50 protein-coding genes, 1 other RNA gene and 3 pseudogenes (2 of these 54 running past the window's edge) are annotated in these 57,183 nt (G+C 72.6%); 37 read left to right on the forward strand and 17 right to left on the reverse strand.

The genetic code is table 11. The features are described 5' to 3' along the window. A protein-coding gene (locus A949_RS0101580; RefSeq protein ID WP_019354254.1) for an FAD-binding oxidoreductase crosses the window boundary here: on the reverse strand, nt 1-956 show its 5' portion. It extends 451 nt beyond the left edge of the window; only the first 956 of its 1,407 coding nucleotides appear in the window; it begins with the start codon at nt 954-956; its stop codon lies off the left edge, out of view. A 151-nt stretch (nt 957-1,107) separates the two neighbouring features. On the opposite strand from A949_RS0101580, the gene A949_RS32075 reads away from it, so the two are divergent. The 3 genes from A949_RS32075 (at nt 1,108) to A949_RS32080 (ending at nt 3,496) form a co-directional block, all read left to right on the forward strand. Next, nucleotides 1,108-1,680: a phosphatase PAP2 family protein gene (locus tag A949_RS32075; protein ID WP_192817115.1), complete on the forward strand. Its 573-nt coding sequence runs from the start codon at nt 1,108-1,110 to the stop codon at nt 1,678-1,680. Then, nucleotides 1,677-2,759, forward strand: a complete 1,083-nt coding sequence (locus A949_RS0101590; protein WP_019354256.1) for a decaprenyl-phosphate phosphoribosyltransferase — start codon at nt 1,677-1,679, stop codon at nt 2,757-2,759. Before A949_RS32075 ends, A949_RS0101590 begins: the two co-directional genes overlap by 4 nt. A gap of 146 nt (nt 2,760-2,905) precedes the next feature. Beyond that, nucleotides 2,906-3,496: a GtrA family protein gene (locus A949_RS32080; protein WP_019354257.1), complete on the forward strand. Its 591-nt coding sequence runs from the start codon at nt 2,906-2,908 to the stop codon at nt 3,494-3,496. Between the two features lie 48 nt (nt 3,497-3,544). Here the strand turns inward: A949_RS32080 and A949_RS32085 are convergent, their stop codons facing one another. Continuing rightward, nucleotides 3,545-7,759, reverse strand: coding sequence for an FHA domain-containing protein (locus A949_RS32085; protein WP_063826235.1), 4,215 nt, complete (start codon nt 7,757-7,759; stop codon nt 3,545-3,547). 377 nt (nt 7,760-8,136) lie between these two features. Between A949_RS32085 and A949_RS0101605 the strand changes: the two genes are divergently transcribed. The 5 genes from A949_RS0101605 (at nt 8,137) to A949_RS0101625 (ending at nt 14,608) form a co-directional block, all read left to right on the forward strand. Next, a complete protein-coding gene (locus tag A949_RS0101605) occupies nt 8,137-9,876 on the forward strand; it encodes a serine/threonine-protein kinase (protein WP_019354259.1) in 1,740 nt (579 codons plus the stop codon). Between the two features lie 187 nt (nt 9,877-10,063). Next, a complete protein-coding gene (locus A949_RS32090) occupies nt 10,064-11,440 on the forward strand; it encodes a serine/threonine-protein kinase (protein WP_019354260.1) in 1,377 nt (458 codons plus the stop codon). Nucleotides 11,441-11,609: 169 nt separating this feature from the next. Beyond that, nucleotides 11,610-12,383, forward strand: a complete 774-nt coding sequence (locus A949_RS0101615) for a 2OG-Fe dioxygenase family protein (protein WP_019354261.1) — start codon at nt 11,610-11,612, stop codon at nt 12,381-12,383. 35 nt (nt 12,384-12,418) lie between these two features. After that, nucleotides 12,419-13,534 carry a peptide chain release factor 2 gene (prfB, locus tag A949_RS0101620; protein ID WP_019354262.1) on the forward strand — a complete coding sequence of 372 codons (1,116 nt, stop codon included), beginning with the start codon at nt 12,419-12,421 and terminating at the stop codon, nt 13,532-13,534. Between the two features lie 267 nt (nt 13,535-13,801). Beyond that, nucleotides 13,802-14,608, forward strand: coding sequence for a hypothetical protein (locus A949_RS0101625; protein ID WP_026004246.1), 807 nt, complete (start codon nt 13,802-13,804; stop codon nt 14,606-14,608). A gap of 168 nt (nt 14,609-14,776) precedes the next feature. Here the strand turns inward: A949_RS0101625 and A949_RS36020 are convergent, their stop codons facing one another. Beyond that, nucleotides 14,777-14,971 carry a hypothetical protein gene (locus A949_RS36020; RefSeq protein ID WP_078534678.1) on the reverse strand — a complete coding sequence of 65 codons (195 nt, stop codon included), beginning with the start codon at nt 14,969-14,971 and terminating at the stop codon, nt 14,777-14,779. Between the two features lie 265 nt (nt 14,972-15,236). Here A949_RS36020 and ftsE point away from each other — a divergent pair, with 265 nt between their 5' ends. The 7 genes from ftsE (at nt 15,237) to A949_RS0101660 (ending at nt 21,334) form a co-directional block, all read left to right on the forward strand. Then, on the forward strand, nt 15,237-15,926 hold the full coding sequence (gene ftsE, locus A949_RS0101630) for a cell division ATP-binding protein FtsE (protein ID WP_019354263.1): 690 nt from the start codon (nt 15,237-15,239) through the stop codon (nt 15,924-15,926). 41 nt (nt 15,927-15,967) lie between these two features. Continuing rightward, complete coding sequence (gene ftsX, locus A949_RS0101635) at nt 15,968-16,882, forward strand: permease-like cell division protein FtsX (RefSeq protein ID WP_019354264.1); 915 nt, start codon at nt 15,968-15,970, stop codon at nt 16,880-16,882. A 68-nt stretch (nt 16,883-16,950) separates the two neighbouring features. After that, nucleotides 16,951-18,270, forward strand: a complete 1,320-nt coding sequence (locus tag A949_RS0101640) for a S41 family peptidase (protein ID WP_026004247.1) — start codon at nt 16,951-16,953, stop codon at nt 18,268-18,270. A 27-nt stretch (nt 18,271-18,297) separates the two neighbouring features. Continuing rightward, nucleotides 18,298-18,819, forward strand: a complete 522-nt coding sequence (gene smpB, locus A949_RS0101645) for an SsrA-binding protein SmpB (RefSeq protein WP_026004248.1) — start codon at nt 18,298-18,300, stop codon at nt 18,817-18,819. Nucleotides 18,820-18,949: 130 nt separating this feature from the next. Then, nucleotides 18,950-19,322, forward strand: a transfer-messenger RNA (tmRNA) gene (ssrA, locus tag A949_RS35850). 367 nt (nt 19,323-19,689) lie between these two features. After that, nucleotides 19,690-20,319: a GOLPH3/VPS74 family protein gene (locus A949_RS32095; RefSeq protein ID WP_019354268.1), complete on the forward strand. Its 630-nt coding sequence runs from the start codon at nt 19,690-19,692 to the stop codon at nt 20,317-20,319. Nucleotides 20,320-20,395: 76 nt separating this feature from the next. Beyond that, nucleotides 20,396-21,334, forward strand: a complete 939-nt coding sequence (locus tag A949_RS0101660; RefSeq protein WP_019354269.1) for an oxygenase MpaB family protein — start codon at nt 20,396-20,398, stop codon at nt 21,332-21,334. Here the strand turns inward: A949_RS0101660 and A949_RS0101665 are convergent. Continuing rightward, the gene (locus tag A949_RS0101665; protein ID WP_078565303.1) at nt 21,316-22,725 is read right to left on the reverse strand and encodes an MFS transporter; all 1,410 of its coding nucleotides are present in this window, start codon (nt 22,723-22,725) and stop codon (nt 21,316-21,318) included. The genes A949_RS0101660 and A949_RS0101665 overlap by 19 nt on opposite strands. Before the next feature lie 103 nt (nt 22,726-22,828). Between A949_RS0101665 and A949_RS0101670 the strand changes: the two genes are divergently transcribed. Then, nucleotides 22,829-23,797 (forward strand): LysR family transcriptional regulator, encoded by a 969-nt coding sequence (locus tag A949_RS0101670; RefSeq protein ID WP_019354271.1) that lies wholly within the window; start codon nt 22,829-22,831, stop codon nt 23,795-23,797. A 49-nt stretch (nt 23,798-23,846) separates the two neighbouring features. Here A949_RS0101670 and A949_RS0101675 read toward each other — a convergent pair whose 3' ends face one another. Continuing rightward, on the reverse strand, nt 23,847-24,602 hold the full coding sequence (locus tag A949_RS0101675; RefSeq protein ID WP_026004249.1) for an SDR family NAD(P)-dependent oxidoreductase: 756 nt from the start codon (nt 24,600-24,602) through the stop codon (nt 23,847-23,849). A gap of 219 nt (nt 24,603-24,821) precedes the next feature. On the opposite strand from A949_RS0101675, the gene A949_RS0101680 reads away from it, so the two are divergent. The 3 genes from A949_RS0101680 (at nt 24,822) to A949_RS37900 (ending at nt 30,844) form a co-directional block, all read left to right on the forward strand. Continuing rightward, nucleotides 24,822-25,469, forward strand: coding sequence for a TetR/AcrR family transcriptional regulator (locus A949_RS0101680; protein WP_019354273.1), 648 nt, complete (start codon nt 24,822-24,824; stop codon nt 25,467-25,469). 276 nt (nt 25,470-25,745) lie between these two features. Continuing rightward, entirely contained in the window at nt 25,746-29,327 is a 3,582-nt protein-coding gene (gene putP / locus A949_RS32100) for a sodium/proline symporter PutP (RefSeq protein WP_037705767.1), read from the forward strand. A 170-nt stretch (nt 29,328-29,497) separates the two neighbouring features. Beyond that, entirely contained in the window at nt 29,498-30,844 is a 1,347-nt protein-coding gene (locus A949_RS37900) for a hypothetical protein (RefSeq protein ID WP_158687523.1), read from the forward strand. Between the two features lie 43 nt (nt 30,845-30,887). Here the strand turns inward: A949_RS37900 and A949_RS0101700 are convergent, their stop codons facing one another. Both A949_RS0101700 and A949_RS32105 read right to left on the reverse strand, forming a co-directional pair. Further along, complete coding sequence (locus tag A949_RS0101700) at nt 30,888-31,433, reverse strand: flavoprotein (protein WP_026004250.1); 546 nt, start codon at nt 31,431-31,433, stop codon at nt 30,888-30,890. Between the two features lie 177 nt (nt 31,434-31,610). Next, a pseudogene (locus tag A949_RS32105) lies at nt 31,611-32,195 on the reverse strand (RNA 2'-phosphotransferase). A gap of 353 nt (nt 32,196-32,548) precedes the next feature. Between A949_RS32105 and A949_RS0101710 the strand changes: the two are divergent. Beyond that, nucleotides 32,549-33,070, forward strand: a complete 522-nt coding sequence (locus tag A949_RS0101710) for a hypothetical protein (RefSeq protein WP_019354278.1) — start codon at nt 32,549-32,551, stop codon at nt 33,068-33,070. A 6-nt stretch (nt 33,071-33,076) separates the two neighbouring features. Here the strand turns inward: A949_RS0101710 and A949_RS32110 are convergent. Beyond that, nucleotides 33,077-33,756, reverse strand: a pseudogene (locus A949_RS32110) (NADPH-dependent F420 reductase). Between the two features lie 73 nt (nt 33,757-33,829). On the opposite strand from A949_RS32110, the gene A949_RS0101720 reads away from it, so the two are divergent. Together A949_RS0101720 and A949_RS36025 are read left to right on the forward strand one after the other, a co-directional pair. Then, nucleotides 33,830-34,210: a winged helix-turn-helix transcriptional regulator gene (locus tag A949_RS0101720; protein WP_026004251.1), complete on the forward strand. Its 381-nt coding sequence runs from the start codon at nt 33,830-33,832 to the stop codon at nt 34,208-34,210. A 64-nt stretch (nt 34,211-34,274) separates the two neighbouring features. Next, nucleotides 34,275-34,535, forward strand: a pseudogene (locus tag A949_RS36025) (ISAzo13-like element transposase-related protein); the annotation flags it as partial. 387 nt (nt 34,536-34,922) lie between these two features. On the opposite strand, the gene A949_RS0101725 reads toward A949_RS36025, so the two are convergent. Next, the gene (locus A949_RS0101725) at nt 34,923-35,192 is read right to left on the reverse strand and encodes a DUF397 domain-containing protein (RefSeq protein WP_019354281.1); all 270 of its coding nucleotides are present in this window, start codon (nt 35,190-35,192) and stop codon (nt 34,923-34,925) included. Continuing rightward, on the reverse strand, nt 35,189-36,010 hold the full coding sequence (locus A949_RS0101730; RefSeq protein WP_019354282.1) for a helix-turn-helix domain-containing protein: 822 nt from the start codon (nt 36,008-36,010) through the stop codon (nt 35,189-35,191). The genes A949_RS0101725 and A949_RS0101730 overlap by 4 nt, the downstream gene beginning before the upstream one ends. Nucleotides 36,011-36,122: 112 nt before the next feature. On the opposite strand from A949_RS0101730, the gene A949_RS0101735 reads away from it, so the two are divergent. Continuing rightward, nucleotides 36,123-36,548, forward strand: coding sequence for an ATP-binding protein (locus tag A949_RS0101735; RefSeq protein ID WP_019354283.1), 426 nt, complete (start codon nt 36,123-36,125; stop codon nt 36,546-36,548). A gap of 39 nt (nt 36,549-36,587) precedes the next feature. Here A949_RS0101735 and A949_RS0101740 read toward each other — a convergent pair whose 3' ends face one another. Together A949_RS0101740 and A949_RS0101745 are read right to left on the reverse strand one after the other, a co-directional pair. After that, entirely contained in the window at nt 36,588-37,511 is a 924-nt protein-coding gene (locus A949_RS0101740; RefSeq protein ID WP_019354284.1) for an RNA polymerase sigma-70 factor, read from the reverse strand. Nucleotides 37,512-37,659: 148 nt separating this feature from the next. Further along, nucleotides 37,660-38,133, reverse strand: a complete 474-nt coding sequence (locus tag A949_RS0101745) for a carboxymuconolactone decarboxylase family protein (protein ID WP_019354285.1) — start codon at nt 38,131-38,133, stop codon at nt 37,660-37,662. Between the two features lie 190 nt (nt 38,134-38,323). Here A949_RS0101745 and A949_RS0101750 point away from each other — a divergent pair, with 190 nt between their 5' ends. From A949_RS0101750 to A949_RS36030, 7 genes are all read left to right on the forward strand, one after another. Continuing rightward, complete coding sequence (locus A949_RS0101750; RefSeq protein WP_158687524.1) at nt 38,324-38,743, forward strand: hypothetical protein; 420 nt, start codon at nt 38,324-38,326, stop codon at nt 38,741-38,743. A 144-nt stretch (nt 38,744-38,887) separates the two neighbouring features. Continuing rightward, nucleotides 38,888-40,039: a PLP-dependent cysteine synthase family protein gene (locus A949_RS32115; protein ID WP_019354287.1), complete on the forward strand. Its 1,152-nt coding sequence runs from the start codon at nt 38,888-38,890 to the stop codon at nt 40,037-40,039. Further along, nucleotides 40,036-41,298, forward strand: coding sequence for an MFS transporter (locus A949_RS0101760; RefSeq protein ID WP_019354288.1), 1,263 nt, complete (start codon nt 40,036-40,038; stop codon nt 41,296-41,298). Before A949_RS32115 ends, A949_RS0101760 begins: the two co-directional genes overlap by 4 nt. 376 nt (nt 41,299-41,674) lie before the next feature. Then, nucleotides 41,675-42,667, forward strand: coding sequence for a cytochrome c oxidase assembly protein (locus A949_RS32120; RefSeq protein WP_019354289.1), 993 nt, complete (start codon nt 41,675-41,677; stop codon nt 42,665-42,667). Nucleotides 42,668-42,738: 71 nt separating this feature from the next. Then, entirely contained in the window at nt 42,739-43,323 is a 585-nt protein-coding gene (locus A949_RS35325) for a methyltransferase family protein (RefSeq protein ID WP_019354290.1), read from the forward strand. 223 nt (nt 43,324-43,546) lie between these two features. Then, a complete protein-coding gene (locus tag A949_RS0101775; RefSeq protein WP_019354291.1) occupies nt 43,547-44,077 on the forward strand; it encodes a GNAT family N-acetyltransferase in 531 nt (176 codons plus the stop codon). Nucleotides 44,078-44,199: 122 nt separating this feature from the next. Then, the gene (locus A949_RS36030) at nt 44,200-44,715 is read left to right on the forward strand and encodes a MerR family transcriptional regulator (protein ID WP_237735707.1); all 516 of its coding nucleotides are present in this window, start codon (nt 44,200-44,202) and stop codon (nt 44,713-44,715) included. 130 nt (nt 44,716-44,845) lie between these two features. Here A949_RS36030 and A949_RS0101785 read toward each other — a convergent pair whose 3' ends face one another. From A949_RS0101785 to A949_RS0101795, 3 genes are read right to left on the reverse strand one after another with little or no spacing between them, the layout of a single operon-like run. Continuing rightward, complete coding sequence (locus tag A949_RS0101785) at nt 44,846-45,421, reverse strand: hypothetical protein (protein WP_026004252.1); 576 nt, start codon at nt 45,419-45,421, stop codon at nt 44,846-44,848. 60 nt (nt 45,422-45,481) lie between these two features. After that, nucleotides 45,482-45,976, reverse strand: coding sequence for a cupin domain-containing protein (locus A949_RS0101790; RefSeq protein WP_019354294.1), 495 nt, complete (start codon nt 45,974-45,976; stop codon nt 45,482-45,484). 51 nt (nt 45,977-46,027) lie between these two features. Next, nucleotides 46,028-46,399, reverse strand: coding sequence for a DUF4267 domain-containing protein (locus tag A949_RS0101795; protein WP_019354295.1), 372 nt, complete (start codon nt 46,397-46,399; stop codon nt 46,028-46,030). A gap of 141 nt (nt 46,400-46,540) precedes the next feature. On the opposite strand from A949_RS0101795, the gene A949_RS0101800 reads away from it, so the two are divergent. Then, nucleotides 46,541-47,431 carry a LysR family transcriptional regulator gene (locus tag A949_RS0101800; protein ID WP_019354296.1) on the forward strand — a complete coding sequence of 297 codons (891 nt, stop codon included), beginning with the start codon at nt 46,541-46,543 and terminating at the stop codon, nt 47,429-47,431. A 118-nt stretch (nt 47,432-47,549) separates the two neighbouring features. Here the strand turns inward: A949_RS0101800 and A949_RS0101805 are convergent, their stop codons facing one another. Further along, on the reverse strand, nt 47,550-47,990 hold the full coding sequence (locus tag A949_RS0101805) for a hypothetical protein (protein WP_019354297.1): 441 nt from the start codon (nt 47,988-47,990) through the stop codon (nt 47,550-47,552). A 175-nt stretch (nt 47,991-48,165) separates the two neighbouring features. Between A949_RS0101805 and cpt the strand changes: the two genes are divergently transcribed. From cpt to A949_RS0101840, 5 genes are all read left to right on the forward strand, one after another. Beyond that, on the forward strand, nt 48,166-48,690 hold the full coding sequence (cpt, locus tag A949_RS0101810; RefSeq protein WP_019354298.1) for a chloramphenicol phosphotransferase CPT: 525 nt from the start codon (nt 48,166-48,168) through the stop codon (nt 48,688-48,690). Between the two features lie 294 nt (nt 48,691-48,984). Continuing rightward, nucleotides 48,985-49,437 (forward strand): hypothetical protein, encoded by a 453-nt coding sequence (locus A949_RS0101815; RefSeq protein ID WP_019354299.1) that lies wholly within the window; start codon nt 48,985-48,987, stop codon nt 49,435-49,437. A gap of 14 nt (nt 49,438-49,451) precedes the next feature. Beyond that, nucleotides 49,452-51,680, forward strand: a complete 2,229-nt coding sequence (locus A949_RS37905; RefSeq protein WP_158687525.1) for a hypothetical protein — start codon at nt 49,452-49,454, stop codon at nt 51,678-51,680. 237 nt (nt 51,681-51,917) lie between these two features. Beyond that, nucleotides 51,918-52,757: a hypothetical protein gene (locus A949_RS37910; RefSeq protein WP_158687526.1), complete on the forward strand. Its 840-nt coding sequence runs from the start codon at nt 51,918-51,920 to the stop codon at nt 52,755-52,757. 451 nt (nt 52,758-53,208) lie between these two features. Next, on the forward strand, nt 53,209-55,626 hold the full coding sequence (locus tag A949_RS0101840; RefSeq protein ID WP_019354304.1) for a HelD family protein: 2,418 nt from the start codon (nt 53,209-53,211) through the stop codon (nt 55,624-55,626). 362 nt (nt 55,627-55,988) lie between these two features. Here the strand turns inward: A949_RS0101840 and A949_RS0101845 are convergent, their stop codons facing one another. Further along, complete coding sequence (locus A949_RS0101845; protein ID WP_019354305.1) at nt 55,989-56,195, reverse strand: cold-shock protein; 207 nt, start codon at nt 56,193-56,195, stop codon at nt 55,989-55,991. Nucleotides 56,196-56,501: 306 nt separating this feature from the next. Here A949_RS0101845 and A949_RS0101850 point away from each other — a divergent pair. Further along, nucleotides 56,502-57,183: part of an NAD-dependent malic enzyme coding region (locus tag A949_RS0101850; RefSeq protein WP_037705786.1), annotated on the forward strand (this coding region is incomplete at its 3' end). The annotated region continues 406 nt past the right edge of the window; the window shows 682 of its 1,088 annotated nt.

Consider the following 57,183-nt stretch of genomic DNA (forward strand, 5'->3'; position numbering starts at 1 on the left):
GAGGCGAGCCGCTGGAGTTCGCCCCTCCGGCGGCGCGGCGCCTTGTGGTACCAGAACTTGTTGAAGGCCGAGACCGTACTGCCGCGCAGCAGCCCGCCGGGCACGGTGCGCGGCGCGGGCGGCAGCTGCCCGGGCCGGAAGGCCAGCGGGTCCCTGCGCGCCGCGCGGGCCGCCCGCCCCGGCCCCTGCAGCGCGGCCAGCGGTGCGTGGTCGCCGCGGGTCAGCACGGCCCGTCCCGCCGCCGTGCCGCGCGCCAGCAGGTCGATCCAGGCCACCGAGTAGCGGTGGCGGTGGTCGCTCGCGGTCAGCGTGGCCAGCAGCGCGTCCAGGTCCGGGAGCCGCTCGGTGTCCACCGCCATCAGCGACGTCTCCACCGGCAGCAGCCGCACCGTCGCGCTCAGCACCAGCCCGGTCAGGCCCATTCCGCCCGCCGTGGCGTCGAACAGTTCGGTGCCCGGCACGACCGTCCGCACCTGCCCGTCCGCCGTCAGCAGCTCCAGGGAGCGCACATGGCGGCTGAAGGAGCCCGAGAGGTGGTGGTTCTTGCCGTGGATGTCCGCGCCGATCGCGCCGCCGACCGTCACATAGCGGGTCCCCGGGGTCACCGGTACGAACCAGCCCAGCGGGAGCAGGACCGTCATCAGCCGGTGCAGACTGACCCCCGCCTCGCAGGTCACTGTCCCCTCGGCCGCGTCGACCGCCAGCACCCGGTCCAGCCCCGTGGTGTCCAGGACGGTGCCGCCCGCGTTCTGCGCGGCGTCCCCGTAGGCCCGGCCCAGGCCGCGCGGGATGCTGCCGCGCGCCCCGCACTCCAGGACCGCCGCCACCGCCTCCTGGCGGGTGCGCGGCCGCAGCACCCGGGCACCGGTGGGGGCGGTGCCGCCCCAGCCGGTCAGCAGCCGGGCGCTGCGGTCGGGCGCTGCGGACTCGTCGCGCTGGAGGTGCTGAGCGGGCATGGACGTGACGGTAAGCGCCAGGAAAAGCCCGGCGCAGGAGGCGGTGCCGGTGGCGTCGCCGGTGTCGCCGAAAGGTCGCTGAAAGGGTGAAACGACGTGTGTCGGCTCGCGGCTCGGCCTGCGGCGGCGCCGGGCGCGGCAGAGTCGGAGCGTGGCAGCGAAAGCGGTACGACAGTGGGAGCGGCGGCTGTTGTGCGCTCTGGGCGACTGCGCGGCCGACGCCCGGGTGGCCGGCGCCGCCCGCGTACTGTCCTGGAGCGGGGAGCACGCGGCCGTCTGGCTGCTGGTCGGACTCGCCGGCGCCGCCACGGACCGTACGCAGCGGGAGCGCTGGCTCCGGGGCACCGGGCTCGTGGGTGCCGCGCAGCTGGCCAGCATGGGGATCAAGCGGGTCGTGCGCCGCCCGCGCCCCGAGCCGGCGGGCCGCGCCCCGCTCGTACGGACAGCCGGGCGGCACTCCTTCCCCAGTTCGCACGCCGCCTCCTCCGGCGCGGCGGCGCTGGCCCTGGGCGGACTGCGGTACGGGACGCCGCTGGCCGCGCTGGCCGCGCTGATCTGCGTCTCCCGGCTGGTCGCCGGTGTGCACCACCCCTCGGACGTGGTGGCGGGCGCGGCCCTGGGCGCGCTGGTCGTCCGGCTGGGCGGGGCCGCCCGGCCGCAGGGCGCGCAGCACCCGGCCCCGCCCGGCTCCGCCGCGCGGGGTGCGGAGGGGGCGGCCGGATGACCGAACGCTCCACACTGGCCGGCTCCCCCGGGCACCGGGGGACCACCCAGGACCCCGGCGCCGGGCCGAGCGCCGGGCAGGCGGCGGAACCGGCAGCCGGGCAGAGCGCCGGGCCCACCACCGGACCGGCCGCCGGGCCGGCTTCCGAGCCGCGCCGCGCCGGCCGCGCCGGTCCGGCCGCCGGGCAGCCGGCCGGATTCGCCGGCACCCTCCCCGGCGGGCTGCTGCTGACCGTACGGCCCCGGCAGTGGGTGAAGAACCTCCTCGTCCTCGCCGCGCCCGCCGCCGCCGGAGAGCTGGCGGCGGTGCACACGGTGCTCGCGCTCGCCCTCGTCTTCGCCCTGTTCACCGCGGCAGCGGCGGCTGTCTACCTGCTCAACGACGCCCGGGACGCGGAGGCGGACCGGGCCCACCCCGACAAGTGCCGCCGCCCCGTGGCCGCCGGAACCGTGCCGGTGCCGCTCGCCTACGCACTCGGCACCCTGCTCGCCCTGGCCTCGACCACGGCCGCCGCGCTGTTGTGCAACACCGGGACCGCTGCGCTGCTCGCCGGCTACGTGCTCATGCAGATCGCCTACTGCCTGCGGCTCAAGCGGGTCCTGGTCGTCGACCTGGCCGTGGTGACCGCCGGGTTCGTGATGCGCGCCATGTCCGGCGGGCTGGCGCTGGGCATTCCCCTCTCCCGCTGGTTCCTGATCACCGCCGGGTTCGGCGCGCTGTTCATGGTGGCGGGCAAGCGCTACTCGGAGGCGCTGCTGATGGGCGAGGGCGAGGGCGGCACCCGGGCACTGCTGCGCGAGTACACCGTCGGCTACCTGCGCTTCGTCTGGCAGCTCGCCGCCGGGGCCGCGGTGCTCGCCTACTGCCTGTGGGCGCTGGAAGACGGTACCGGCGCCGGGGCCACGCTGTGCCGGCAGCTCTCCATGGTGCCGCTGATCCTGGCGGTGCTGCGGTACGCCGTCTTCACCGACCGCGGCGCGTCCGGCTCCCCCGAGGACGTCCTGCTGCGCGACCGTCCGCTGGCGGTCACCGCACTGTGCTGGGCGGCGCTGTACGGGCTGTCGGTCGCGGGGATGTAGACCGTGCGCGACCGCGGGGTCCGGCGCCGTACGCGTCGGCGGGGTCCGGCGCCGCGCGCGTCCCGGTGGCCCGGAGCCGTGCGTGCCGGAGCGGCCGGGCGCCGGAGGGGGCGGCGGTGAGGGCGCGGAGTGCCCCCGTCTCCCGGATGCCGCCGCGGCTCCGCGCGTTCTGCGCGGAGCTCGCCGGATTCGCCGCCGTCGGTGTCTTCGCCTTCCTCGCGGACCTCGGCGGCTTCCTGTGGCTGCGCGGACCCGTCGGGATGGACCCGATGTACGCCAAGGCCCTGTCCTTCGTGGCGGGCGTCGCCGTCGCCTACACGGGCAACGCGCTGGGCCCCTACCGGCTGCGCGGGCGCCGGGTGGCCGGGGGTTGGCGGAGGTTCGGCGTCTTCGTGCTGGTCAACGCGGCGGGCGGGGCCGTGCAGCTGGGCTGCCTCGGCGTCTCGCGGCAGCTGCTGGGACTGACCTCCGCCCTCGCCGATGTCGTCTCCGGCGCCGGAGTGGGCCTGGTGCTGGGCACCGCCGTGCGGTTCTGGGGGACCCGCACCCTCGTCTTCTCCGGTACACGGGGCCCGGTGCGTACGACCGGCCGCACCCCGGCCGCCGGGTCTCCTGCCTCCGGCCCGTCCGCCGCCCTCGGTCCGGACGGTGCGTCCGGCCCGGACGGTGCGCCCGGTCCGGACGGTGCGCCGGCGCGGGAACGGTCGAGGGTCGACGGCGGGGCGGGGGCCGGGTGACGGAGGCCCGCCCGCCCCGGGACCCACTCGCCGCCGGACTCGCGGTGCCTATCCGGCCCCCGGCGCGGCCCCCGGCGTCACCTGGCGGGCCGCCCGCTCCATCGCGCTGGCCAGCAGCGCCAGATCCGTCGGCCCGTTGCCCAGCTCCCGTACCTGGCGGCGCGCGGGAGGGTCCCCGGCGCGCGCCCAGTCCAACGGCACCACCGTGGGCCGCAGCGTCGCGGTCCGGGGGATCCGGCCGGTGACCCGGCCCGCCTGGAAGGCGACCGGCACCCCGCCCACCACGGTGCCCTCCGGCCCCCGCCGCTGACGCAGGGTCAGGGTGCCCCGGCCGCGCGGCGTGCCCTCGGCGCCGCGCTCGCCGCCGGTCAGCTCCACATGCAGCGCCGCCGTACGGGCCGGTGCCGTGTGCACCGTCCGGTCGGCACGGCCGGTCGCCGCGATCACATGCACGCCGAGCCGGCTCCCCGCCCGGGCCACCGCCTCCAGTGCCCGGACCACCGAACCGGCCGCGGGGCGGCCGGGGTTGCCCAGCGCCGGGTCGACCAGCGTGTCGAAATCGTCCACCAGCACCACGAGCCGGGGCGGCACGCCGCCGGGCCCCAGCGGGGAGGGCGACGTCAGCGGGGGCGCCGCGGCGTCGCCGTCCGGCCCGCCGGTACGCCGCGAACCAGGGGAGTCGGCGGCACCGGTGCCACCGGTGGAATCGGTGCGGGCCGCGTCGGCGCCGGACCCCTCGGTACGGGGCGCCGCGGCCGTCCCCGGCTCCGCGGCCGGCTGGTCCCCGGGCCGCGCCTCGGTGCGCCGCAGCCGGAGGGTGCGCCGGGTACCGTCCGGCTCGGGCTCGGCCGCCCCGCCGCCCCGGACGGCTCGGTCGCCCGGATCCGGCTCCGGCCGCCGGGCGGCCCCGCCCCCGGCCGCCGCGGGTGCCCCGACGGGCCCGCCGGGCGCCCCGGGCTGCTGCGGCAGCGCCTCCAGTCCCGCACCGCTTCCGGCACCGGGCCTTCCGCCGCCCTGGGTTCCGCGCCCGCCCGCGGCGCGGTCCTCCGGGGCACCGCCGTGCGCCCCGGACCGCTGGGCGGCCACGGCGGCCCGCTCCTCGGGTGCCCGGGCGGGCGCCGGGACCTGCACGCCCTCCCCGGCCCGCGGCTCGGCGGCCGCCTCCCGCACCGGTTCCCGCTCCGGCGCCTGCCGGGGAGCCACCACCCGTCCGGAGGGGCGGGCGGCCGAGCGCACATACTCCTCGAAGCTGCTCTCGTCACCGATCAGTTCGGCCCGCCGCTTCAGCTCGGCGCTCAGCGACTGCGCGAACTGCCGCATCCGCACCGGGTCGCCCGCCGTCAGCCGCGCCGTGGTGTGCGGCAGTTCCTCGCACACCCGCAACCCGTCCCCGGCGTCCGCACCGGCGCCGTCCACCAGCACCAGCGCGAGCCGGTCGGGGCGCTCCCCGGCGGCGAGGGAGGCCGCCAGCGAGCGGAGCAGTTCGGTCTTGCCGGATCCGGGGCCGCCGCTGACGAAGGCGTGCCCCGGCAGGGCGCGGCCCGCTGCGCCGGTGTCGCCCTCGGGGACGGCGGGCGCCATCCCGGCGGGCAGCGCCGACAGGTCCGAGAGGTCGGCCTCCAGCGGTCCGTGCGGGCCCGCGCCGAAGACCAGCGGGACCCGGCCCGCAGTGCCGGCGGCCCGCTCCGACCAGCGGGCGAGCAGCGCGGCGGGGGTCGCCCTGGCCAGCCCCAGCTCCTCCAGCAGCCGGCACTGCTCGGGCAGGGTCACGGTCGGGGCCGCCGACGCGTCGGTGTCCGCGCCCTCCGGTTCCCGCAGTGGTGCCAGGGCCCGCGCGAACCGCTCGGCCCATGCCGCCGACACCGCGTCCACGGTGGCCACGGGCCCGCCCGGCGCCCCCGGGCCGCCGCCCGCCGCGGCCCATCGGCCCGGCCCGTCGTGCGGTTCCCGGCCGGGCCGGTCCTGCGGTTCCCCGCCGGGAGCCGCCGCCCCGCCCGGAGCCGGGGCCCGGCCGTCCCGGCGCTGCTCGCCGCGCGGGGCGCCGTCTCCGTTCCGGGTGCGGTGTCCGACCCGGCCTCCCCGGGCGCCGTGCCCCTCGCCTCCGGCCGGTGCGTCCGGGCGCTCCGGGGTGCTGCGCGGGGCCGGCCGTCCGGCGGGGTGCAGGACCTTGACCGCCGTGGCGACGTCGCCGCTCAGCAGGGCGACCGTGCCGCACTCGGCGAACCCGGGGCAGGCGCCGTCCGCCGCTTCGAGGGTCGCGGTCAGCGGCGAGGACGGGCTGGCGGGCGGCGTCTCGGCCAGGCAGAGCAGATGGATACCGGCGGCCGGGCCCTCCCGCGCCAGCCGGGCCGTGCTCGCGCGCAGCGCCGCGGTGCCGGGGTCGCCGTCCACCACCACGACCGCGGCGGGGCCGCGGCCCCCCGCCGGGCGGGGAGCCGAGCCCTGGGCCTCCAGCCGCCGTACCAGCTCCGCCGTGCGCGCGGCCGCCTGGTCGTGGTCGTAGGCCGTCAGCAGTCCGCAGTCCTGGCCGTGCCCCGGGCGCAGATGGGGCAGCCAGCCGAGCCACGCCCACTCCTGCTGCCGCGCCTGGGCGCTGCGCGCCGGGTCGGCCGACAGCAGGACGACCTCCAGCGCGCTGGGCCCGTGCAGGGCCGTCAACTGCGCGAGCACGGACCGGGCCAGTCCGGCCAGCCGCGCCCGCGGCCCGGCCAGCCCGAGCGCGCCCGCGCGGCGCAGGTCGGCGGTGACCGTGTCGCCCTGCCCGCCGGCGCGGTGCGCGATGCCGAGCCGCACGGTCAGCGCGTCCGGATGCTCCGGGCCCCGCTCCCACAGCCGGGGGCCCGGTCCGAGGGCGCTCAGCAGCACCGAGGCCGGGTCCGGCCAGCGCTTCGCACCGTCGGGCGGCATCGACAGGCTGTCGGCGGCGGCCTCCTGGCGGTTCCCGAAGCCCTCGGCCGGGTGCGCCGCGTAGCCGCTCGTGCCGGAGCCGTGGCGCGTCGGCCCGTGCGGTTCCGGGTCGGGGTGCCTGGGCCCGCCGCCGGGCGCCGTGCCGGGCCCGGCCGGCTCCGTACGGGCCGTGAGGCGGCGGGCCCAGGCGCTCAGCCCCCGGCCTCTGCGGGCTGCCGCCTCCCCGCCGTCCGGCGGGGGCCCGGCGGTACTGCCACCCGGGCCGCCGGGCGGTACGAGCCCCGCGCTGTGGGTCATGTCGGCCCCGGGGAAGGGCCCGCCGGACGCCGGTGCGTAGGAGTGCGCGGAGTGGCCCGGGCCGTCCCCCGCGCCCCAGTGCTCGGCTGCCCGGGCGGTTCCTCCGCCGGGGCCCGGCGGCTCGCCGGGGGAGCCGGCCGTCCCCGGTCCCGTTCCGGCGGCGGGGCCCCCGGCGGGCCGCTCGGGGACGAGGCGGAGGCGCCCCTCGCCGTCCGGTGCGGTGGGCAGGGCCAGCGGTGCGGCCGGGCCGGGCGCGGACGGATCCGCCGCGGTGGCGTCCGGGTGCGGGCCGCCGCGGGCGGCGGCCTCCAGCCGGACGGTGGTCTCGCCGATGCGCAGGGTGGCGCCCGGGCGCAGCAGGACGGGCTGCCGGCCGACCGGGGCGCCCTCGACCGTGGTGCCGTTGGTGGAGCCGAGGTCGGTCACGGTGACCGTGCCGCCGTCGGTCACGGTGACGGCGCAGTGCAGCCGGGAGACGTCGGGGTCGTCCAGCGGGACGTCGGCCTCCGCGGAGCGGCCGAGGTGGACCGTGCCGCCCTGCAGCAGGTGGATGCCGCCCGCGTCGGGTCCGCCGGTGACATGCAGCCGGGCTCGGGCCGAGCCGTACGCCGTCAGTGCCGTCACGGCGGCGCCGTGTGCGGGGAGCGCGGCGGGGGCGACGGGGGCGTGCAGCGAGATGAGCGCGCCGTCCAGCAGCGGGGGCTCGCCGATGATCTGGCGGTGCGGGTCGAGCCGCCGGGTCCCGGCGTAGACGACCACCGGCTCCTGCGCCGCCTCCTCCTGGCCCGCCGCCTCGCTCCCGGCGGAACCGGAAGCGGAGGACGATGCGGCCAGCGCTGCCGCTGCCGAGGTCGCCAGTGCGCCGGTCACCGCCGAGAGCACGGTGCCCGCCGGAGCCGTGACCAGTACGTTGGCCTGTCCGACCGGTTGAATCGGGTGGGGCTGTGCCGACTGCGGCCGGGCGGCGGTGCGTGCTGCCGGTCCCGTGCGGCCCCCGCCCGCGTCCGCCGTGCCGCGCGCGCCGCGTGGCGCCGGCGCGACAGTCAGCCGGATCTGCATCTGCGCCTCCAGGTCCCGTCCGCGCCGCGCGCTCGGCGGGCAGCCCACCCACCGCGCTCACGCGCCGGCACATCGTCCGTACCACTGCATGCATACTCGCACCCGCGACCGACAGCGGAGCCGGTCCTGGCCATCCGCCCGATTCTGCCGCGCTGATGATCTTGACCGGGTGACGGCGCCGCCGCAACCATCACCACTCCGTGTGCGTCTTCCGGGGGAGTCGTCCGGCCAGGCGTGCCCACCGGGCACCGGCGCGTGCCCGGTGGGCTGCGCCGGTCACCGCGCGTGCCCGGGAGCGGGTGCGGGCCTCGGCGCCGCCTTGCGCGGCGGCACTATTGTGGGCGGGATTGCAGAACGAGACCAGGGAGCGCATTGACGTGCGGCCGGTAGGCAGCAAGTACCTGCTCGAAGAGCCGCTGGGGCGCGGCGCCACGGGCACCGTCTGGCGGGCCCGCCAGCGCGAGACGGCGGGCTCTGAGGCGGCGGTGGCCGGGCAGCCCGGCGAGACCGTCGCGATCAAGGTCCTCAAGGAGGAGCTGGCCAACGACCCCGACGTGGTGATGCGCTTCCTGCGGGAGCGCTCCGTGCTGCTGCGGCTGACCCACCACAACATCGTCAGAACCCGCGACCTCGTGGTCGAAGGCGATCTGCTGGCGCTCGTGATGGACCTCGTCGAGGGCCCCGACCTGCATCGCTACCTGCGCGAGAACGGCCCGTTCTCGCCCGTCGCGGCCTGCCTGGTCACCGCACAGGTGGCGGACGCGCTGGCCGCCAGCCACGCCGACGGCGTCGTGCACCGGGACCTGAAGCCCGCGAACGTCCTGCTGACCGAGGACGAGACCGGCATGCGCCCGATGCTCACGGACTTCGGCATCGCGCGGCTCGCGGACTCGCCCGGACTGACCCGCACCCAGGAGTTCGTCGGCACCCCCGCCTATGTCGCGCCGGAGTCGGCCGAGGGCCGCCCGCAGACCTCCGCGGTGGACGTCTACGGCGCGGGCATCCTGCTGTACGAGCTGGTCAGCGGCTATCCGCCGTTCAGCGGGGACAGCGCCCTCGCCGTCCTGCACCAGCATCTGGCGCAGGAGCCCGAGCGCCCCGCGCACCTCCCCGACCCGCTGTGGACGGTCATCGAGCACTGCCTGCGCAAGAACCCCGACGAGCGGCCCAGCGCCGAGAACCTGGCGCGCGGCCTGCGGGCCGTCGCCGGCGGTATCGGCGCCCAGGCCACGCCGCAGGCCGCGGGCGCAGCGCTCGGGGTGGCCGCGCTGCTGGCGCCCGACCCCGCGCCCGCACCCGTCCCGGGTTCCGCGCCCGGCGCCCCGGCGGGGGGTGGCGGGCAGTACGATCCCGCGGCGCGGACCGACGTGCTGCCGCAGACCGGCGGCCCGCACGGCGCGCCCGGCCAGTACGACCCGTCGGCCGAGACCAATGTGCTGCCGCAGACCGGCAGTCCGCAGGGCGGTTACGGCCAGGGCGGGCAGGGCGGCCAGGGCGGCGACTCCACCCGGGTCATGCCGCCGGTTCCGGGCGGCCCGCCGCCGGGCGGACCGGGCGGGGCTCCGCAGCAGGACGGCCCCCACCCGTGGGAGAGCCAGCTGCGCGCGGCCCGGGACCGCAACGAGCAGACCCAGTTCCAGCCGCTCGACCCCAGCATGGATCCGCTGCGCCGCCGCCCCCAGCGGCAGGCCCCGCCGCCCGGCCCTCAGGGCCACGGGCAGTACGGCCAGTACGGCGGGCAGGGCCAGTACGGCCAGTACGGGCAGCAGCCCGCGCAGCAGCCGCCGCAGCGCTACGAGCCGCAGCCGCCCAGGGGCCGGGAGCCCCGGCCGCAGCGGGACCCGAGGCCGCAGCGGGATCCGCGGCAAGGGGGGCCGCCGCGCGAGCCCCGGCAGCGCCGCGAGCCGCGGCAGCGCAGCGCCAACCCCATGCGCATCCCGGGGCTGGGCTGCCTCAAGGGGTGCCTGTTCCTCATCGTCATCCTCGTGGTGGCCGGAGTGCTGATCTGGAACCTGACGGACGCTCCGCAGTGGTGGGCCGACGGCAAGAGCTTCTGGGAGTCGACGAAGGACGTGTTCCGCGAGATCGGGGACTTCTTCGACAAGGTCAACAACTGAGGGTCCGGCCCGTCCGACACCCGAACCGGAATCCCGTGGCGGCGGGCCGGAAGCCCCGTGGGGCGGGACCCGGGCACCGGCGGCCAGGGGGATTTGTCGACACCTGAAGGGGGATTTCCCCCACAGAAGTGACAGTTACCGGCATCCGGGGCTCCCAACCCGGGCCCCGCCGCGTAGCTTTGTCGCCATGGCACGGAAGATCGGCAGTCGCTACACGGCACACCGCATCCTCGGCCGCGGCAGCGCCGGAACGGTGTGGCTCGGTGACGGACCGGAGGGTCCCGTCGCCATCAAGCTGCTGCGTGAGGACCTCGCCTCCGACCAGGACCTGGTCGAGCGGTTCGTGCAGGAGCGCAGCGCGCTGCTGTGCCTCGACCATCCGCGCGTCGTCGGCGTACGCGACCTGGTGGTGGACGGCGACGAACTGGCCCTGGTCATGGACCTGGTGCGGGGGACCGATCTGCGCACCAGGCTGGAGCGGGACCGCCGCCTGGCACCCGCCGCTGCGGTCGCCGTCGCCGCCGACGTCGCCGACGCGCTGGCCGCCGCGCACGCCGCCGGGCTGGTGCACCGCGACGTGAAGCCGGAGAACGTGCTGCTGGACGCCCTGGCGCTGGAGGGGCCCGGCGGGGCGCCGCCCGCGCTGCTGACCGATTTCGGCGTCGCCAAGCTCATCGACTCGCCCAGCCGCACCCGCGCCACCTCGATCATCGGCACCCCCGACTACCTGGCGCCCGAGATCGTCGAAGGGCTGCCGCCGCGCGCCGCCGTCGACATCTACGCGCTGGCCACCGTCGTCTACGAACTGCTGGCTGGTTTCACGCCGTTCGGCGGCGGCCACCCCGGCGCGGTGCTGCGCAGACATGTGACCGAGACGGTGGCGCCGCTGCCCGGCATCCCGGACGAGCTGTGGCAGCTCGTCCACCAGTGCCTCGCCAAAGCACCCGCCTCCCGGCTGCGCGCCGCGGAGCTGGCGGCCCGGCTGCGCGAACTGCTGCCGGCCCTGGAGGGGCTGCCGCCGCTGGACATCGACGAGCAGGACGACGAGTACGGCGAGTACGGCGACCACGACGGACCCGCCGACCACGGCGACCACGGGGGACCCGCCGGATACGCGGACCACGACGCGTACCCCGACCACGACGAGTACGCGGGTGACGACGCGTACCCCGGCCACGCGCCGGGCGCGGGCGGCGCCGGAGGCGCGGCGCGCGACCGGCGTCCCGGACCCGGCGCGGCGGCCACCGCGGGCCGCGGCGCCGTGCCCCTCGTCCACTCGCGGGTCGGCCCCGACGCGAACCGGGACACCCACACGAGCATGCGGGTGCCCGGCGAGGACGAACTGGCCGGCGGCGCGCACGGCACGGCGCGCACGCCCCGCGCCGCTGGTGAGGCGCGCGCCGGGTCCGCGCGGCACCGGACCGCCATGCGGCGCAGACGGCTGAAAATAGGTGTTGCCGCCGCGCTGGCCGCCGTGGCCCTCGCGGTGGGCGGCTGGCTGGCCACCGCCGAGGACGACACCGGCTCGTTGCGGGCGCCCGCGTACGGGTACCCGACGGACTGACCGGAAGCCCGTGCGCCGGGCCCGGATGCGCGGCGCGGCGGCGCGTAGCAGGCTGGACGTGCCGGTCGGCGTGTGGGCCGCGCCCGGCGCACCGGCCGTACCGGTCCGGCGAGGCGGGCCGGTACGGGTCCACCGGCCGCAGCCGGGCAGGGCACGAGGGAGGTGCCGCATGGCGGACATCGCGGGCGCCCCGACGCGGCGCAGCGCGGGCGAGATCGCCCGGGCCCGGCAGGCGCTGCTCTCCCGGCATGCCCAGGTGATGGAGTCGGCGGCCGTCTCCCGGTGCGTGGGAGCCGACGCAGCCGACTGGCGGCGCTTCGGCCTGCACTGGGAGGACCTGGCGCCGGAAGGCCACGCCGCGTGGGACGACACACACCGCCTGCGCCGCTACGGGCACTTCTCGCTGGACCGCACCGGTGCGCTGCGCCCGGCGCCGCACCCGGCCTTCGCGCAGCCCGGGGACACCGGTCCCCTCCCGCTCGGGGACGACGGCCACATCGAGCCGCTCACCGACGTCTTCGCCGCGGACCCGCTCTTCAAGGCGCTGGTGCGGATGCTGGGCCGGATCGCGAGCTGTCTGCAGGACGCCGGGGTGTGGAGTGTCCGAGTGCATCCGATCCGGGTGGTGGCCTCGGCCGACCGGACCGTCCTGCCCGTCCCCGAGGGGCGGCACCGTGCCGGGGCGACGCTGGTGAGTTCCCTGCTGGTCGGCCGGCAGAACGCCGTCGGCGGCCGGCACACCGTCTACGCGCCCGACGGCACCCGGCTGCTGACCGCCACCCTGCACGAGCCGGGCAGTCTGCTGCTCGGCGACGACCGGGCCACCCTGCACGAGGTGGGCGCCGTCCGTCCCGCGGAGACCACCGGGCCGGCGCGCCGGGACGTGCTGGTGACCACGCTGACGGCACACCGCAGCGCGGAGCGTGACGCCCAAGTGGGCTAGGGCTGGGGTGGCGGCTTGCGGTTAGGGTGGGGAGCGTGGCAGTCGTCGATGTATCCGAAGAGCTGAAGTCCCTCTCCTCCACCATGGAGTCGATCGAGGCCGTCCTTGACCTGGGCAAAATGCGGTCGGACATCGCCGCGCTCGAGGAGCGGGCGGCGGCCCCCGACCTGTGGGACGACGTCGAGAACGCGCAGAAGCTGACCAGCCGGCTCTCCTATCTCCAGGGGCAGCTGCGCAGAGTCGAGGAGCTGCGGGGGCGGATCGACGACGTCGGGGTGCTCTTCGAGCTGGCCGAGAGCGAGGACGACGCGGACGCCCGCGCCGAGGCGGACAACGAGCTGGCCGCGGTCCGCAAGACGGTGGACGAGCTGGAGGTCCGCACGCTGCTGTCCGGCGAGTACGACCCGCGTGAGGCGGTCGTCAGCGTCCGCGCCGAGGCGGGCGGTGTGGACGCCGCCGACTTCGCCGAGCAGCTGATGCGCATGTACCTGCGCTGGGCCGAGCGCCGGGACTATCCCACCGAGGTGTTCGACATCTCCTACGCGGAGGAGGCGGGCATCAAGTCCGCGACCTTCACGGTGAAGGCGCCGTACGCCTACGGCACGCTCTCGGTGGAGCAGGGCACGCACCGGATGGTGCGGATCTCGCCGTTCGACAACCAGGGCCGCCGCCAGACCTCGTTCGCCGGGGTCGAGGTGCTTCCGGTCGTGGAGCAGGTGGACCACATCGACATCCCGGAGAACGAGCTGCGGATCGACGTCTTCCGCTCCTCGGGGCCCGGTGGCCAGTCGGTGAACACCACGGACTCGGCGGTGCGCATGACGCACCTGCCGACCGGGATCGTCGTCTCCTGCCAGAACGAGAAGTCGCAGATCCAGAACCGCGCCGCCGCCATGCGTGTCATGCAGGCGCGACTGCTCGCCCACCGCCGCCAGGAGGAGCAGGCCAAGATGGACGCGCTCAAGGGCGACGGCGGCAACTCCTGGGGCAGCCAGATGCGTTCGTACGTCCTGCACCCGTACCAGATGGTCAAGGACCTGCGCACCGAGTACGAGGTGGGCAACCCGCAGGGCGTGCTCGACGGCGACATCGACAGCTTCCTGGAGGCCGGTATCCGCTGGCGCAAGCAGCAGGAGCAGGCCCAGAACTGACGTCGCGGCAGGCTTCGTCGGGCATGCCTCGGGCCTGTTCGACGGATCTTCGCTTGACGCGCATACGAGGGCTGGGGAAAGCTGTTGGCTCGGCATGCCTGTGTCAGGAGCGCATGAACGGGGCGAGAGAGCCCCGGTGAAGACGGCGGCAGTCCGGGTGGGGGTACGACATCGCCTCGACATCGCCTCGACGGCAAGCCCGGTGCGGATCGCGCTCCACGCGCAGCGGCCCCATCCACGAGTACAGCTACTGGGGGTAGTTGGAACATGAGCAAATCGAAGACGCGGCTGCGGGTCGCGCGGATCGCCGCAGCGGCAGTGTTCGCCGCGGGCGCCTCGCTGACCGCCGCAGGTGCCGCGCAGGCCGCCGATGTGCCGGGTGACGGTGACTCCGGCGGCATCCTCGGCGGCATTTTCGGCGGTGGCGACAGCGGCGGCGGTGACAGCGGCGGCGACAGCGGCGGCGACAACGGCATCGGCGGCGGCGACGGCGGCATCGGCGGGGACGACGGCGGCATCGGCGGCACTGTCATCGGCGGCAACGACGGTGGCAGCGGCAACGACGGTGGCAACGGCAACGCCGGTGGCAACGACGGCGGTGTCGCCGACGGCGGCAACGGCAACGACGGCGGCAACGCCAACGGCAACGACGGTGGCAACGGCAACGCCGGCGGCAACGACGGTGGCAACGGCAACGCCGGTGGCAACGACGGCGGTGTCGCCGACGGCGGCAACGGCAACGACGGCGGCAACGGCAACGGCGGCAACGGCAACGGCGGCAACGGCAACGGTGGTGGCGGCGAGGAGCCGGCGACCACCGGTGGTTCCGGCGGTGGCGGCGACGACACCTGCGACCTCGACGGTGACCAGGTGAAGTGCGAGGTCGGCACCAACCCGGACAGCGCGGGCAGCCAGCCGGTCCAGGACAGCAAGCCGGAGGCGCCGAAGGACGAGCTGGCCGAGACCGGTTCGGGCGAGACGACCTTCCTGCTGGTGGGCGCGGCGACGATGATCGCCGGTGGCGTTGGGTTCCGCCTGATGCCGAGGCTCGCCTCGCGGCGCACCGCCGCCTGAGGAAGTCAGGCGCCTGAGGAGTCAGGCTCGCACCAGCGCGCCGGGGCGCGGGGGTCTTCGGACCGCCGCAACCCGGCGCGTTCGTGTTTTCCGGTGACGACACACCGTCCGGCGTCCCGGCGGGTCACCCGCCGGGACGGCGCTCGTGCACGGCGCGCGTCTGCGACGTCACGCCGTGGCTACGCGCTGTGCCACAAGTGTTACCGCTATCAGTGCCGCCAGCAGGGCGATCAGCGCCGCCGGGGACAGATGCGCCAGCGGGGCCTCCCGGTGCAGCCGTTCCCGGTGGGCACGGCACACGGCGCAGCGCCCCTCGTTCACGGGCCCCGCGCAGTTGGCACACACCAGTCGATCGCATGTCATGCGAACTCCTCCTCAGTCGCGCCAACGACACCCGTGAGTGATTCGTTCCCCAGGGGTGCTCGATTCCACTCTGCCAGGTGAGGCGGCTCCACGCAGAAACAGGCAGGTGGGGCGCGGGGGCGGGGCGAGGGCGCGGGTGCCGCGTGCGCGGCACGCCACGCTTCGCGTATGGTCGCCCACACCGCTCCCGGCTGACGCCGGAGGGCGTCCCAGGGGGCCGCACCGCGGTTTCCGTTGTCCCTACCCAGGTCGACGTGGTGTATCCGTGATCCGATTCGACAGCGTCTCCAAGTCCTATCCCAAGCAGAACCGCCCGGCGCTCCGCGATGTCTCGCTGGAGGTCGAGCGCGGCGAGTTCGTGTTCCTGGTGGGCTCCTCCGGTTCCGGCAAGTCCACCTTCCTGCGGCTGCTCCTGCGCGAGGAGCGGGCCAGCTCCGGCCAGGTGCATGTACTCGGCAAGGACCTGGCGCGGCTGTCCAACTGGAAGGTGCCGCAGATGCGGCGGCAGCTCGGCACGGTCTTCCAGGACTTCCGGCTGCTGGGCAACAAGACCGTCGGGCAGAACGTCGCCTTCGCGCTGGAGGTCATCGGCAAGTCGCGCGGCCAGATCCGCAAGACGGTCCCCGAGGTCCTCGACCTGGTCGGCCTGGGCGGCAAGGAGGAGCGGATGCCCGGCGAGCTGTCCGGCGGCGAGCAGCAGCGGGTCGCCATCGCGCGGGCCTTCGCCAACCGCCCGATGCTGCTGATCGCCGACGAGCCGACCGGCAACCTGGACCCGCAGACCTCCGTCGGCATCATGAAGCTGCTGGACCGGATCAACCGCACGGGCACCACCGTGGTGATGGCCACCCACGATCAGCAGATCGTCGACCAGATGCGCAAGCGCGTCATCGAACTCGAGACGGGCCGCCTCGTGCGCGACCAGTCGCGCGGTGTCTACGGATACCAGCACTGAGGCGACTGAGGCACCGGCACCAGCACTGAGGAAAGGACGCCATGCGCGCCCAGTTCGTCCTGTCGGAGATCGGCGTCGGTCTCCGCCGCAATCTCACGATGACCTTCGCGGTGATCGTCTCGGTCGCCCTGTCGCTCGCGCTCGCGGGCGGCTCGCTGCTCGCTCAGGAGCAGGTGAGCACGATGAAGGGGTACTGGTTCGACAAGGTCCAGGTCTCGATCTACCTGTGCAACAAGAACGACGCCTCCTCGGACGACCCCAACTGCGCCAAGGGCGCGGTCACCCGGCAGCAGAAGAGCGAGATCAAGGCTGACCTGAAGAAGCTCGACGTCGTCGAGAAGGTCTACCACGAGTCCGCCGACCAGGCGTACAAGCTGTACAAGAAGCAGTTCAAGGACTCGCCGCTGGCCGCCTCGCTGACGCCGGACCAGATGCAGGAGTCCTACCGGGTCAAACTCAAGGACCCGACCAAGTACCAGGTGCTGCAGACCGCCTTCTCCGGCAGACAGGGAGTCCAGGAGGTACAGGACCAGCGCAAGACGCTGGAGCCGCTCTTCAACCTCCTCAACGGTATGAACATCGCGGCCCTGTGCGTGATGTCGCTGATGCTGGTGGTCGCGCTGCTGCTGATCGTCAACACCGTAAGGGTGTCGGCGTTCAGCAGGCGCCGGGAGACCGGGATCATGCGGCTGGTGGGCGCGTCCAGTTTCTACATCCAGATGCCGTTCATCCTGGAGGCCGCCATCGCGGGGCTGATCGGCGCCGGGTTCGCCTGTGTGCTGCTCGTCCTGGGCAAGTACCTCCTGATCAACAACTGGCTGCAGCAGAGGATCACCCTGATCGAGTTCATCGGCTGGGACGCGGTGGTCGCGGTGATGCCGTTGATCCTCGCGGTGGGGCTGCTGATGCCTGCCGTGGCAGCCTTCTTCACGTTGCGCAAGTACCTGAAGGTGTGACGCAGGCCGCGAGGCGCCGTGCACCCAACCCCCCGTGCGGCGCCCCGCACTGGCCTACACTCCGGACCATGCCAGGCTCGTGGTTCCTCGAAACGCGCCCGCGCCGGCCGCGGCGCGGGGCCCTGACGATGGTCTTCGCCGGTGTGCTGGCGACCGGAGCCGCCACCGGAGCGTTCGGCGGGGAGCTGGCCGCCTTCGGGACGGCCGCTCCCGGCAGCGCCGCGCACGGCGCGGGCCGCAGCGCACTCGGCGGCCCGGCCGACGCCAAGGGCGAGTCCGCCGGCTCCCGCGGCGCCCGCGGCCGGACCGGAGGCGACGCGGCGGACGCCGTGGTCAGCCGCAGCGGCGACCGCTGGTCCGCCGCCTACTCGGCCCGCGAGTACGAGGGGCTGCGCCAGGCCCTCGACGGCTCCTACGTGGGGGTCGGCATCTCCGTACGGCAGACCCGGGCCGACGCACCGCGCACCGACGGCTCCGGGAGCGGCGCCGCGGACGCGGAGAGCGCCACCGACCGCGCGGGCGGGCAGCGGGCCGGGCGCGGTACCGCCGTGCGGGTGGAGCGGGTGCAGCCCGGCAGCCCCGCCGACCGCGCCGGAATCCGGGCGGGCGACCGGCTGCGCTCGGTGGCCGGCCGGCACGTGACGGGCAAGCCGGTCACCGCCGTGGTGGCGCTGCTGCGCGGCTCGGACCCGGATTCCCCCGCCGACGCGGCCGACCCCGGTACCCGGGTCCGGCTCCACCTCACCCGCGGCGGCCGTGACCTGCACCGCACGCTGCGCCGGGAGCGGCTGACGACCGAGTCGGTGCGGGTGGACCAGGTCGGCGACGGCGTCACCCGGGTCGCGATCCGCTCCTTCACCCGGGGCTCCGGCGAACAGGTGCGGAAGGCGGTCCGCGAGCGGGTACCCGAGACCGGGCCCGTCCTGCTGGACCTGCGGGGCAACTCCGGCGGCCTGGTGGACGAGGCGGTCACCGCGGCCGGGGCGTTCCTCGACGGCGGTCTCGTCGCCACCTACGACGACGACGGCACCGAGCACGCGCTGTACGCCGAGGACGACGCGGACCAGCCGGGCGACGTCGAGCGGCGCCCGCTGGTCGTCCTGGTCGACGGCGGGACGATGAGCGCGGCCGAGATGCTCACGGGTGCGCTGCAGGACCGGGGCCGCGCCGTCGTGGTCGGCTCGCGCACCTTCGGCAAGGGCTCGGTGCAGATGCCCCGGCCCCAGTCCGACGGCTCCGTCGCCGAGCTGACGGTGGGGCACTACACGACTCCGTCGGGTCGCGACGTGGAGGGGCACGGCATCGCGCCCGACCTCTCGGTGCGCAGCAGGGGCGAGTCCATGGAGCGGGCCAGGACAGTATTGAGTGGCCTCGGGGCCCGGTCGTAGTGGGAGAATGGACCGGCTATGGCGAAGATGAAGACGACACGGACCAATGCCAAGGCCAAGGCCAAGGACGACAAGGACGCCCGGAAGCTCATCGCGCAGAACAAGAAGGCGCGTCATGACTACCTCGTGCTGGACACGTACGAGTGCGGCATCGCGCTGACGGGCACCGAGGTCAAGTCGCTGCGCCAGGGCCGTGCCTCGCTCGTCGACGGCTTCGCCCAGATCGACGGCGGCGAGGCCTGGCTGCACAACGTGCACATCCCGGAGTACGCGCAGGGCACCTGGACCAACCACGCGGCCCGGCGCAAGCGGAAGCTGCTGCTCCATCGGGCCGAGATCGACAAGCTCACCGGCAAGCTCCAGGAGACCGGCTACACCCTGGTCCCGCTCCAGCTCTACTTCTACCGGGGCCGGGCCAAGGTGGAGATCGCCCTGGCCAAGGGCAAGAAGGAGTACGACAAGCGGCAGACGCTCCGCGAGAAGCAGGACCGCCGCGAGGCGGAACGCGCCGTCTCGACGGTCCGCCGCCGCCAGCGCGCGAGCGTCTGAGGCCGCTGCTGCGGAGCACGGTCCCGTCGGCGCCGAAATGGTTGGCATCGCCGCGGCCGGGTCGCGTAGTATGGGAGCAGCATGACGGCACCACCCGTGAGGGTGGCTGTGCAGATTGTCAACTCAACACGGGGATGATCGGTTTCGACAGCGAACGTCGAAGCAGGGGAAGCGAGCCGAGGAACGCGGCAATGATCTCGTTAACCATGTGCCGCAAAAAAATAATCGCCAACACCAAGCGCGATTCCTTCGCCCTCGCTGCCTGAGCAGCGACCTGCGAAGTGTCAGCCCGGGGTAGTTTCCGCCCCGGTTCCTGGCATCAGCTAAGGAAACTCACCGCGTAGGTCCGGTCACGGGACCTACCGGGACATCGAACAGTGACTGGGCCCGTCGGAGACTTGTCCGCGTGATCTCCGGGGCCGAGAAAATCGCAGCGGACTGCGCTCGGAGAAGCCCTGTTTCCACTTCGTTGGACGCGGGTTCGATTCCCGCCATCTCCACGAAGGCGAAAGGCGAGGTGTGCCCACGGAATGCGTGGGCCACCTCGCCTTCGTCGTTTCTGCGCGGCTGTCGCCGCGCGTGCGGGGGCTTCGCCACCCGCGGCCCCCCTTTTTCGCGGCGTGCGGGGTGCCCGGTGGGTGTGGTGGGCGGGGTGTGTCCACGGAATGCGTGGGCCACCTCGCCTTCGTCGTTTCTGCGCGGCTGTCGCCGCGCGTGCGGGGGCTTCGCCACCCGCGGCCCCCCTTTTTTCGCGGCCAGCAGGGGCTTCGCCTCCTGTTCCTGGTGTTCGGTCTTTCCTGATGGTCCTGACCTGCTCTTTCCCCGCCTCCGGCAGCGTGCTGTGATGGGGGGATGCAACGGGTCGGGGTCATGGACAGCTTGCCGGCGCGGCTCTTCCTGCTCGCGTGCGAAGTGGAGAAGGAGCAGCTCAAGTGGGGCGACCAGCTCGGGTACGCGATACGTGCCGGCACCCTCGCGGAGCTGGCGGCGCGGGGCTGCGTCGCCGACGACAAGGGCAGGGTCCGGGCAGTGGGCGGCCACCGCACCGGCGACCCCGTGCTCGACGGCGCGCTCCGCGTCATCGCCGAGCATCCCCGCGCCCGCCGCTGGCACACCTGGGTGCAGCGGGAACGCCGCCAGACCTGCCTCGCCGTGGAGGAGCAGCTGGCCGCCGCCGGAGTGATCCGGGTGGAGAGCAGGCCGCTGCGCCGCAAGCGGATCACGGTGCGTGACCGGAGTGTGCCGGGAGCGCTGCGCGCGGAGGCCGTCGCGACGTTGACCGGCGGGGAGCCGGTGGCCCGGATCGAGCCGTCGCGGGCCGCGCTGGCCTCGTTCGCCGCGCTGGCCCGGCTCTGCCCGGAGCTGGGCTGGCGGGTGCGGCACCAGAACCGCCGCCGTCTCAAGGAGCTGACCGCGCGTGCGGGAGTGGCCGGGCCCGCGCTGAAGAAGGCGATGGACGCGCGGGCCGCGGCCAACAATGCGGGGGCCGCGGGGGGCTGATTCCGTCGCCCGGGGCATCTACCCTGGGCGCAGAGCCTTGCCCCGGTGCACAGCAGGCCCGCGGAAGGAGTGCCGCATGGTCGCCCGCAGCGCAGAACCGGCTCCGGAGCCCCTGGGCCCCTCGTCGCTGACCTGGAAGTACTTCGGGGACTGGCGCGGAGTGCTGCTGGCCCCGTGGGCCGGAGCGATGCAGAACATGCACCCGCAGCTCGGCGCGGGGGTGGCCGAGCACTCCCGGTTCTTCGAGGAGCGCTGGCAGCGGTTGTTCCGTTCGTTGTACCCCATCGGGGGCGTGGTCTACGACGGGCCGCGTGCGGCGGCGACGGCCCGGCAGGTGCGCGGCTACCACCGCACCGTCAAGGGCACCGACGGCGCCGGCCGCCCGTATCACGCGCTCGACCCCGACACCTTCTACTGGGCGCACGCCACTTTCTTCGTCCTCACGCTGCTGGTCGCCGACCGGCTCGGTCCGGGCCTGACGGAGGCGGAGAAGCGGCAGCTGTTCGACGAGCATGTGCAGTGGTGGCGGCTGTACGGCATGAGCATGCGTCCCGTACCGCCCGACTGGGAGGCGTTCCAGGCGTACTGGACGCGGATGGCCGAGGAGGTGCTGGAGGACAACCGGCCCACCCGCGATGTGCTGGATCTGCGGATGCTCGCGAAACCGCCCGCGCTGCGGCTGCTGCCGGACACGGTGTGGCGCCTGGTGCGGGGCCCGCAGGCGCGCGCCACGGTGTGGTTCACCGTCGGGCTCTTCCCGCCCGCGGTCCGCCACCGGCTGGGCTACCGGTGGACCGACCGCGACGAGCGGCGGCTGCGCAGGATCGGGCGGCTCGTGCACCACGGCTGGAAGCTGGTTCCGCCCTCGCGCCGCTACCACCCCAGGGCGCGGGCGGGCTGGGAGCGGGAACGGGGCCGCGGGCCCGGCACCGCGCCGCCGGTGGAGACGCCGGCCCGCAACCTGCCGCCGCCCCAGCAGCGCGGCCTGCCCCAGCACTACGTTCCCCCGGTGTGAGCGGTCACCCGGGTGCGGCGAGCGGACACGGCCGGCAGGGTGGCGAGCGCCGTCGCCGCTGCCGCCGCCAGCAGGGGGATGCCGTAGGCCCAACCGGCGGAGCCGAGTGATTCCGCGGCCCGGCCCCCGGCGGCCGAGCCGGCGGCGATCCCGCCGAGCAGCGCGGTGACGGCGAGCGTCATGCCCTCGTTGAGCCGCCCGGCGGGTGTGAGCCGCTGGATCAGTGCCATGCCGGTGACCATCGTCGGCGCGGTCGCCAGGCCTGCCACCAGGAGCGCCCCGGCCACCACCGGGAGCGGGGCGGTCAGCGCGGCGAGCAGCGGCAGGACCGCGAGTGCGGCCATGGCGGCGGTGCAGCCGGCCAGCCGCCGCCGGTGGGAGCGGGCGGGTGGCAGGGTGCCGAACGCGAGCCCGGCGACGGCGGATCCGGCCGCCTGGCAGGCGAGGACGGCGCCGCCCGCCGCCCGGTGCCCCTGCCCGTCCGCATAGGCGAGGGTGACCACCTCCAGCGCGCCGAACACGGCCCCGGTGGCGGCGAAGACGAGCAGCAGCGCCGGTATCCCGGGCTGCCGCAGCGGTGCGGATCCGGCCCGGTTCGGCACCCGGGCGGGCGGGGGTTCCGTCGAGCGCCGGCCGAGGAAGAGCAGGGTGCCGGTGAGCAGCAGCCCGCAGCCGGCCAGGGTTCCGGCCTCGGGGAAGAGCGCGGTGCACAGGAAGGTGGCGAGGACCGGTCCGAGCATGAAGCACAGCTCGTCGGCGGCCTGTTCGAACGAGTTGGCGGTGTGCCGGGCCGCCGGGTCGCGGCGCAGCAGATGCGCCCAGCGGGCGCGGGCCATGCCGCCGGTGTTGGGGGTGGTGGCGGTGGCGGCGTACGCGGCGAACAGTGTCCAGACCGGAGCGCGGGTGTGGACGCACACCACCAGGGCCAGCCAGCCGAGCAGCGCGAGCAGCGTCGCCGGCAGGGCGGCCCGGGACTGCCCGTGGCGGTCGACGGCCCGTGCCACGAGCGGTCCGGCCAGCGCGGTCGCGGCCAGGCCGGTCGCGGTGACGCTCCCGGCGAGCGCGTATGAGCCGTACGCGTCCGCGATCATCCACACGGCGCTGACGGTGAACATGCCCATGGGCAGCCGGGCGAGGAGTCCGCCGAGCGTGCAGCCGACGGCGCCGGGGCGGGCGAACAGCCGGGCGTACGGGCCCGCCGGGCGCGGAGCCGGGCCGGAGGGAGCCGGGTCGCCGACCGGTGCCGGGTCGCCGGAGCGAGCCGGGCCGCCGGACGGTACCGCGGAGGGCGTGATCACCAGGGTGGCGCCGTGGACGGCGTACCGCGGCCGGGCCGGAAGCGGAGGTCGACGGGAGAGGCGGGGGAGGCGGGGGACGTGGGGGAGGGGCATGCGTCCAGCGTTGCGGCGGACGCCCGGAACGGTCCAACACCTGTGGGCGGCCCTTTCACGCAGCTGTGTTGTGGATCGGGGGCCGCCCGCCTACCGTCTCCTGGTGTCCGACGACCTCTCTCCGCGCCGGCTGCGGGCGTTCGTGGCCGTTGCCGAGGAGCTGCACTTCACCCGTGCCGCGGCCCGGCTGTATGTGGCCCAGCAGGCGCTCAGCCGCGACATCCGGGCGCTGGAGCGCGAGTTGGGTGCCGTGCTGTTCGTGCGCAGCACCCGGCAGGTCGCGCTCACCGCGGAGGGGGAGCGGCTGCTGCCGTACGCGCGCCGGACCCTGGCCGCCCACGACGAACTGGCCGCCGCCTTCGCGGGGGACGGCGGGCGGGGCGGTCGGCCGCTGGCCGTCGATGTGGCGGCTCCGGTCTCCACCGGGCAGCGGGTGCTGGAGGCGGCACGCGAGGCGGCCCCGGCCGTCGAGTTCGTCGCCCGCTACCACAGCGGGCTGACCGCGGCCGCCGCCGATCTCCTCGCGGGCCGGCTCGATGTCTCCTTCGGCCGCGTCGCCGGCCTGCCGCCCGAGATCCTGTCCGGCCTGGAGCACGCCCTGGTGCGCTACGAGCGGACGGCCGTGCTGCTGCCGGAACGGCACCGGCTCGCCGGGCGGGCCGAGGTGCCGCTGGCGGAGCTGGCCGGCGAGACGCTGTACGCCGGTGCCGGGAACGACGGCACCGCCGAGTGGACCTCCTACGCGCGCGCCCTGTTCGCGGAGCGGGGCATCCGACTGGCCGCGCCCTTCCCGAAGATCGAGGGGGAGCGGGAGTTCGCCCGGGTGGTGCGGGCGAAGGGCTGGTCGGTGCTGGCGACATCGGTCTTCGTCGGGGTCGAGGGCATGGTCCTGCGACCGCTGACCGCTCCGGTGCCGCTCTCCCCGGTGTCCATGGTCTGGCGCCGCGGACTGCGGCACCCCGGCCTGACCGCGCTGCGGAAGGCGGCACGCGGGGAGGCGGCGGCCGGGGACTGGCTGCGGCGTCCTCCGGACGGCTGGCTGCCGGACCAGGACGCGGCCCTCCACCGCTGACCGTTCCCCCGCGCCGAGCGGCGGCCGGGGCCCGACTGCCCGCGGCGGGTCAGGCGTTGGCGCCCGCGTCCACCGTGAACACCGAGCCGGTGACACCCGCGGCTTCCGGACCGGCCAGGTGGGCCACCATGGCGGCGACGCCTTCGGGGGTTCCGTAGCGGCCGAGCGCGGTCAGGGCGCGCTGTTCGTCGGCGCGGGAACCGTCCGCCGGGTTCATCTCGGTGTCGGTGGAGCCGGGCTGGATCAGGTTGGCGGTGATGTCACGGGCTCCCAGATCGCGGGCCAGCCCGCGGGTCAGGCCGCCGAGCGCGGACTTGGAGGCGGCGTAGAGCGTGATGCCGGGCCGCGGCACGCGCTCGGCCAGGTTGCTGCCGATCGTCACGACGCGCCCTCCGGACGTCATGTGCGCGGCGGCGGCCCGGGCGGCGAGCAGCGCCGCGCGCACATGGATCGCCAGCGTGCGGTCGATCTCCTCCGGGGTGAGGTCCTCCAGCGGGCCGTTCGGGAAGATGCCCGCGTTGTTGACGAGGATGTCCAGGCGGCCGAACTCCTGCACCGTGCGGTGCACGGCTGTCACCGGGTCGGTCGCCGACGCGCTGTCGGCCCGGACGGCGAGGGCCCGGCGTCCGGAGGCGCGGAGGTCCGCGGCGACCTCGGCCGCCCGTCCTTTCGCGTCGACGTAGGTCAGCGCGACGTCCGCGCCGTCCGCCGCGAGGCGCCGGGCGACGGCCGCGCCTATGCCCCTGCTCCCGCCGGTCACCAGTGCTGCTCTGCCGCTGAGGGGGAGTGTCGACGCAGACGTCATGGCTGTCCTCGTTCCGATGCGCTGGGTGGAGTCGTGCGCTCACCTCTTCTGTAGTGAGCGTTACATAATTAAGCGACGAGTATCCTCGGTCGTCAAGACCTTTCGGTATCGAGCGCTAAACAAGGCGGCCGGTGCCACCGCGACCGGCGGTCGGCGGCGCACCACGGCAGGACGACAGCGGCAGGACAGCGGCAGGACAACGGCAAGAAGGAGGCCGGGATGGCCACACGCGGACGGCCGCGCGCCTTCGACCGGGACGCCGCTCTCGAACGGGCGATGCACGTCTTCTGGGAGCGCGGGTACGAAGCGACCACGATGGCCGACCTCACCGCGGCCATGGGTATCCGGCCGCCGAGCCTCTACGCCGCGTTCGGCTCCAAGGAGGGCCTCTTCCGTGCGGCGGTCGCGCTCTACGGCCGCACCGAGGGCGCCGTCACCCGCCGGGCGCTGTCCGAGGCGTCCACGGCCCGCGAGGGAGTCCGGCAGGCGCTGCGCGGCAACGCCTGCGCGTACACCGCCGCCGGCAAGCCCCCCGGGTGCATGATCGTCCTCGCCGCCACCAACTGCACCCCCGAGAACGACGGTGTCCGCGCGCTGCTGGCCGAGGATCGCCGCGCGATGGAGGGCCGGATCCGGGAGCGGATGGACCGCGGGGTCGCCGAGGGCGATCTCCCGGCCGGGGCCGACACCCGGGCACTGGCCGCCTTCTACGCGACCGTCCTGTTCGGCCTCTCGGTCCAGGCCAGGGACGGAGTCCCCCGCCAGGACCTGCTCGGCGCCGTGGAAGCCGCCATGGCCGTCTGGGGCACCCTGGCGGCCACCGACGGGCCACCCGGTCCGGCGCCGGACCGGGAGAGCACTCCGTGACCGGGCCGCGGCCGTCCGGACGCAGCCGCACCACGCCGCACCGCGCCGGACGGAGGCGTGCCGCGCCACGCCGCACCGGAGCCGTGCCGCGCCGGATGAAGTCGGGCCGCACCGTGCACGGAGCCGTGCCGCCCCGACCCCGGCCCGGGCCGACACGCAGGCACCGACGCGAACTCCGGCAAAGGCCCCCGTTCGGTACATTGAGACGCCAGTGCGTGACCTGCCGGGCGTGCCGACGGCCGCCTCCGAGCTCATGAACCTCGCAGGCGAGGCAACGTGTTCCATCTGAGTGCGCCGATCGTGACCGTGTTCCTCGGCTACGTGGTCGCCGTGCTCGCCATCGGTGTCCGCGCCTACACCCGCACCCGCACCTTCGCCGACTTCGCCCTCGGCGGCCGCAGACTGAGCGCCTACGTCGCCGCGCTGTCCGCCGGGGCCAGTGACATGTCCGGCTGGCTGTTCCTCGCCCTGCCCGGCGCGGTCTACGCGGGCGGTCTCGGCGCCGCCTGGATCGCTGCCGGTCTGGCGGTCGGCACCTACCTCAACTGGCTGTTCGTCGCGCCCCGGCTGCGCACCTACACCGAGCGCGCCGAGAACGCGGTCAGCCTCTCGGCGTATCTGGAGGAGCGGTTCGAGGACCGCACCCGGACGCTGCGGATGGTCTCGGCCGCGGTCACCCTGGTGTTCTTCACCGTCTACGTCGCCAGCGGCCTGGTGGCCGGCGGGCTGCTGTCCAAGTACGTCTTCGACATCCGCTTCGGCCTCGGGGTGACCCTGACCGCCCTGGTGATCGCCATCTACTCCTGCCTCGGCGGGTTCCTCGCCGTGAGCCTGACGCATGTGATGCAGGGTCTGCTGATGCTCTGCGCCCTGATCGTGCTCCCGGCGGTCGGTGTCGCGGCCGTCGGCGGGTTCGGCGCGCTGGGCTCCACCCTCGGCGACAAGAAGGCGGGCCTGCTCGACATGGGGTCCGACGTCCACTACGCGGACGGCCAGTGGTCGGCGGGCGGCGGGCTCGGCGCCGTCGCGATCGTCTCGCTGCTCGCCTGGGGCCTCGGATACTTCGGCCAGCCGCACATCCTGGCCCGCTTCATGGGCATCCGCAGCATCCGCGCGGTGCCGGCGGCCCGCCGCATCGGCACCGGCTGGGTCGTCCTCGTGCTCGGCGGCGCCACCCTCGTCGGTCTGGTGGGCATCGCCGAACTCGACACGCCGCTCTCCTCCCCGGACACGGTGTTCATCGTGCTGAGCCGCACGCTGCTCGACCCCTGGGTCGCCGGGCTGATGCTGGTCGCCGTGCTGGCCGCCGTGATGTCGACCGCGGACAGCCAGCTCCTCGTGTCGTCCGTGGCCCTGACGGAGGACTTCTACCGCGCGTTCCTCAACCGGCGTGCCTCGGACAAGGTGCTGGTGCGGGTCGGCCGCGCCGCGGTCGGTGTGGTGATCCTCGCGGCCTTCGCGATCGCGCTCCGCGGGGACGGACTGCTGAGCATCGTCGCCTACGCCTGGGCGGGCTTCGGGGCCGCCTTCGGCCCCGTCGTCCTCCTCTCGCTGTACTGGCCGCGGATGACCTGGGCGGGGGCCATGGCCGGGATCGTGTCGGGTGCCGCCACGGTGCTGCTGTGGAAGCGGATCAACCCCCTGCTCGGGCCGCTGGAGTCGGGCCTCTACGAGATGGTCCCGGGCGTGCTCGTCGCCACCTGTGCCGCACTGCTGTTCGGCAGGTTCGTCGGCCGGCCGCCCAGGCGCGCCTTCTGGCGGATGCCCGGCGGCGGGATGAGCCAGCTGATGCTCAGCCCGTTCCTCAACCACGCGCCGGTCGGCATCGCCGTGCTGGACTCGGACCTGCGCTACGTCTGGGTGAACGAGGCCCTGGACCGCCTCGTCCCGCTGCAGCGGCGGTTGGGCCGGCAGATCGCCGAAGTGCTGCCCGGGCCCACGGCGGAGGCGTTCGAGGCCACGATGCGCTCCGTCCTGGAGACCGGGGAGCCGGTCATGGACCACGAGTTCCGCGGCCCGCACTACCCGGACCCGTACCGCGAACGCGCGTTCTCCGCCTCGATCTTCGTGATGACGGACCGCCAGGGCCGGCACGTGGGGGTCTGGTACATGCTGATCGACGTCACCGAGCGCTGGCAGGCCCAGGAGCGGCTGGCCCTGCTGAACGAGGCCGCAGCGCGCATCGGCAGCACGCTGGACGTGACCCGCACGGCCCAGGAACTGGCCGACGAGGCCGTACCGGCCCTCGCCGACTTCGTCGCCGTCGACGTGCTGGACTCGGTCATGAAGGGCGAGGAACCGGCACCGGGACCGGTCGGCATGACACCCGTGCTGCGCCGCGCGGGACAGCAGTCGGTGCGCGAGGGCGCCCCGGAGGCGACCCGCGCCGTGGGCGAAGTGGTCCAGCGTGCCCCGTCCTCGCCCGTGACCCGCTGCCTGCTGGAGAGCAGAACCCTGGTGGACCGGACCCTGGACCCCGCCACCAGCCCCTGGGTCACCGAGGACGAGTCGCTCGGCGCCTCCATCCGGGCGTTCGGCTTCCGCTCGGTGGTGGTGATCCCGGTGCGGGCGCGCGGCGTCACCCTCGGCGTGGCGACGTTCGCCCGGCCCGCACACCGGGACCCCTTCGAGGCGGACGACGTGCGCCTCGCCGAGGAGATCGTCGCCCACGCCGCGGTGTGCGTCGACAACGCGCGCCGCTTCACCCGCGAGCGCACCGCGGCACGTTCCATGCAGCGGTCCCTGTTGCCGCAGGAGCTGACGGCGGGGAACGCGCTGACCGTGGCGTCCTGGTACCTCCCGGCGGACGTCCCCAGCGGCGTGGGCGGTGACTGGTTCGACGTCATCCCGCTCTCCGGGGCCCGGGTCGCCCTGGTCATCGGGGACGTGGTCGGGCACGGCATCAACGCGGCGGCGACGATGGGCCGGCTGCGGACCGCGGTGCGCACCCTCGCCAACCTGGACCTCCCCCCGGACGAACTCCTCGCCCACCTGGACGACCTGGTCATCGGCCTCATGGGGGCGCACAGCAGCGAGGAGCCGTCCTCGGCCGAGGACGAGACCGCGGGCACCGCGTTCCTCGGGGCCACCTGCCTGTTCGCCGTCTACGACCCGGTCAGCAGGCGGTGCACACTCGCCCGGGCCGGCCACCTCCCACCCGTGATCGTCGGCCCGGACGGCGGCGTCGACATCGTGGAACTGCCCGTCGGACCGCCCCTCGGCCTCGGATACCTCCCCTTCGAGTCCGCCGAACGGGAGCTGCCCGAGGGCAGCCTCCTCGCCCTCTACACCGACGGCCTCATCGAGACCTACGACCGGGACATCGATGTCGGGCTCGCTCGGCTGAGCGAAGCCCTCGCCGAGCCCGGACCCACCCTGGAGACGATCGGCCGCAACGCCCTGGACGCCCTGCTCACCGGTCCCCCCGTCGACGACGCCGCGCTGCTGCTGGCCCGGACCCGGGTCCTGCCCGCGGACCGCGTCGTCTCCTGGGACCTGCCCAGCGACCCGGCCGCCGTCGGGCGCGCCCGCGCCGCGGCCGGGGAGCAGCTGGCGGAGTGGGGCCTGGACGAACTGGCCTTCACCACCGAACTCGTCGTCAGCGAACTGGTCACCAACGCCATCCGCCACGCCACCGGCCCGGTCTGCCTCCGCCTGATCCTGGACCGCGGCCTGATCTGCGAGGTCTCCGACGCCAGCAGCACCTCCCCGCGGCTGCGCCACGCCCGCACCACCGACGAGGGCGGCCGGGGCCTGCTGCTGGTGGCCCAGCTCGCCCAACGCTGGGGCACCCGCCACACGGCGACCGGCAAGATCATCTGGGCGGAGCAGCCCGTCCCCGGCCCTGTGGAGATGTAGCCGTCGCACGCCATCCACGCGACCTTGGTGTGCAGACCGGTACGAGTATCCCTCTTCGTGGATGACCGGGCTCTTCCCACGGGGCGATGCCGCCGAGCTGGGCGGCGGCTGGTAGCTTCGGCAAACCGGTGACGGGACTCGGGGGGCGACTGGTGAAAGTCCCGAACAGGGTGCGCAAGATCAGCAATGTTGTGCTGTGTCTGACTGCCGTGGCCGGGATTTGGTGGGGTGGTCCGCTGCTGTTGCAGACCTGGACCGCCCGACAGCAGATCAACGAGGCATGTGGGGGACTGGTGCCGGCTGTGCCGGTGCTTGCGCTTTCCCCGGCGGGCGGCACCATTTCGCACCGGCAATCCGACAGCGGGACGATCCAACTCGAGGCCGACCTGCCGCAGCACTGCGAGCTCTTCAGTACCGAGGCCGGAGAGAAGCACGGTACCTCCTCAGGCGAGCGGTGGTTCTTCACCGGCGCGGTCGGCGCACTGCCCTCGAAGACGCCCGTGACGCCTGAGGACTCTCAGGACCGGCTCCTGGATCCCTATGGTGACCCCACCTACCCCCCAGAGCCGCTCGGGGGCGGCATAGTGGGGACGGTCTCGGACTCCGGAGTCACCGTGGAGCTCCCCTGCTCCGACGGCAGGGCGAACGGCAAGCCGGTCAAGAAGCTGTGGGCGCGGGCCTCACTGACCGAGCCCGGTCGGCCGTTCTCCGAGAAGGGCCAGCTGTTCTCCAGCGATCGCAACGCGCTGGCAGACATCGCCGTGCGGACCCTCAACAATCTCGCCGAGCATGCCGGCTGCACTGATCGGCTGCCCGACGCTCCCACGGACATACCCGCCCTCACGGCCGGGCCTGAAGGGGCTGCTCACGCGAACGGGACATGTGAGTGGTACCGCAAGAAGGACTTTGCGGGTGACGAGAAGCTCCCTGACCAGGTGTTGGAGAGCCGCACAGACAACCGGCTGTGGGACGAGCGCTGCGGCCTGGTGCTCGGCGAGGAGCGCGCGCACAGGCTCTGGGAGTCAGTAGCGGCAGACCGACGTCACAGCACCGTTCATCCACCGTCCTCGATCGGCGAGTGGTACGTCTCTCTGCACACCTATGCAGGAGAGGGGGCGGAAAACGTCCAACTCGACTCGATCGGCTACGACGAGCCCCCCCGTCGAGCCGGAGCCCGGCACGGCGGGCCGCGGGGACGAATCGATGTGGTGGGCTTCTTCCGTCTGCGCGGGAAAGCCCCAGATCCATACGATGACCGTCTCCTACGGTTACGACAAGGTGATACCGCCCGAACGGGCGGAGAAGCTCTTCCGTGCGTACGTTACGGATGTCGCGAGCCGCCGCAGCTGCACGGACACGCAATTCCCCGCCTCCTCGGCCTTCCACACCGACTAGCGCCGCATCGGCACGATCGGTCAACGTTGGGGGCACGCGTAGAAAATGTTGCTGTCCGCGCAGGACATGACGGTCGCGGTCTGCTCGTGTCAGTGCCCGCTGCAATTTCCCGGGTGCACTGATCGGTCGTGCCATGTGGGCTGCGGGTGCCGCAACGTGCTCGCGTCAGTAGAACCTGAGTTCCCGCTCCGCCGCGGCCAGTGCCCCCTCCCACGGGTACGCGGCCGGGTTCCCCTCATCCGGCGGGTGCGGCTTGTAGCCCTTGCGACGGCGCAGCATCTTCACCCCATCCCACCGCAACTGCTCCAGCGCACGCCGCACCGAGCGCTGCCTGTCCGTCTCGGAATGCCAGTACGGCATCGCCAGCACGGGCCTGCTCCGGCAGGACGCCTCGGCCGTGGCCGCGAGCGCCGGGTCGGGCGTGATACCCGCCGCCCAGGCGCAGGCGTCCGCTGCGGACAGCGGCGTCACGAGCACGACATCCGCCGACGGCAGTGGCTCGGACCGCCAGGGGGCGTCGTACCGGTGGCGGACCGGGTGGCCGGTCAGCTCCTCCAGCTCGGGCAGTTCCGCCTCCATCCATCGGGCGGCGGTCGGTGTGAGGAGCAGGTGCACGTCCCAGCCCCATTTCCGCCGCGCCGACCGGACGGCGGAGCCGATGTACTGGACGGGGGCGGCGGCACTCGCGCAGAGATGGAGAACAGTAGACACGGGACCAGTCCACACGCCAGGCAAAGGGTCCCGCAAACGCGGCAGTTGGCCGGAGCGGTGCCTGGTGGTGTGGGGCCGGGCGGAGCCTCACGTCACCCCCGCCGGTGCAAGGACGTCACCGCGCGCCCGGCCGGTCCAGCGCTGCCCGGCTCTCCGCGTCCGCCGCCCGGCAGATCATCACTTGCTGAGCGGTGTCTGGAGGGGTCGGTTCTGGCCGGGGAGCACCAGGTGGCGGGCGGGTACGGCGTCGGTGAGCCAGACACCGTTCTCGCTCCCGTGGAAGACGTGCCCCTGCTCGTGCATCCGCCCCGCGGTCGCCGTCAGGACGACTGCCCGGCCCCGACGCGCACCCACCCGCGCCGCCGTCTCCCGGTCCGCGGAGAGGTGGACGGCGTGCCGCGCCATAGGACGCAGCCCCTCGGCGCGGATCGCGGCCAGGAACCGGGGCACCGTCCCGTGGAACAGCACCGCGGGCGGGCGGTGCCAGCGGCGGCAGGCCCAGGTCGACGGCGACCGTGTGGCCCTGGTTGGCGCGGATGCAGGTGCCGTCCGGAGACAGCGCGTAGCGCTCCTTGTCGCTGGTCGCCACCACCTCTTCGAGTTCCGTTCGGGAGAGAGGGAGTCCGTGTGCCGCCGCGGCGGCCGGCAACTCGTCGACACCGGCCCAGCCGTGCGCGTCGAGGTCGAGCCCGATCCGGCCGGGTAGTGGCGCAGATGGCGCGCCAGGTACTTGGATACGCGGACCTTCCGCTTCTCGTTCATAGACGAACAAGCATGGCGCGGGCGCGGCATCGGCCGCAGCCGGTTATTCGTCAATTACGAACCGATGATGGCCTGCACCCTGAACGCGGCGGGTCTGACGGCTGGACGCACCCGGGGCGGCGTCCAGCCGCCCGCTGGTGAAAACAGGCTTCTCGGCGGCGAGGCCGCATCCCGAGCCGCCACGCCATCGGATGACGCGGCTCGGCTGGACGGGTGACAGCGGCTGCCGCAAGCCGCTACCGGACGGGCCGACGTTCCAAGATCAGTCCGCCGTCGTCTCCGGCGGCTCTGCTCTCAACCGTGTCCATGCCGTGCGAGCGGGTCGACCACAGCTGTCCGAGGAGTCTCACCCCATGCGTTCACGTGTCATCGCCGTCACGGCCGCCGCGCTCGCGGCCACTGCGGCACTCGCACAACCCGCCCACGCCGCCCCGCTCGTCGACGGGGTCTACCGGTTCGCGGCTCTCGCGGACGGCAAGTGTCTGGTCTGGCCCAAGACACACGGGAGTATCGGCGTGGTGTCGCTGGGCGCCTGCACGGACACCCCGTCCACGTCGGCGAACTGGCAGGTGCTGCGCCGCCCCGACGGAATGATGGAAGTCTCCCCGTCGGGCTCGAACCCGCGCACCTGCCTGAGGGTGACGCCGGAGCACAGCGTGTCGGTCCACAGCTGCGGTGACAAGTATGGCGAGTGGACCGTCTCCTACGGCTCCGCCGGGCCCGGCAGCGTGGTGTGGGCCGACATCGAGCACACGCCCGGCGACTTCTCCGGCTCGTACGGAAAGATCGTGGACAGTCCCGACGTGACCGGTCGCATCGTGGTGCGGCGGGCCCCCATCGAACCGCACTACTGGGCATTGCAACCGGCTGACTGACAACTCCTAACGGAAAGCCCCCGTGCCATCTTCCGTTTCCTGATGGCTCGGTCCGGCCGAATAGGCCAGCGGAGGCGCGATTGCTTGCGCATCCGCCCCCTCACCGACCCACAGGGCGATGAGTAGCGCGGCGGTCGCTTCCAGGAGTCCCGCACGCTCGAGACCGCCGCCGGCCACGGGGTCACAGCCCACATCCCGCACCAACTCGCGTACACGCGCGAGGGCCCTCTCGTCGTCCCCGCAGACCGGCACGGCCAGTGGCCGCCCGTCGAAGATGGGCGGCCGCATACGCCACACGTCCTCATGGCAGAGGTTGAAAGCTTTGACCACGTGGGCTTTCGGTGCCACCGCGGCAAGTCGCTGTGCGGCTGAGGGGCCTCCTTCTGTCAGCAGCCGGAAGCCCGGGCCGACCGGATTGGAGCAGTCCAGCAGCACCTTGCCCTCCAGGGCCACGTGCAGGTCCCGTACTACGTCCGCTCCCGCACCGAAGGGCAGCGCGGCCAACACCACCTCACCGAATTCGGCCGCGGCTCGCAGACCGGCGGGCTTCACGCGGCTTCCCATGCCCGTCGCGAGCCGCTCCGCCCTGCGTCCCGGCCCCCGATGGTCACTTGGTGCCCGGCCCGCACCCAGTGGGCGGCGAGCGCGTCGGCCATGTTGCCCGTTCCCAGCACGCCGATTCTCATCACAGGTTTCCTCTCCGTGCCTGCTTCGCCATTCACACCGACGTTAGAAGGCGGTTCGGGCACCATTTGGTACGTGACGACCGACGCCTTCCTCGCCGACTGCCGGGCCCGCCTCGCCTTCGACCTGCTCTCCAACACATGGAACCCCGTCGTGCTCTGGGCACTGCGCGATGGCCCCAGGCGCCCGGTCGACCTACGGGAGCGGATCGGGGGCATCAGCTCCAAGGTCCTCACCGAGACTTTGCGCCGGCTGCAGTTCAACGGACTCGTCGACCGGCTGGCAGGCCCCGACGCGCCATCACGGGTCACGTACCAGCTCACCGCTCTGGGCCGGACCTTGTTGGCGCCCATCGACGCCATCGGCGCCTGGGCCTTCGAGTACGGCGACGAAGTTATGGCCGCCCAGAAAGCAGCATGCATTCCTGAATCGCAGTCGCCTCCTTCAACTTGCTAGACGAGTCAACAGCGTGAGCACAGGCGTCGCCGGCAGATGAGTGCACATCCCGGGGTGAGGAAGGCTTCGTGACCACGACGTCGTCGTGAGCAGCATCGCGGCGACCACTACCCGCACCGGGCTGAAAGTCCACGCCGAATTCGACCCGGGCACCTACGACACCGGCATCAAGGTCACCGACTGCGTCATCGACGCCCTGCCCATGCACCGGCACCGCTTCCGCGGCGACCGGAACTACACCCTCCACCCCCAGCAGGGCCGTTCACCAAGTCCAGCCCCTCCTGGCCGAGCAGGGCTACACCAACCCGCCCTCGACAGCCAGGTTCCGCACGCCCGCCGACGTCACCGCGTTCCTCGCGGGCAGCATCTCCACGCAGATCGAACCGGCACGTTGATGCTCTGCGAGCCCTTAGGAGTCGTCCGGCCGGATCGCAGGCTCGGACGCCCGCATGCCGCCCTCCCCGGTCGCTCCGTCTCCCGTTGGCGGCCCGGCGGAGCGGGTGGACCTGTGGCAGGCCCGAGCAACTGCACACTCCTCGCGTGCGTCAGGTGCTCGCGCCCGGCGTCCTCCAGCGGGACGGACGGCATGATCTGGACAGCCACCCCGGGGATGTCCGAGCACCGATGTGAGTGCTGCGGTTGTCCACGCCTGGCTAGGTGCCTCCGAGTCGGGCTGGAGCAGCGAGCACGGCGCGGCCTCGGCCGCAGTCGGCTATTCGCCGATGGCGTATGCCGTGAACGAGGTCCAAGTGGCAGGGGAGAGGGTGAGGGAGGGGCCTGCGGGGTTCTTGGAGTCCCGCACGTGGACGCGAGCCTCGGGGCAGGTGGCTACCTCGACGCAGGCGGCCTCGTCGCCGGCGCTGTAGCTGGACTTGTGCCAGTCGAACGCGACCTCCAGGCAGGCGCCGCCCTCACTGCCGCTGTAGCTGGACTTGAACCAGTTCAGGCTGTCGGTGCCGGGTGTGCACTGTGCTTCGCTCATGCCTCTCCTAGCAGCCGGTCCAACAGGCTCCGGGAGTCCTCCACATTGAGAGCCTGGGTTCGCAGCATCGCATATTTTCGGGCGAGGATGCTGACCTCGCTCGCTTCTGAGACGAGCATGCTGCCGCGCTGAGTCTCCATGTATCCCAAGTGTTCGTGGTCCGGGGTTTCCAACACCACGAACGGGCCGTCAAGCGCCGCATGCTTCTCACGCCCGAGGGGCATCACCTGGAGTGCGAGGCCCGGCATGTCCGCGTCCTCCCGGAGGCGGCGGAGCTGGTCCCGTCGCACGCTGCCGCCGCCGAGCCGGTCCAGCAGGACCGCTTCGGAGACGACGAAGCTGGCGGAGGGTGGGACTTTCCGCTGGAAGACCGCCTGCCGTGCTGTCCGGCCGGCGACCTGGACCTCCACCTCGTCCGCCTCCAGCGGCGGCTCCTTGCTCCGGAACACCGCACGGGCGTAGTCCTCGGTCTGAAGAAGCCCGGGGAGTACCTGGTTCTCGAACCAGTCGATCGCGACGGCCTCCTGCTCCCGGTCGATGAACTCTTCCGCCCACAGCGGGTACTTGTCCATGTCCGGCAGGTGGACGACGGCGATGGCCAGGGAGCCCTTCGTGCCGAGGGTCTCGTCCAATTGTTCGGCCAGGTCGGATTTGAGGACGCGGCGGCCCTGCTCGATGGAGGCGATGGAATCGACGTCCATACACACCAGGTCGGCGAGGGCCTGCTGGGTGAAGTGGGCGGCGCGGCGGTAGTTGGCGAGGAGCTGTCCGACCAACTTCAGGGCGGACGCGTTCTTCTGGCGCTTCTTCGGTGGCATGACCGTGTCTCTCCCCCAACCGGCCGGGAACCGACCGGAGTGGAACTCGTACAACTCAGCTGTACGAGTGGAACCGGTGTTGAGGTTAACCGGCCGACGCGACGGTTTTCCCATGAACTGGGAGACTCATCTGCCGCATTTCCGGGAACACTTCTACCGCCGGGAGCGCCGCTCCGTCCCTCGGGCCAGGGCGTTCGTGCGGCGGGCGCTGGAGGACTGGGGTGCTGCGGCGCGCAGTGACGACGTGCTGCTGTGCGTCAGTGAAATCGCCACGAACGCACTGCTGCACGGTGTTCCACCGGGACGCGGATTCCGGGTGATGCTTTGGCTGGAGTCTGACGGACAGTTGCGAATTGAGGTGCACGACAGCGGAGAGGGAACTCCCGCGCTCTCGTCCGCCACCGACGACGCCGAGACCGGCCGCGGGCTGCTTCTCGTCGAAACACTGGCGGACAAGTGGGGAGTGGGGGCGCGCAATCCGGGAAAGGTCGTCTGGGCGGAATTCGTCGACTGCCGCCCTTCGGGGACGCGAGGCTGAGAACGGTCCGGGCGGTTCCGGCCCGCGCCGGCCTCGGCGTCACCCCGTCCGCCGACGGGCCTGCTTCACCTCGCGGTCGACGGCCCAGGCGTCGGCGACCGGCCCGAGGTGACCGAGCTTGTCGGGATTGATCACTGTGCGAACGGTCCGGATCTGTCCGTCGAGTACGTCGAGGGCCATGATGTGGAGCACCTTGCCGTCCCGGTCGCGGAAGATCGCGCCGGGCTGTCCGTTGATCTCCTGCGGCTCGAACGTCACGTCGACCCGGGCCATCAGGGGGAAGACGGAAGCGAGCAGCCGGGCCGCGTTCTCGGTGCCGCTGACGGCCTTGGCGAGCTGCGGGGCCTTGCCGCCGCCGTCTCCGACGAGCTGGACGTCGGCGGCCAGCAGCTTCCGCAGCCCGGCCATGTCACCGTCCTTCAGCGCGTCGAAGAACCGCGTCGCCAGCTCCTGCCGCTCCCGCCGGTCCGCCTCGAACCGCGGCCGCCCGTCCCGCATGTGCCGCCGGGCCCGCACCAGCAGCTGCCGGCACGCCGCCTCCGACCGTCCCACCGCCGCGGCGACCTCGTCGAACCCGAAGCCGAACACCTCCCGCAGGACGAACACCGACCGCTCCAGCGGGCTGAGCCGCTCCAGGAGCAGCAGGGCGGCCATCGACACCGAGTCGGCCAGCTCCGCCGAACGTGCCGGATCCTGGTACGGGTCGCTGAGCAGCGGCTCGGGGAACCAGGGGCCCGCGTACTCCTCCCGCCGCACCCGCGCGGAACGCAGCACATCGATCGAGATCCGCGTCACCGCGGTCGTCAGAAACGCCTTGGCCGACGCGATCCGGGCCGTCGTGGCGTCGAAGCGCAGCCAGGTCTCCTGCACCGCGTCCTCGGCCTCGCCCACGCTGCCCAGGATCCGGTAGGCGATCGAGAACAGCAGCGGCCGCAGCTCCTCGAACTCCTCGACCTTGTGCATGGCGATGTCCTCCTCGTGCCTTCCCGCCTTCCGTGTCCGCCGGCCCGGACATCCTCGGTGCTCGCCCGGACCACCGACGGTCACGCCCACGCCGCCGCGCCCGGTTCCGGAGCCCGCCACCGGGCCCCGGGCCGGTCGTCGGCGCCGTTCAGCGGAACTGCCCCGGCTCGTAGCCGCCGGCCGGCTGCCGGGTGATGATGTTCAGCCGGTTCACGGCGTTCATGAAGGAGACCAGGACCACGAGAGCGGTGAGCTGCTCCTCGTCGTAGTGCTCGGCGGCTCGTGTCCACACCTCGTCACCGACGCCCGTGGCCGCGTCCGCGACCCGGGTCCCCTCCTCCGCCAGTTCCAGCGCGGCACGCTCGGCCTCCGTGAAGACGGTGGCCTCCCGCCACGCCGCGACCAGGTTCAGCCGCACCGGGGTCTCTCCGGCGGCAGCGGCCTCCTTGGTGTGCACGTCGATGCAGGCGGCGCAGCCGTTGATCTGGCTCACGCGCAGCGCCACCAGCTCCTGCGCCGCGGCCGGCAGGGGCGATTCCTTCAGCGTCCTGCCCGCCGACATGAAGTACTTCAGGGCCTTGCCGGCGGTCGGGTCGGCGAAGTAGTCCAGCCGTGTGTCCATGGTGTGCTCCTCTGCGGTCCTCCGTGGCTACACCCCCTGGGACGAGAGGGCCCGGCCCCCTGTGACACGGCCGCGTGTGACCCGCGTCGCACCGCCGTCGGCGCCCTGGTTCCCCTGTGCGAGGTGGCGTCGGAGTGTTCGGGCGACACTGACGAGCACTTTATGCAGTGTCTCGACTACTTTGTGCCACGTGTCGGTGGGGATGACGCCTGGGAAGCTGCGGGGTCCGGTGCGGGCCGCGGTGCTGTTCGCCGTGGTGCTGCTCGGGGTCCTGCATGCCCTGGGCTGTGCGCACGGGGCCCAGTCGGCGACGGGTGCGCGGGTGGACTCCTTCTCCGCGACGGCGGGCGCTTCCCCGCAGGGCCGGACCGGTGCTCCCGCGCTGCGGTCCGCCGACGAGCATCGCCATGGTTCGGCGGAGTGTTCGGGGGTGGACGAGCCCGGGGTGGTGAGTCAGGGCTCGCCCGTGCCCGGACCGCAGGACGAGCCCGCGACGGCGCCGGGGGCCGCCGTACCGGTCGCGGGGCCGGCGACGGGCCGGGCCGACCGGCCACGTGCGGGGCCGCGGGGTGAACGGCTGCGCGCGATGTTGGGGGTGCGGCGGACCTGAGCGGCCCGACGCCGCACGGTCCGGGGGCGGCCGGCACTCGTTGCCGCTGCCGGTGGCCGGTGCGGGCGTCGCCGAGCCACGCAAAGGTTCCGCGTCCGACCAGCGCGTCCGCCGCAAGGGGCGGTCGCGCGAGGAGTAGTGCACATGAAAACGCTCGACGCTCCGGTGTCTCCGTCTCCCTCGGCCCGCTTGCTCACCCCTCCCGCGCTCGCGGCGCTCACTCCGGCCGGTCTGGTCGGAGGTACGCCGGTGCTGTGGGTCGGGGAGCCCTTCTGTGCCGTGGGGCGCGGGTTCTGGGCCAAGCTGGAGGGCCACAATCCCGGTGGCATCAAGGACCGCACCGCGCTGTTCATGGTGGGCCGTGCCCGCGAGCGCGGCGAACTGGCGCCGGGCGCGCCGGTCATCGAGTCCTCCTCCGGCACGCTGGGGCTCGGGTTGGCGCTCGCCGGGCTCACCCACGGCCACCCGGTGGCCGTGGTCACCGATCCGGGAATGGAGCCGCTGATGCGGGGGCTGCTGACCGCCTACGGCGCCCAGGTGCATCTGGTGGACCGGCCGCATCCGGACGGCGGGTGGCAGCAGACCCGCCGCGAGAAGGTCGAGGAGCTGCTGGCCCGGCATCCCGGCGCGTGGTGCCCGGACCAGTACCACAACCCGGACAACGTGGACGCCTATGGCCCGCTGGCCCATGAGCTGGTCGCCCAACTCGGCCGGATCGACGTGCTGGTGGCCGGCGTGGGCACCGGCGGGCACTCCGCCGGGATCGGCCGGGCGCTGCGCGGATACTTCCCGCACCTGCGGGTGGTGGGGGTGGACGCGGTCGGCTCGACGGTCTTCGGCCAGCCGGCCGCGCCGCGGCTGATGCGGGGGCTGGGCTCCAGCATCTACCCGCGCAACGTGGACTACGCACTCTTTGACGAGGTCCACTGGGTCGCGCCGGGAGAGGCGGTGTGGGCGGCCCGGAAGCTGGCCGGGGCGAGTTACGCCAGCGGCGGGTGGAGTGTGGGCGCGGTCGCCCTGACCGCTCGCCACCTGGCCGCCTCGCTGCCTGCCGAGACACGCGTCGTCGCGGTCTTCCCCGACGGGCCGCAGCGCTACATCGGCACGGTCTACGACGACGCATGGTGCCGAAGCCATCGGCTGCTCGGTCATGAGCCGGCGTCCGTGCCGCGGGAGATCGCCTGCCCGACGCAGGAGACGGTGACCTCCTGGACGTGCTGTCGCACGGTGGAGGACCCGCTCGCCGCCCCGCCCCGGGAGACGGCCGGCCATGTCGCGGCGGAGGCGGTCCGATGAGGTCCCTGTGGCGCACGACGTGCTCGTTCCCGCCCGCCGCCCGGCTGTTGATGGCCAACCAGTTCGCCATCAACCTCGCGTTCTACATGCTCATGCCCTACCTGGCGATGCATCTCTCCGGTGACCTGGGCCTGGCCGCATGGACGGTCGGGCTGGTGCTGGGCGTGCGGAACCTCTCGCAGCAGGGGATGTTCCTGATCGGCGGCAGCATCGCCGACCGGCTCGGCTGCAAGGCGCCGATCATGGCCGGATGTCTGCTGCGGACCGGCGGATTCGCGCTGCTGGGATGGGTGGATTCGCTCCCCGCCCTGATCGCCGCCTCGGCGGCGACCGGCCTTGCCGGGGCGCTGTTCAACCCGGCGGTACGGGCCTGTCTGGCGGCGGAGGCCGGCGAGCGGAGAGTGGAGGCGTTCGCCGCGTTCAACGTCCACTACCAGGGCGGGATGCTGCTGGGTCCACCCGCCGGACTGGCCCTGCTGGCGGCCGACTTCCGGGCGGTGTGCACGGTCGCCTCCCTCATCTTCGCCGCCCTCTCGCTGCTCCAGTGGCGGGCACTGCCCGACCGCCGCCCCGCGGCAGATGCGAGCCCGAACAGGGGAGTGCTGGGGCAGTGGCGGCAGGTGGTGGCCAACCGGCCGTTCCTGCTGTTCGCGCTGGCGATGATCGGCTCCTCCGTGCTGACCTTCCAGATCTACCTCGCCCTGCCCATGGCCGCGGACGCGGCCCTGGGCGCCGAGGGCGGGAAAGCCACCAGCGGCCTGTTCGTCCTCTCCGCCGCCGTGGCCGCGGCCGGGCAGTTGCGGCTCACCGGCTGGGCCAGGAAGCGCTGGAGCACCTCGCAGGCCATGGTGCGCGGGTTGGCCACCATGGGACTGGCCTTCCTCCCCCTCGCTCTGGCCCCCGGCGTGGACGGACCGTTCGCCACCGCGACGCAACTGGCCGCCCTGGCCGTGGCGGTGGTGCTGCTGGCGGCCGGCAGCGCGGTGGTCTACCCGCTGGAGATGGACACCGTCGTCTCGCTGTCCGGCAACACGCTGGTCGCCACGCACTACGGGCTCTACAACACCGTGGCCGGTCTCGGTATCACGCTGGGAAACCTCGCCACCGGAGCCCTGTGGGACTTCGCCACCGCCAACGACGCGCTCTGGCTCACCTGGACGGTCCTGGCCCTGACGGGTCTGGGCTGCGCGGGCGCGGTGGCCGGCCTGGCCCGCACCGGCCGCCTGCCCGCACCGGGCCTGCAACCGGCGCGCGCGTAGCAACGGCCCCGTCCGGGCACTCCGGAGAGTGCCCGGACGGGCTCGTCCTCCCTCTCGGCCGCATCCGGTTGCCGCCGGTCACAGCACTGCTGTCGGTACTGACAACGGTCACCGGTGCAGCCTTTGCCCTCCGGCGACCGAGTGGGCTTCACTACCCGTGCCGGTGCCCCGCTGCCCCACCGGAAGGCCCGCCATGAGCGGTCACCGTTCCGGCCCGGACTCGGGCAGCGCACCCGGCGGCCGCCCGGTCCGCCGTCCGGAAGGAACCCACCGACCCGTGCACCACCGCGGGCCCCGCACCCATTGAGCACGTGAGCACGCACCGTGCCCTCCCCGCCCGGAGCGGCACTCCGCCGAAGAGAGGAAGCCCTCCACCATGACCGTCGCGGGCGCCTACCAGGGACCGCCGGAGCTGACCTGGCACCGCATGCTCACCGACTGGCATGCCGACCCCGCCCTGCTGACCGCCCTCGCACTGCTCACGGCCGCCTACCTGGTCGCCGTACGCCTCACCCGCCGCCGCGGCCGCCGGTGGCCCTGGAGCCGCAGCGCCGCCCTCGCCGCGGCCCTCGCCAGTCTGCTGCTGGTCACCGAGTCCTTCATCGGCACCTACGCCGACATCCTCTTCTGGGTCCGGGCCGTCCAGCTGACCGCCCTGTTCATGGTGGTCCCTCTGTTCCTCGCCCTGGTACGCCCCCTGACCCTGGTCGGCGCGCTCCTCCACCCGGCCGGTGCCGCACGGGCCCGCCGGGCCCTGCACAGCCGCCCCGCCCGCGTACTGGCCCACCCCGCCACCGGCGCCGTGCTGTTCATGGGTCTTCCCTGGGCGGTCTTCTTCACCGGCTGGCTGCCCGCCATGCTCCGCAGCCCCGCGGCGGACATCGCCTCAGGAGCCCTGCTGATCGCCGTCGGTTTCCTCTACTACTGGAGCCGCCTGCAACACGACCCCGTCCCCACCGCCTACTCACCCGTGGTCTCCCTCTTCCTCGCCTTCGCCGAGATCCTCCTCAACGCCGTCCTGGGCCTCTGCCTCATCTACGCCATGGGCGTCGGCATCGCCGCCGACCACTACGCGGCCCTCGACCGCCCCTGGGGCCGCCCGCTGAGCGAGGACATCCAGGTCGGCGGCGGTGCCTACTGGATCCTCGGACACGCCGTCGGCGTCCCCTTCCTGGCCCTGGTCTTCCGCCAGGCCCGCCGGTACGACCGCAGAACCGCCGCCGCGATCGACACCCGCCTGGCGGCACAGGTCCCCGAGGGAGCCTCCCCCGACCACATGCGGCCCTGGTGGGAGACCGACCCCGCAGTCGCCCACCTCGGCCTCAACACACCCTCCACCGGCGCCGCAGCGGGCACCGGACACCAGTGATCCCCGCATTTCACGCCACACCCCGCGTCGGCGGCGGCCGGGCCGCGCGGCCGACAGAGACGGAGAGCACAGTGACCTCCAGGACGAACATCCAGGCACTCACGACGGGGGCCGCGCTGGCCGGACTGACCGCGGCCGTACTGCGGCGCATGGAGCAGCAGTACTCCCACCGGGACACCCTCGCACCGGGCACGGTCGCCGCGATGTACGGGCTCTACGGCAGCCACGCGGCCGCCCTGGGCTGGGCCTGCCGCCGCCGCGTATGGCCGCTGCCGCTGCCTCCACGCCCTGCCCGCGCCCTCGGCGGCGCCATGGCCGCGACCGGCGTGGCAGCGGCACTGGCGGGCGTACGCACCTTCAGTTCCACCGCGCAGCTCTCGGGGACCGCACCGGAAGCACTGCACACCACCGGTGTCTACCGCTACAGCCGCAACCCGCAGTACCTCGGCCTCCAACTCGCCGCAGCGGGCGCCGCCCTCGCGTCCCGCTCGGGTTTCGCCGCCCTGCTGACCGCACAGACCTGGTCGGCCTACCGCCGCTGGATCCCCAGCGAGGAGGCGCACCTCCTCCGCGTCTTCGGCGCCCCCTACCGGCGGTACATCCGACGAACCGGACGCTTCCTTCCCGGAATGGGCCGCCGTGCCCCCTCCTCGTGACCGCGGCACCGCACCTGGCGCCCCGGGAGGGCCTGCCCCGCCGGCCTTCCCGGCATCGCCCTCCGCCTGCCGGGCGGGCGGACGGCGAGGGCCCGCCGTCGGACGGGGCCGCGGGCGGCGAGCAGGACCCCCGTCGCGGTGTCGATGCGCGCCGCTCCCGGGGCCCGAGTCCGCCGGCGGAAACCCGGGTGTCCTCAGCCCTGCGGCTGGATAGAGTCGCGCTGTGCCCGAACTGCAGCTGCTGCGTGCCGACCACGCCCCGGCGGTCCTGGCCTTCGAGTCGGCGAACCGCGCCTACTTCGCCGCCTTCGTCGCCGACCGCGGCGACGCGTTCTTCGACCGGTTCGCCGACCGGTTCGGCGCCCTGCTGGCCGAGCAGGAGGCCGGGGTCTGCGCCTTCCACGTCCTCGTCGCCGAGGACGGCTCCGTGCTGGGCCGGTTCAACCTGTACGACCTCGAGGACGGTGCCGCCGAACTCGGCTACCGGGTCGCACAGCATGTCGCCGGACGCGGCGTGGCGACCGCGACCGTCCAGGAGCTGTGCCGGCTGGCCGCGACACGATACGGGCTGCGCACTCTGCGGGCCGGCACCTCCGGTGCGAACGTCGCCTCCCGGCGGGTGCTGGCCAAGGCCGGATTCGTCGCGGTCGATCCCGCCGATCCCGCCGGCCTCCGCGGTGAGCCGGGCACCTGGTTCCGGCGCGACCTGGACAGTGCGGACCCGGGAGCAGCGGGCCCGCCCGGCCGGTATTGACCTTCACGTCGGTTGAAGCCCGACGACGGCCGCATGCCGAAAGACGAGCTGATGCCGATCGGGGCCTTCGCCCCCGCACCGGACTGACCGCGAGCGCCTTGCGCTTCTGCGCCGACTCCGGGTTGCTCCGCCCTGCCCAGGTCGATCCGGTCTCCGGCCACCGCTACTACGGCGCGTACCAGGTGACGCGGGCAGCGGTCCTGCGCCGGCTCCGCGAGATCGGCATGCCGCTCACCGCTGTCGAGGCGGCCCTGGACGCGGAGCCGGATGACGCGGCCCGGCTGATCGACGAGCACGTCGCGAAGGTCTGCGAGGACCCGGCATCGGCCCTGGCCTGGGACATCCGAGCCCTGGACGCCGCCGACGCCGGCACCGAACAGCGCGTCCAGCAGCACCACGACGGTCTGCACCTCGCCGGCTGCTATCCGTCCCTGCACCTCAACCTCGCCGACGACTACCGCCGTCTCGGCTCCTTCGACGCGGCCACCGAGCACATCGCCGCGGCCGGGGAACATCTCCCCGCGCTCTCCCCGGACGCGTACGGGTCCGTCCTGCGCACCGCCCTCGACGAGGTGGCCGAGGCCATCCGCCGGCGCGACACCGCCAGGCGGGCCTCCGCCCCGGGGCCCGCCGCCTGACGCAGCACGGGCAACCGCCCGTCACGGCCGAGGGGTTCCGTGCCCGGGTGCGCGCTGCGGCACGAGACCGACGGCGCACGTCGCAGGCGGACGACGTGCGCCGCGGTGCAGCAGCCCGGCCTGCCGGGCGTCAGGAGACGAAGTCGGTCAGCGTGCATCCGTCCACGAGTGCCTTCTCCTTCCGGTAGCCGCTCGGGATCGGAGTGTCCGGGTCGCAGTGGAGATCGAGGAGTCCGGAGTCCTTGAGGTCGTTCCGGGTCGCACTCGTCCCGCTGGCCACGGCGAAGTCCTCGCCCAGGAGATAGCCGCCGCCGTGCTCCTTCGCCCGGGCCTGGAAGCTCTTCATGTCCGTGATGGTCATGAGCCGGACCGAGTTGCGCTTCAGGTTGAAGCACACGGCACGCTCCTCGATGCCCCACGCGGTACCGGCCTCCTCCGGGTTCGGGAGAACGGCGTCCTCGTAGTCCTCGTCCTGCATGTGCAGGTCCGTGCACGTGGTGTACCGGCTGACGAAGGCCTCCACGTCCGCCATGGTGGCGGCGCTCGGACGGCCCTCCGTGCCGCCGTCCATGAGCCGTCCCCCGCTGCCCGCGGACAGCCCGTCCCCGTCGGCGGAGGAGCGGCCTTCCTGGTCGCTGCCGCAGCCACTGGCCACCGTCAGCGCCACGGCCGCCGCGCAGGCGGCCAGGGTGTGTCGCACTCGCACCACGTCTCCTCGCCTCATCGTGTCTCTCCTGCCGTCACGTCGATGCCCTGGTCCGGACGGTCAGCCGCGCGCGGCGTCCCAGACCTCGCTCTGCCGGAAGTACGTGTCGTACAGCTCCTGGACGTCCAGCAGGCTCTCCGGCGGGACCTTGCCGTAGGCGACGCGCTCGAGGTGGCGGAAGTACTCGAAGCGCTCCACCCCCGGGGTGATCACGATGAGGATGTCCGCACTCTCCCCGGGAGCCGCGGCGAAGGCGTGCGGCACGTTCGGCGGGACCACGACGAGGTCGCCCCGGCCCGCCGTGACGATCTGATCGCCGGAGAGGAGCTGTGCCGTGCCGTCCAGCAGGTAGAAGAGTTCGGCGGAGTTGGTGTGGTGGTGGGGAGCGGCGCCGTTCGCGCCGTCGGCGAGGGTGACCCGTTGGGTGGACAGCGCGCCGCCGGTGGCGCTGCTGTCCGCCAGCAGCCGGATGGTGGTCGGGGCCCGTCCGATGACCTCGGCGTCGGCCTCGCGTACGACGTGGGACCGGTCGAAGTCCGGTGGGATGAGTGACATCTGCTCGCTTCCTGGGCGCTGTGAGGGTGCGGCGGCCTTGCCGCACCAGGGTCAGACCGCGAAGAGCAGCGCGGCGGAGACCAGGACGACCGCGGCCGTGGCCGCGTGGATGCCGAAGGCCGCGGCTTTCGTGCCGCCGTTGCGCAGGACGATCACCGTGTCCCCCAGCGGGGTCAGCGAGATCGCCAGCATGAACCAGGCCGCGGCTGCGGCGTCCGAGAACGCCAGCAGTGCGAGCCCGAGAAGACCCGAGACGAGGTCGCGCAGCCCCTTGACGGTCAGATAAGCGGAGTCGCCGTCCGGCTTCGCCGGGACGCCGTACCCGGCAGCCGCGGCCCGCGGCTGGAAGAAGAACCGCAGACCGATGAAGACGACGAAGAGATCGAGCACCACGGCCAAGCCGTACGCGAGCGGTATGAGCACGTCGATCTCCCTGGAGTGCGGTGAGTGGTGTCCCGTCGAGAAGGACGTGGCTCAGGATGCAGCGCGGAAACCGGGTGAACAATCGTCGGTTCCACATGGTCTGATAACCCGGGAGTTATCGGTGGCGGCGGGGGAACGCGGGTGGAGTTGCGGGACATCGAGATCTTTCTGACCCTGGCGGAGGAGCTGCACTTCGGCCGGACCGCGGACCGCCTCCACGTGTCGCAGGCCCGGGTGAGCCAGTCGATCGCCAAACAGGAGCGGCGGATCGGCGCCCGGCTCTTCGCCCGCAGCAGCCGCCGGGTCGAACTGACGCCCATCGGAGCTCAGCTGCGCGAGGACCTCGGCGCGGGCTACCAGCGGATAGTCGAGGGAACCCGTGCGGCCACCGCCGCCGCCCGCGGCGCCGCGAGCACGCTCACGCTCGGGCTGCACGGCCCCCAGGCGCACGACCAGGCGCGCCTCATCGACCTGTTCCGCACCCGGCACCCCGAAGTCGAACTCCGCATCCGGGAGATGAGCTTCACGGACCCCTTCGGCCCGCTCCGCAGCGGCTCCGTCGAGGTGGCGACCGCCTGGCTGCCCGTCCGCGAGCCGGACCTCACCGTCGGGCCGCCGGTCGTCACCGAACCCCTGCTGCTCATGGTCGCCACCGACCATCCTCTGGCCTCCCGCGCCGCGGTCGGTATGGAGGACCTGGCCGACTGGACCCTGCCGCACCCGGCCGTACCCGTCCCCGAGTACTGGCTGCGGATGCTCGTGCCCACCCACACGCCCGGCGGCCGCCCCATCCGGCGCGGCCCGAAGGTCTCCACCTTCCAGGAGGTCGCCGCCGTGGTCGCGGCGGGCGAGGCGATCAGCCTGGTGCACGGTGACGCCGCCCGCTACTACCGGTGGCCCGGCCTGCGGTATCTCCACCCCTACGACGCCCCGACGGCGAGCTGGGTCCTGATCTGGCCCACGGCCCGGGAGTCGGCTCCCGTCCGCGAACTCGCCCGTGCGGCACGGGACATGGGACCTCGCGAGGGCTGAGCCGGCATCGGCGGCCGGACGCTCCGCGACGCTCTCGAAGCACTGCGGTACGGGCCCCTTGCACCCGCGGCCCGTACCGTCGGCCCCTCCCCGGACACGGTCGCGGTCCGGATCCGCCTCACCCGCCGTCGGCCGCGCAGTCGGGACCCGCGAAGACGAGCTGGGTGAGGGCGGCGGGGCTGTAGGGGGCCGTCACGGTGAGCCGGTAGAGGCCGGGCCGGGGCACCCGCAGGTCCACGCGGAGCAGCTCGTCGCCGTCCGCGTACGGGCTGCCGTCCCGGCTCCAGCCGTCGCCGTCCAGCGCGGCCAGGGTGCACTCGACGCCCGACGGGTCGTCCGTGCCGGTGATCTCGACCTGCCACTCCGCGCCCGGTGGGACGTAGTCCGGCACCTGGAGTCCCAGCGCGCCGTCCGCCCGGTCGGGACCCAGCTGATCCTCCTCCAGCAGAAAGTCGACGACCGCCTGCCGGGCCGCCTTTCCGCTGGCCAGCGTGCCGTGCTGGAGCGCGAGAGGCACGGAGGCGGCTTCGCCGTACGGCGCGGGGAACGCGCGGGCCATACGGACCGGGGAACGGCGGGGAACACGCTCACGGGAGACAGCCGCGTTCGAGGCATGGCCGGCCCACCGCAGCGCCACCGGACCCGTCCCCGGCCGACCGCTCCCGGCCCCCGGCGCGGAAAGCCGTTGCACCCACCCGGAGGACGCCCTTTACCGTGGCGCGGTGACAACCCACGTGATCGTGCTCAACGGCGGCTCCAGCTCCGGCAAGTCGGAGCTCACCGGAAGTCTGCAGGCCACCCTGCCGGAGCCCTGGCTCGGCCTCGGGGTCGACGATCTGATCGAGGCCATGCCCGCATCGCTGCGCACCGGGGACGCCGGCCTCGCACTCGCGGAGGACGGCGGAGTGAGCGTCGGGCCGCGGTTCCGGGAGCTGGAGGCCGCGTGGATGGCAGGCGTCGCGGCGATGGCCCGCGCGGGAGCCCACGTCGTCATCGACGAGGTCTTCCTCGGCGGCGCCGCCTCGCAGCAGCGGTGGCGGCAGGCTCTTCGCGGTCTGGAGGTGCTGTGGGTCGGCGTCCGCTGCGAGAGCGCGGTCGCCGCGGCACGGGAACGGGCCCGCGGCGACCGCGTCCGCGGAATGGCCGCCGCCCAGGCAGACCTGGTGCACCGGGGCGTGCACTACGACCTCCAGGTCGACACCACCCACACCCCCTCGGCGGAGTGCGCCCGCACCATCGCGGCCCACGTACACCGCTGACCGCTCGGCGGACTGCCCTTCCGGGCCCGCAGCGCGAGCGGTCGAGCGGCGCCGTCCGGAAGCAGGGACCGGCCGCCGCAGGAGCAGGGCAACATGCGGCTATCCGGACATCCTTCACTCTCCGCATGCACTGGTAGCGTTCGGTAACATTGACTGTTAGCTTTGGGGAACGTTTACCGGACGGCCGCACGACGATCCGGCCCCTCCGCACAACAGACCCTGAGCAAGGAGGGTGCCCCGCCGTGCCGGACAGGCAGCAGGCCGTCCGCATGCACAAGGAGGGGGAGCGGGGCCATGGGGGGCAACGCAGCGTCGGACGAGAATCCCAGCCCGGGAATGAAACCGGGTGGTCACCTGCCGCAGGATACCGATCTCGTCCATTCCGAGTCGAAGAAGAAGGCCGCAGCCCGCTATCTCGCGGAGACCCTGGGGCCGGAGACGCACAAGGCGGGCTCGAAAGCCGACGGGGACACCGAGACTCTCACCGGCAATCCGGAGAGCCCGACCGGGCGCGGAAAGCTCCACGGCTGGGAGGTGTGGACCGGAATCCGCCATCGGCTCACGACCTGGCGCAAGCACCACAAACACCTCACCCGGAGCCTCTCCCACGAGCGCGAGGCACTGATGGACGCCAACACGATCCTCACCGGCATGGACATCGCCACCCGTGACGCCTTCGGCTCCGCGACGCCCCGGCTCCAGCCAGGGCTCGACCAACGGCCCGGAAGCAGTCTCGACAACCTCTGAGGGGGCGGAGCGACATGGCGATCTCGTACGACGACATCGTGAACGCGGACTTCAGCGACCTGGAGACCGCCGCCAAGTCCTGGGAAGGGATGGGCAAGAGGTTCGGAACCCTGGGCGGCCACTACAGGGCCCACGTCCGTGCCGCGGTGGACGCGGACAGTTGGCAGGGCGAGGGCGCGAAGATGTTCGGCAAATGGGGCGGGAAGACAGCGGAGGAGTACGACCAGGCCGAGCAAGAAGCCCGAGGAGTGGGCGCCCTCTTCCGGCTCGCCCACGCGACCTTCGAGTCTCACAAGAAGGCCGTGGAGAAGGCCAGGGACGACGCCCAAGCCGCGGGCATGGACGTGAATTCACACGGCCACTGCACGATGAACCTCGACAAGGTCGAGGCCAAGAAGGGCAAGAAGGTCGCCGATCAGTACCGTGGCGACAAGCAGGCTCAAACGGTCGTGGAAGAAAAATGGGATGGGGCGATAAAGAAGGCTGTCCGTGAGGCCCAGGAAGCGGACGCAGCCATGAAGAAAAGATTCATGGCAGACCCGAAAGAACCCGAGAAAGGATTGCCTGGCGGGTTTAACGGCGCCATCGGCGAGGAGGCGGTGAAGCGCACTGCGAAGCGAGTCGCCAACACCTACAACAGCCTCAAGAACGGTGAAGTTCCACCGCCCCGGGAGCTACAGGAAGCAAGCATCCTCGCCCGCGGCCTCGACGAGGACCCCGAGTTCAGTCGGACGCTCATCAACTCTGTCGGAGGCCCGGAAGGACTCGTCAAGGTGCATAACCGTCTCGACGATCTGGCGTACGTTTCCGATCCGGAGCACAAGAAATCCTATCTTTCCCTGGATAGAGGCCTTGCGGCGAACCTTGCTTCCGCAACCAAGAATCCTGAGTCATCCTTCTACAAAGACTTTAAGGATAAGATGGAAAAGGTCGGCTTGAAAAAATACGACCTGAAGTTGGTGACCAAGAATCCCGATGATGCTCCGGGGCCCGGACCTGTACGCGGATACCAGAGCCTTGTCTCTTTGATGCAGCGCGGCGACGACAACTATGGTAAGCAGTTTCTGACTGATACTGCTGATGCCATCCGTAAAGCAGAGGATGAGGGGCAGGATGGTGATCCGGACGTTTGGGACCTCAAGGGAAACTTCGACGGGAAGAAGTATGCCCATTTCGCCAACGATCCCTACGACGGAGTTCTTGAGGTGATGTCGAGGCAGCCCGAGGTTTCGACTGAATATCTTGACCCCGGAAAGGTGATGGATAAGGGAGATAATCTCTACTATCTACTGAACGACCGGGACTGGAAAAACGTCGAAATGGGTCCGGTGGGGCCCGACGGTCACGACCCCGACGGGGAGACCAGCCACTCTCGGCGGGGTCTTGCCCACGCTCTGGAAGCCGGTGCCACCGGCGAGCTGCCGCAGGATGTCAAGGAACCGGCTCGACTTCACCCCTTGCATACGGGAGCCGAGGCCAGAGTGATGAACGGAGTGATTCACTCGCTGGCTCCTGATCAGGGCGCAGGAGGTATTCACCATAATCTTCAGGAGCCGGTAGCGAATGCTTTGGCTGATTATGCTTCCGATACCCATGAAACTCTTTACAGGTCGGACAATATCCGAAATGAAACCGGCGTGAAAGAGTCCGGAGAGTATGCCGAATTGTCTGCGGATCCGGAGAAGCTCATTCAGACTATGCGGGGGGTTTCGGAGTCACCTGATGCATTCTCGAAGATTTATGACGCCGAGCGCGCTCAAATCAATCGGGGGATAGATGGGATACCTGATGACCTAGGCCCCAAAAGCGATAAAGTCGTTGATGAAATGCGGCGAGCCGGGGCCGGGATGGGTGCGATGGAAGCAATCAAGGAGGATATTCTTGGAGATAAGGCAAGTGATGAGCTGGAGAAAGCCCAGTGGAAGGCGAAAATCAGATACCATGTAATCGGTGGATTCTTGACGCCTATAGGCGGTGGTCTAGGAGATCCGCTGCAGCGATTTGTTGATACCTGGACTTGGGAGGAAGCGAATGAGGAAAGTGCAGAAATAAAAAAAGAGCTCAATGCGAAGAAGACCGAGCAATGGTTGTCCTCGGATTTTCAAGTTCGGAATATGGTGAGCGGCTGGGCCACCTCTGCCGGCTTGAAGGACGATGATCCAGCTGTCACGAATCTGACGGCGCGAGATGCAATGTCGCAGCGGGATCATACGCGTGATGAAGCGGCGCAGTATCTCAAGTAGGAGGCTCCCATTCTGAAGAGGAAATCCATTGCGGCTTCCTTCGTTGTTCTCTGTTGTGTAGTCTTCGGAGCCACTGTGGCCGTCAAAGAGTATAGAGGTGCGCATTTCAGCCCCCTGTGTGACGGGGTTGTCCGTGAGGAAGCGGTGCGTGCAGCCCTCGGAGATGGTGAAATCAGGAGAACAGGCAAAGATGAGCATGGGTCACCGGAATCGGGTTTGCTAGCAGAGTGCAAAGCGATGAAGAGTGACAAATCGAAGTATGTCACCTTCTCTGCTGGTTCCACTTCTTTCGGTTCCAAAGTTGTGGATCGCGTTTTGAATCATGATCTTTTTGAGGGTAATGTTTCCACCCCGTTGGGTTCGAAATGGCCTGGAGTGTTGACAATCGAGAGTCCAGGTATTGCCTACGCAACTGTGGTGCTTCGGTGCTCTTCTCCGCGCTATGACAACTTGCTTATCAACATCAAATCCATGCTGGTCCACAAGGATGCCCGGTTCTCCGACCCGGCAGAGCGACTCAAACTTGCCCGAGCGGCAGCGGCCATGAGCAAGGAAGCGAACAAGCGGTGGAAGTGCGGTGCCCAGTTGGGTGAGAAGATCCGTCGAGCGCCGGCTGACGCCATCAGAAGCCGTCCCAAGCCGTTGTCCGATGCGACGGGTACCTGTCGCAGCTTGCGGAAGCTGGCCCCGGCAGCGAAGAAGTGGGGCATCACGCAGGCCATCGGCGCGGAATCGGTCGGCGAAGCGCCAACTCAGGACTGCCTCCTCGCCGATGCCAAGGGAAGGAATGTGTATCGCTTGTCGGCGTTGACGGGCCCATTCGCGCGAGGCTACAGAGACGGGGGGAACCTGGGCCAGGTCCCAGGAAAGGCCGGACGTGAAAAGCGAGGGGGCTGGGCCTGGGCCAGTGCGAAGTGCCCTGACGGGCAGTCTCCGGCGCTTTTCACCGCTGCCAGCACGGGGCTCGGCGAAGACGACCGCCTGGAGGTGAGCGCGGATTTCGAGCGGGAACTGCTCAAGGCGTTCGGGTCGGACATGGCTGCGTTGCACGGGTGTGAGAAGCCCACTCTTCCGTGAGGCCCTTCCGTGAGGCGGCCTCTCCAGCGCGGCCCCGCGTGCGCCGTATGCCGGGTGGCTGAGGCAGGTCTTGTCCTCGGTCCCGCCACAATCGCTCGACCGGCCGTGGAGTCGGCGGGAGAACGAGGTCGGCAACGTCGGCAGGGTTCTGGTGCCACCGGCGCCGCACCTCGTGCGCGTCCTCGCCCCGATGTGCGGAGGTGCGAGAGGCGCGAGCCGTGGCAGGTCGAGCGGTGGGGTGTGGGGGAGGCCGGGGTCTGCCGGAGCGCTGCCGGCGGGTCCGCCGCGGGCCGCGACGCACTCCGCGGGTGGCCGCGGTCGTCGGCCCGGGACCGGGCGGCCCCGGTTGCCGCAGGGCGACCCGGGTGCTGCGACCGGGCGCCGCGCTCCGCGATGCGGAATCGCGTACGGTGGACGGCTGCCCTAAGGAGAGCAGAAGGGGGCCGCCGCGGTGAACGCGCAGCACAGAGCGGAGCCGGAGACCGTACGTGACCGCGAGGTCGACGCGGAGCAACAGCATCTCGACCGGGTGTACCGGAGGCTGGCGGAGAAGATCCACGAGGCCGAGTTCCTGATGGACGACGCCGCCAAGCGCGCCCAGGTGGGCACCCCGGGTGCCCTGGCCGAGCGGGATGCGCAGGTCTTCCGTGCGGGGATCCATCTCAACCGGCTCAACAGCGAGTTCGAGGACTTCCTCTTCGGCCGGATCGATCTGCTGGAGGGCCGGACCGGGGAGCGGGGCCCGGACGGCGCCTACACCTCCGTGGAGCCCGCGGACGGGGCCGTGCGCGCGGTGGACGGCGAGCAGCGGGCCGACATCGCGGAGACCCTGCACATCGGGCGGCTCGGGGTGCTGGACGCCGACTACTCGCCGCTGGTCATCGACTGGCGGGCGCCTGCGGCTGGACCCTTCTACCGGTCCACCCCCGTGGCTCCCGGCCGGGTCGTGCGCCGCCGGGTCATCCGCAGCAAGGGCCGGCGGGTGCTCGGCGTCGAGGACGATCTGCTGCGCCCCGAGCTCACCGCCCGGCTGGACGGCGCTCCGCTGGCCGTGATCGGCGACGGGGCGCTGATGGCCGCGCTGGGGCAGGCCCGCAGCCATGCGATGCGGGACATCGTCTCCTCCATCCAGGCCGAGCAGGACGAGGTCATCCGGGCGCCCGCGGCGTCGGTCACCGAGGTGGCGGGCGGCCCCGGCACCGGCAAGACGGCCGTGGCCCTGCACCGCGCCGCCTATCTGCTGTACCGGGACCGGCGCCGCTACGCGGGCGGCATCCTGATCGTGTCCCCGACCCCGCTGCTGGTCTCGTACACGGAGGGCGTGCTGCCCTCGCTCGGCGAGGAGGGCCAGGTCGCGATCCGGGCGCTGGGGTCGCTGGCCGAGGAGACGGCGGGCGCGGCGGCGACGACGTACGACGAGCAGCGCGTCGCCCGCGTCAAGGGGTCGGCGCGGATGGTGAAGGTGCTGCGCAAGGCGGCCCGCGGGGCGCTGGAGCTGGGGTTGCGTGCGCCGGTGCCGGAACGGCTGCGGGTCGTCGCCTTCGGCGGCCGTCTGGAACTGGACGCGGCGGAACTGGCCGCTGTGCGCCAGCAGGTTCTCGGCGGCACCGCGCCGGTGAACCTCATGCGGCCTCGCGCGCGGAAGCTGCTGCTGGACGCACTGTGGGAGAAGTCCGGGGCGCAGCGCCGGCACGAGGACCCCGAGCTGGCCGCCGAGGCCCGGCAGGGCTTCGACGAGGACATCGCCTCCGAGGACGTCTTCACCGACTTCCTCGACGCCTGGTGGCCGGAGCTGGCTCCCCGTGAGGTGCTCGGGGCCATGGCCGACGAGGCGCGGCTGGGGCGCTGGGCGCGGCGCGTGCTGCGGCCCGCGGAGACGCGGACGCTGGCGCGCTCCCTCGCCGCGCGCCTCACTTCGCAGGGCGAGGGGCCGCTGTCGGTGCACGACATCGCGCTGCTGGACGAGCTGCGCACGCTGCTGGGCGCCCCCGCGCGCCCGAAGAAGCGCGAGGTGGACCCGGTGGAGCAGCTCACCGGGCTGGAGGAGCTGACCACCGCGGCCGACCGGGACGGGAGCCGGCGGCGGGATCGCGGGGGCGACCGGCTGCCGTCGGAGCGCACCGAGTACGCGCACGTCATCGTGGACGAGGCGCAGGACCTCACTCCCATGCAGTGGCGGATGGTGGGCCGCCGCGGTCGGCACGCCACGTGGACGGTCGTCGGCGACCCGGCCCAGTCCTCCTGGACCGACCCGGACGAGGCGGCCGCGGCGCGGGACGAGGTGCTCGGCAAGCGGCCCCGGCGCCGCTTCGAACTGACCGTCAACTACCGCAACCCTGCCGAGCTGGCCGTTCTCGCCGACCGGGTGCTGGCGCTGGCCATGCCCGGGACGGCGCCGCCGCGCGCCGTGCGCTCCACCGGTGTGGCCCCCGAGTTCGCCGTCGCGGGCGGTGCCGGGGATGTCGCGGGGCAGGTCGCAGGCGGTTCCGCGGGCGACGGCGGGGGTGGCGTCCGGGGTGAGGGGCCGGGCGATGGCCTGGGCGCGGTGGTGCGGGCGAGTGCCGCACGGCTGCTGGCGGAGGTCGAGGGCACCGTCGGGGTCGTGGTCGCGATGCGGCGCCGGGAGGAGGCGCGCGAGTGGCTCGCGGGACTGGGGGAGCGGGTTGTCGCGCTCGGGAGTCTCGAGGCCAAGGGGCTGGAGTACGACGCCGCGCTCGTCGTCTCACCGGCGGAGATCGCGGACGAGTCGCCCGCCGGATTGCGGGTGCTGTACGTGGCGCTCACCAGGGCGACGCAGCGGCTGCTGGTGCTGAGCGCGGAGGCGGATCTCCCCGACGCGGCGGGGGTTCCCGACCTGCTGCGGGACTGATCCGTGCGGGTCGGCGCGACGTGCGGAAGGGCTCCGGAATCGGTACGTGCAAGGGGAATCGCCGCGGCGGGTCGTTTGTTAGCCTGGGTGTGGCACCGGCCCGATCCATGCCCCCGGGCCCAACCATAGGCGCTCAGAGCGCCCACTTGCCGCGAGGCGAGCTGGCGGGTCGGTGTCACTGAAGCTGGAACGAGGAGGGCTCCCGTCGTCAGGACGGGAGCCCTCCTCGCCGTGCGGACGCCCTCGGCGGCGCGGTCCGCGGGTGCTGGGCCGCCGCCGGCCGGGACGCGGCCGGCATCGGCGACGGCCGACAGCCCTCTCGGCAGTCGGCAGCGGCCGACGGCGTGGTCGACCCGCCGTGGTCAGCCGACCACGCGGACGCCGTCGGCCTGCGGGCCCTTGCGGCCCTGGGTGATCTCGAACTCGACGCGCTGCGCGTCCTCCAGGCTGCGGTACCCCTCACTGTCGATCGAGCTGTAGTGCACGAAGACGTCCGGTCCGCCGCCTTCCTGTGCGATGAAGCCGTAGCCCTTCTCGGCGTTGAACCACTTGACCGTGCCCTGAGCCATGTTTCCGGGTCTCCTGTGATGCAGAGGCAGTGTGCGGGCCGATCCTAAGTCGGTTTCGTTCTGTTTCAGAGGAATTGGGGCCGTTTTTCTTCCGGTTCTCTTCCGGGGAGCCGCGGGGCCCGCCTCCGGCCAGACGGGTGACAATCTCTCGAATAGTGGAATACGCTTTCCGAAACAAGGGATGCGTTACCACGTACCGGGGGGTAGGTGGGACGATCTGTTGACGTGGCGCGCCACAGGCCGTAAGAAATACGGCTCCCGCGCGCACGCGCACAACGTGACAAGGGAAAGCAGAGGAAGTCGGCAATGGCGCCAAGCGTCTCCTACTCGATGACGGTCCGCCTGGAGGTCCCCGCAGGCGGGACGGCGGTCAGTCAGCTCACCACGGTCGTGGAGTCCTCCGGAGGCTCGGTCACCGGCCTCGACGTGACGGCCTCGGGCCACGAGCGGCTGCGGATCGACGTGACGATCGCGGCCAGTTCCACCGCGCACGCCGACGAGATCGTGGCCGAGCTGCGCACCATCGAGGGTGTCGCCATCGGCAAGGTCTCGGACCGCACCTTCCTGATGCACCTCGGCGGCAAGATCGAGATGTCCGCCAAACACCCCATTCGCAACCGCGACGATCTGTCGATGATCTACACCCCGGGTGTGGCCCGGGTCTGCACGCAGATCGCCGAGCACCCCGAGGACGCGCGGCGTCTGACGATCAAGCGCAACAGCGTCGCCGTCGTCACCGACGGCTCCGCCGTGCTGGGCCTGGGCAACATCGGCCCGCAGGCGGCGCTTCCGGTGATGGAGGGCAAGGCGGCGCTCTTCAAGCGGTTCGCCGGGATCGACGCCTGGCCGATCTGCCTGGACACCCAGGACACCGACACGATCGTGGAGGTCGTCAAGGCCCTGGCGCCCGGCTTCGCCGGGATCAACCTGGAGGACATCTCCGCGCCGCGCTGCTTCGAGATCGAGGCGCGGCTGCGGGAGGCCGTCG

This window comes from Streptomyces sp. AA1529 (assembly GCF_000280905.1).
Taxonomy (GTDB): Bacteria; Actinomycetota; Actinomycetes; order Streptomycetales; family Streptomycetaceae; genus Streptomyces.

Excerpts from the sequence above, each read along its gene's own strand:
- A949_RS32115 (WP_019354287.1), top strand. The coding sequence starts at position 38,888 with ATGAAAACGCTCGACGCTCCGGTGTCTCCGTCTCCCTCGGCCCGCTTG.
- A949_RS0101710 (WP_019354278.1), top strand. The coding sequence starts at position 32,549 with ATGCGTTCACGTGTCATCGCCGTCACGGCCGCCGCGCTCGCGGCCACT.
- A949_RS0101615 (WP_019354261.1), top strand. The coding sequence starts at position 11,610 with ATGGCGGACATCGCGGGCGCCCCGACGCGGCGCAGCGCGGGCGAGATC.
- A949_RS0101730 (WP_019354282.1), bottom strand. The coding sequence starts at position 36,010 with ATGCCACCGAAGAAGCGCCAGAAGAACGCGTCCGCCCTGAAGTTGGTC.
- A949_RS32085 (WP_063826235.1), bottom strand. The coding sequence starts at position 7,759 with ATGCAGATCCGGCTGACTGTCGCGCCGGCGCCACGCGGCGCGCGCGGC.
- A949_RS0101735 (WP_019354283.1), top strand. The coding sequence starts at position 36,123 with ATGAACTGGGAGACTCATCTGCCGCATTTCCGGGAACACTTCTACCGC.
- A949_RS0101680 (WP_019354273.1), top strand. The coding sequence starts at position 24,822 with ATGGCCACACGCGGACGGCCGCGCGCCTTCGACCGGGACGCCGCTCTC.
- A949_RS0101740 (WP_019354284.1), bottom strand. The coding sequence starts at position 37,511 with ATGCACAAGGTCGAGGAGTTCGAGGAGCTGCGGCCGCTGCTGTTCTCG.
- A949_RS0101845 (WP_019354305.1), bottom strand. The coding sequence starts at position 56,195 with ATGGCTCAGGGCACGGTCAAGTGGTTCAACGCCGAGAAGGGCTACGGC.
- A949_RS37905 (WP_158687525.1), top strand. The coding sequence starts at position 49,452 with ATGGCGATCTCGTACGACGACATCGTGAACGCGGACTTCAGCGACCTG.
- A949_RS32095 (WP_019354268.1), top strand. The coding sequence starts at position 19,690 with ATGGACAGCTTGCCGGCGCGGCTCTTCCTGCTCGCGTGCGAAGTGGAG.
- A949_RS0101815 (WP_019354299.1), top strand. The coding sequence starts at position 48,985 with ATGGGGGGCAACGCAGCGTCGGACGAGAATCCCAGCCCGGGAATGAAA.
- A949_RS37910 (WP_158687526.1), top strand. The coding sequence starts at position 51,918 with ATGAAGAGTGACAAATCGAAGTATGTCACCTTCTCTGCTGGTTCCACT.
- A949_RS0101640 (WP_026004247.1), top strand. The coding sequence starts at position 16,951 with ATGCCAGGCTCGTGGTTCCTCGAAACGCGCCCGCGCCGGCCGCGGCGC.
- A949_RS32090 (WP_019354260.1), top strand. The coding sequence starts at position 10,064 with ATGGCACGGAAGATCGGCAGTCGCTACACGGCACACCGCATCCTCGGC.
- A949_RS0101675 (WP_026004249.1), bottom strand. The coding sequence starts at position 24,602 with ATGACGTCTGCGTCGACACTCCCCCTCAGCGGCAGAGCAGCACTGGTG.
- smpB (WP_026004248.1), top strand. The coding sequence starts at position 18,298 with ATGAAGACGACACGGACCAATGCCAAGGCCAAGGCCAAGGACGACAAG.
- A949_RS32120 (WP_019354289.1), top strand. The coding sequence starts at position 41,675 with ATGACCGTCGCGGGCGCCTACCAGGGACCGCCGGAGCTGACCTGGCAC.
- A949_RS32080 (WP_019354257.1), top strand. The coding sequence starts at position 2,906 with ATGCCGCCGCGGCTCCGCGCGTTCTGCGCGGAGCTCGCCGGATTCGCC.
- A949_RS0101665 (WP_078565303.1), bottom strand. The coding sequence starts at position 22,725 with ATGCCCCTCCCCCACGTCCCCCGCCTCCCCCGCCTCTCCCGTCGACCT.
- A949_RS0101805 (WP_019354297.1), bottom strand. The coding sequence starts at position 47,990 with ATGGCCCGCGCGTTCCCCGCGCCGTACGGCGAAGCCGCCTCCGTGCCT.
- A949_RS0101625 (WP_026004246.1), top strand. The coding sequence starts at position 13,802 with ATGAGCAAATCGAAGACGCGGCTGCGGGTCGCGCGGATCGCCGCAGCG.
- A949_RS0101660 (WP_019354269.1), top strand. The coding sequence starts at position 20,396 with ATGGTCGCCCGCAGCGCAGAACCGGCTCCGGAGCCCCTGGGCCCCTCG.
- A949_RS0101590 (WP_019354256.1), top strand. The coding sequence starts at position 1,677 with ATGACCGAACGCTCCACACTGGCCGGCTCCCCCGGGCACCGGGGGACC.
- ftsX (WP_019354264.1), top strand. The coding sequence starts at position 15,968 with ATGCGCGCCCAGTTCGTCCTGTCGGAGATCGGCGTCGGTCTCCGCCGC.
- A949_RS36020 (WP_078534678.1), bottom strand. The coding sequence starts at position 14,971 with ATGACATGCGATCGACTGGTGTGTGCCAACTGCGCGGGGCCCGTGAAC.
- A949_RS0101790 (WP_019354294.1), bottom strand. The coding sequence starts at position 45,976 with ATGTCACTCATCCCACCGGACTTCGACCGGTCCCACGTCGTACGCGAG.
- A949_RS0101760 (WP_019354288.1), top strand. The coding sequence starts at position 40,036 with ATGAGGTCCCTGTGGCGCACGACGTGCTCGTTCCCGCCCGCCGCCCGG.
- A949_RS0101745 (WP_019354285.1), bottom strand. The coding sequence starts at position 38,133 with ATGGACACACGGCTGGACTACTTCGCCGACCCGACCGCCGGCAAGGCC.
- A949_RS0101725 (WP_019354281.1), bottom strand. The coding sequence starts at position 35,192 with ATGAGCGAAGCACAGTGCACACCCGGCACCGACAGCCTGAACTGGTTC.